43 protein-coding genes (2 of these 43 cut by a window edge) are annotated in these 57,671 nt (G+C 34.1%); 20 read left to right on the forward strand and 23 right to left on the reverse strand.

Annotation, left to right across the window (positions count from 1 at the left end):
- Positions 1 to 1,396, reverse strand: partial view of an NADPH-dependent glutamate synthase gene (gene gltA / locus KF896_02740; GenBank protein ID MBX3042609.1) — the 5' portion only. The gene continues 29 nt to the left of window position 1, outside the view; the window shows 1,396 of its 1,425 coding nt (coding positions 1-1,396); the start codon lies at positions 1,394 to 1,396; the stop codon falls past the left edge of the window.
- Positions 1,389 to 2,273: a sulfide/dihydroorotate dehydrogenase-like FAD/NAD-binding protein gene (locus tag KF896_02745; protein ID MBX3042610.1), complete on the reverse strand. Its 885-nt coding sequence runs from the start codon at positions 2,271 to 2,273 to the stop codon at positions 1,389 to 1,391. The genes gltA and KF896_02745 overlap by 8 nt, the downstream gene beginning before the upstream one ends.
- A gap of 293 nt (positions 2,274 to 2,566) precedes the next feature.
- On the opposite strand from KF896_02745, the gene KF896_02750 reads away from it, so the two are divergent.
- The gene (locus KF896_02750; GenBank protein ID MBX3042611.1) at positions 2,567 to 3,406 is read left to right on the forward strand and encodes a hypothetical protein; all 840 of its coding nucleotides are present in this window, start codon (positions 2,567 to 2,569) and stop codon (positions 3,404 to 3,406) included.
- Between the two features lie 106 nt (positions 3,407 to 3,512).
- Here KF896_02750 and KF896_02755 read toward each other — a convergent pair whose 3' ends face one another.
- From KF896_02755 to KF896_02800, 10 genes are all read right to left on the reverse strand, one after another.
- Complete coding sequence (locus KF896_02755) at positions 3,513 to 4,280, reverse strand: hypothetical protein (protein ID MBX3042612.1); 768 nt, start codon at positions 4,278 to 4,280, stop codon at positions 3,513 to 3,515.
- 207 nt (positions 4,281 to 4,487) lie between these two features.
- Complete coding sequence (locus KF896_02760; GenBank protein ID MBX3042613.1) at positions 4,488 to 7,724, reverse strand: T9SS type A sorting domain-containing protein; 3,237 nt, start codon at positions 7,722 to 7,724, stop codon at positions 4,488 to 4,490.
- Between the two features lie 124 nt (positions 7,725 to 7,848).
- A complete protein-coding gene (locus KF896_02765; GenBank protein ID MBX3042614.1) occupies positions 7,849 to 9,453 on the reverse strand; it encodes a T9SS type A sorting domain-containing protein in 1,605 nt (534 codons plus the stop codon).
- Positions 9,454 to 9,486: 33 nt separating this feature from the next.
- Positions 9,487 to 10,740 (reverse strand): hypothetical protein, encoded by a 1,254-nt coding sequence (locus KF896_02770; protein MBX3042615.1) that lies wholly within the window; start codon positions 10,738 to 10,740, stop codon positions 9,487 to 9,489.
- Positions 10,655 to 10,981 carry a hypothetical protein gene (locus tag KF896_02775; GenBank protein MBX3042616.1) on the reverse strand — a complete coding sequence of 109 codons (327 nt, stop codon included), beginning with the start codon at positions 10,979 to 10,981 and terminating at the stop codon, positions 10,655 to 10,657. The genes KF896_02770 and KF896_02775 overlap by 86 nt, the downstream gene beginning before the upstream one ends.
- Before the next feature lie 256 nt (positions 10,982 to 11,237).
- Entirely contained in the window at positions 11,238 to 12,266 is a 1,029-nt protein-coding gene (locus KF896_02780) for a zinc-binding dehydrogenase (protein ID MBX3042617.1), read from the reverse strand.
- 9 nt (positions 12,267 to 12,275) lie between these two features.
- Complete coding sequence (locus tag KF896_02785) at positions 12,276 to 13,571, reverse strand: adenylosuccinate lyase (protein ID MBX3042618.1); 1,296 nt, start codon at positions 13,569 to 13,571, stop codon at positions 12,276 to 12,278.
- Entirely contained in the window at positions 13,572 to 14,624 is a 1,053-nt protein-coding gene (gene lpxD / locus KF896_02790) for a UDP-3-O-(3-hydroxymyristoyl)glucosamine N-acyltransferase (GenBank protein ID MBX3042619.1), read from the reverse strand.
- 4 nt (positions 14,625 to 14,628) lie between these two features.
- A complete protein-coding gene (locus tag KF896_02795; protein ID MBX3042620.1) occupies positions 14,629 to 15,360 on the reverse strand; it encodes an OmpH family outer membrane protein in 732 nt (243 codons plus the stop codon).
- Between the two features lie 123 nt (positions 15,361 to 15,483).
- Positions 15,484 to 21,363, reverse strand: a complete 5,880-nt coding sequence (locus tag KF896_02800) for a T9SS type A sorting domain-containing protein (protein MBX3042621.1) — start codon at positions 21,361 to 21,363, stop codon at positions 15,484 to 15,486.
- A 279-nt stretch (positions 21,364 to 21,642) separates the two neighbouring features.
- On the opposite strand from KF896_02800, the gene KF896_02805 reads away from it, so the two are divergent.
- From KF896_02805 to mnmA, 11 genes are all read left to right on the forward strand, one after another.
- Complete coding sequence (locus KF896_02805) at positions 21,643 to 22,755, forward strand: hypothetical protein (protein ID MBX3042622.1); 1,113 nt, start codon at positions 21,643 to 21,645, stop codon at positions 22,753 to 22,755.
- Positions 22,756 to 22,757: 2 nt separating this feature from the next.
- Positions 22,758 to 23,570 carry a P-loop NTPase gene (locus tag KF896_02810; GenBank protein ID MBX3042623.1) on the forward strand — a complete coding sequence of 271 codons (813 nt, stop codon included), beginning with the start codon at positions 22,758 to 22,760 and terminating at the stop codon, positions 23,568 to 23,570.
- Positions 23,571 to 23,572: 2 nt separating this feature from the next.
- Entirely contained in the window at positions 23,573 to 24,112 is a 540-nt protein-coding gene (locus tag KF896_02815; GenBank protein MBX3042624.1) for a hypothetical protein, read from the forward strand.
- An 8-nt stretch (positions 24,113 to 24,120) separates the two neighbouring features.
- The gene (locus tag KF896_02820; protein MBX3042625.1) at positions 24,121 to 24,900 is read left to right on the forward strand and encodes a FliA/WhiG family RNA polymerase sigma factor; all 780 of its coding nucleotides are present in this window, start codon (positions 24,121 to 24,123) and stop codon (positions 24,898 to 24,900) included.
- Positions 24,893 to 25,816, forward strand: coding sequence for an HDOD domain-containing protein (locus tag KF896_02825; protein ID MBX3042626.1), 924 nt, complete (start codon positions 24,893 to 24,895; stop codon positions 25,814 to 25,816). The genes KF896_02820 and KF896_02825 overlap by 8 nt, the downstream gene beginning before the upstream one ends.
- A gap of 4 nt (positions 25,817 to 25,820) precedes the next feature.
- A complete protein-coding gene (locus KF896_02830) occupies positions 25,821 to 27,014 on the forward strand; it encodes a HAMP domain-containing histidine kinase (GenBank protein MBX3042627.1) in 1,194 nt (397 codons plus the stop codon).
- A 38-nt stretch (positions 27,015 to 27,052) separates the two neighbouring features.
- Positions 27,053 to 28,495, forward strand: coding sequence for a hypothetical protein (locus KF896_02835; protein MBX3042628.1), 1,443 nt, complete (start codon positions 27,053 to 27,055; stop codon positions 28,493 to 28,495).
- Positions 28,496 to 28,626: 131 nt separating this feature from the next.
- Positions 28,627 to 30,765, forward strand: coding sequence for a ribonuclease R (rnr, locus tag KF896_02840; protein ID MBX3042629.1), 2,139 nt, complete (start codon positions 28,627 to 28,629; stop codon positions 30,763 to 30,765).
- A 3-nt stretch (positions 30,766 to 30,768) separates the two neighbouring features.
- On the forward strand, positions 30,769 to 31,548 hold the full coding sequence (locus KF896_02845) for an ATP-binding cassette domain-containing protein (protein ID MBX3042630.1): 780 nt from the start codon (positions 30,769 to 30,771) through the stop codon (positions 31,546 to 31,548).
- Between the two features lie 2 nt (positions 31,549 to 31,550).
- The gene (locus tag KF896_02850) at positions 31,551 to 32,315 is read left to right on the forward strand and encodes a hypothetical protein (GenBank protein MBX3042631.1); all 765 of its coding nucleotides are present in this window, start codon (positions 31,551 to 31,553) and stop codon (positions 32,313 to 32,315) included.
- Positions 32,312 to 33,373 carry a tRNA 2-thiouridine(34) synthase MnmA gene (gene mnmA / locus KF896_02855; protein MBX3042632.1) on the forward strand — a complete coding sequence of 354 codons (1,062 nt, stop codon included), beginning with the start codon at positions 32,312 to 32,314 and terminating at the stop codon, positions 33,371 to 33,373. Before KF896_02850 ends, mnmA begins: the two co-directional genes overlap by 4 nt.
- Before the next feature lie 12 nt (positions 33,374 to 33,385).
- Here the strand turns inward: mnmA and KF896_02860 are convergent, their stop codons facing one another.
- Positions 33,386 to 34,192 (reverse strand): DUF1338 domain-containing protein, encoded by an 807-nt coding sequence (locus KF896_02860; protein MBX3042633.1) that lies wholly within the window; start codon positions 34,190 to 34,192, stop codon positions 33,386 to 33,388.
- A gap of 171 nt (positions 34,193 to 34,363) precedes the next feature.
- On the opposite strand from KF896_02860, the gene KF896_02865 reads away from it, so the two are divergent.
- The 5 genes from KF896_02865 (at position 34,364) to KF896_02885 (ending at position 37,070) form a co-directional block, all read left to right on the forward strand.
- Entirely contained in the window at positions 34,364 to 35,716 is a 1,353-nt protein-coding gene (locus tag KF896_02865) for a T9SS type A sorting domain-containing protein (GenBank protein MBX3042634.1), read from the forward strand.
- A 67-nt stretch (positions 35,717 to 35,783) separates the two neighbouring features.
- Positions 35,784 to 36,053, forward strand: a complete 270-nt coding sequence (locus tag KF896_02870; GenBank protein ID MBX3042635.1) for a hypothetical protein — start codon at positions 35,784 to 35,786, stop codon at positions 36,051 to 36,053.
- A 105-nt stretch (positions 36,054 to 36,158) separates the two neighbouring features.
- Entirely contained in the window at positions 36,159 to 36,428 is a 270-nt protein-coding gene (locus KF896_02875; GenBank protein MBX3042636.1) for a type II toxin-antitoxin system VapC family toxin, read from the forward strand.
- A gap of 119 nt (positions 36,429 to 36,547) precedes the next feature.
- Positions 36,548 to 36,715 carry a hypothetical protein gene (locus KF896_02880; GenBank protein MBX3042637.1) on the forward strand — a complete coding sequence of 56 codons (168 nt, stop codon included), beginning with the start codon at positions 36,548 to 36,550 and terminating at the stop codon, positions 36,713 to 36,715.
- Between the two features lie 82 nt (positions 36,716 to 36,797).
- Positions 36,798 to 37,070, forward strand: a complete 273-nt coding sequence (locus KF896_02885; protein ID MBX3042638.1) for a PIN domain-containing protein — start codon at positions 36,798 to 36,800, stop codon at positions 37,068 to 37,070.
- 297 nt (positions 37,071 to 37,367) lie between these two features.
- Here KF896_02885 and KF896_02890 read toward each other — a convergent pair whose 3' ends face one another.
- The 4 genes from KF896_02890 to KF896_02905 all read right to left on the reverse strand — a co-directional run bounded on the left by KF896_02890 (position 37,368) and on the right by KF896_02905 (position 43,194).
- Positions 37,368 to 38,936 carry a sodium-dependent transporter gene (locus KF896_02890; protein MBX3042639.1) on the reverse strand — a complete coding sequence of 523 codons (1,569 nt, stop codon included), beginning with the start codon at positions 38,934 to 38,936 and terminating at the stop codon, positions 37,368 to 37,370.
- Positions 38,937 to 39,056: 120 nt separating this feature from the next.
- Entirely contained in the window at positions 39,057 to 40,394 is a 1,338-nt protein-coding gene (locus tag KF896_02895; GenBank protein ID MBX3042640.1) for a saccharopine dehydrogenase NADP-binding domain-containing protein, read from the reverse strand.
- Between the two features lie 27 nt (positions 40,395 to 40,421).
- Complete coding sequence (locus tag KF896_02900) at positions 40,422 to 41,708, reverse strand: hypothetical protein (GenBank protein MBX3042641.1); 1,287 nt, start codon at positions 41,706 to 41,708, stop codon at positions 40,422 to 40,424.
- A 109-nt stretch (positions 41,709 to 41,817) separates the two neighbouring features.
- The gene (locus KF896_02905) at positions 41,818 to 43,194 is read right to left on the reverse strand and encodes an OmpA family protein (protein MBX3042642.1); all 1,377 of its coding nucleotides are present in this window, start codon (positions 43,192 to 43,194) and stop codon (positions 41,818 to 41,820) included.
- 214 nt (positions 43,195 to 43,408) lie between these two features.
- Between KF896_02905 and KF896_02910 the strand changes: the two genes are divergently transcribed.
- A complete protein-coding gene (locus KF896_02910; protein ID MBX3042643.1) occupies positions 43,409 to 47,059 on the forward strand; it encodes a hypothetical protein in 3,651 nt (1,216 codons plus the stop codon).
- 156 nt (positions 47,060 to 47,215) lie between these two features.
- Here the strand turns inward: KF896_02910 and KF896_02915 are convergent, their stop codons facing one another.
- Complete coding sequence (locus KF896_02915) at positions 47,216 to 49,255, reverse strand: T9SS type A sorting domain-containing protein (GenBank protein ID MBX3042644.1); 2,040 nt, start codon at positions 49,253 to 49,255, stop codon at positions 47,216 to 47,218.
- A 46-nt stretch (positions 49,256 to 49,301) separates the two neighbouring features.
- On the reverse strand, positions 49,302 to 52,169 hold the full coding sequence (locus KF896_02920) for a TonB-dependent receptor (protein ID MBX3042645.1): 2,868 nt from the start codon (positions 52,167 to 52,169) through the stop codon (positions 49,302 to 49,304).
- A gap of 223 nt (positions 52,170 to 52,392) precedes the next feature.
- Here KF896_02920 and KF896_02925 point away from each other — a divergent pair, with 223 nt between their 5' ends.
- Together KF896_02925 and KF896_02930 are read left to right on the forward strand one after the other, a co-directional pair.
- Positions 52,393 to 53,271, forward strand: a complete 879-nt coding sequence (locus KF896_02925; GenBank protein MBX3042646.1) for a T9SS type A sorting domain-containing protein — start codon at positions 52,393 to 52,395, stop codon at positions 53,269 to 53,271.
- A gap of 1 nt (position 53,272) precedes the next feature.
- Positions 53,273 to 54,436: a class I SAM-dependent RNA methyltransferase gene (locus KF896_02930; protein ID MBX3042647.1), complete on the forward strand. Its 1,164-nt coding sequence runs from the start codon at positions 53,273 to 53,275 to the stop codon at positions 54,434 to 54,436.
- Positions 54,437 to 54,525: 89 nt separating this feature from the next.
- On the opposite strand, the gene KF896_02935 is transcribed toward KF896_02930, so the two are convergent.
- The 4 genes in view from KF896_02935 to KF896_02950 are tightly spaced (at most 37 nt apart) and all read right to left on the reverse strand, a layout consistent with a single transcriptional unit that may run on beyond the window.
- Positions 54,526 to 55,164: a hypothetical protein gene (locus KF896_02935; GenBank protein MBX3042648.1), complete on the reverse strand. Its 639-nt coding sequence runs from the start codon at positions 55,162 to 55,164 to the stop codon at positions 54,526 to 54,528.
- Positions 55,165 to 55,201: 37 nt separating this feature from the next.
- Positions 55,202 to 56,086, reverse strand: coding sequence for a DUF2520 domain-containing protein (locus KF896_02940; protein ID MBX3042649.1), 885 nt, complete (start codon positions 56,084 to 56,086; stop codon positions 55,202 to 55,204).
- A gap of 6 nt (positions 56,087 to 56,092) precedes the next feature.
- Positions 56,093 to 57,553, reverse strand: coding sequence for a cysteine--tRNA ligase (gene cysS, locus KF896_02945; GenBank protein MBX3042650.1), 1,461 nt, complete (start codon positions 57,551 to 57,553; stop codon positions 56,093 to 56,095).
- Positions 57,554 to 57,568: 15 nt separating this feature from the next.
- Positions 57,569 to 57,671: the 3' portion of a heme exporter protein CcmB gene (locus KF896_02950; GenBank protein MBX3042651.1), read on the reverse strand. It continues 569 nt past the right edge of the window; 103 of the gene's 672 nt are visible here — the last part of the coding sequence; its start codon lies off the right edge, out of view — the gene reads right to left on this strand; its stop codon occupies positions 57,569 to 57,571.

Below are 57,671 nucleotides of genomic sequence, written 5' to 3' on the forward strand. Positions count from 1 at the left end.
CATCAATAGCTTTTGCGGCTGTGCGTCCTGCACCCATAGCAAGAATAACCGTAGCACCGCCGGTAACAATATCACCACCCGCGAAAATACCTCTCATATTGGTTTTCATATTCCCTTCGCTGACTGTGATATTTCCCCATTTATTTACAATGAGTTCAGGAGTAGTTGATGAGATAATTGGATTCGAGCCATTACCTATAGCGATAATTGAGGCGGTAATTTCTATGGTTTCAATTGCATCTTTAATAGGCACAGGTCTTCTTCTGCCGGAAGCATCAGGCTCACCCAACTCCATTTGCTGAAGTTTAACAGCACGAAGCCAGCCCTGCTCATCACCAATAAATTCAAGTGGAGCAACAAGCAATTTAAACTCGATGCCTTCTTCTTTTGCATGGTGAATTTCTTCTACTCTTGCAGGCATTTCCTGCTCAGAACGACGGTAACAGATAATTGCACGCTTAGCGCCAAGTCTTTTGGATGTTCGAACTGCATCCATTGCGGTATTGCCACCACCAAATACAGCAACAGTCTTATTATAAAGGTCAAGCATCGGAGTAGGATTATTCGGGAAGTCATAAGCCTTCATCAGGTTAACTCTTGTCAAAAATTCATTTGCTGAATAAACTCCGTTCAGGTGTTCGCCAGGAATATTGAGAAAGTAGGGAAGACCGGCTCCAACACCGATGAATATAGCATCGAATCTGGATTGTAGCTCTTCGATTGTTTCAGTCAATCCGATTACATAATTTGTTACAAACTCAACTCCGGATTTTTGAAGTGCTTCAACTTCAGCTTTAACAATATCTTTAGGCAGTCTGAATTCCGGAATTCCATAAATTAATACACCTCCGATTTCGTGCAGAGCTTCAAAAACAGTAACATCATGTCCCATTTGAATAAGGTCGCCTGCACAACTTAGACCTGCAGGACCACCTCCAACTACAGCTACTTTTTTCCCTGATTTCGGAACAATTTTAATTTCTTTTAATTTAGCATTATTTCTTTCCCAATCTGCTGCAAATCTTTCGAGATAACCAATTGCTACAGGTTTTCCTTTTTTGCCGACTACACAAACAGCTTCGCATTGCTCTTCCTGTGGACAAACTCTACCGCAAACTGCCGGAAGAGCATTATCTTCTTTAAGAATTGCAGCTGCTTCATCAATTTTTCCATCAGCAATCATTTTAATAAATTCCGGAATTTTGACAGCAACAGGGCATCCTGCAACACATACCGGATTTTTACAACGAATACATCTTTCTGCTTCTTCCATAGCAATTTCAATGGTATAACCGAGATTTACCTCTTCGAAATTGTGGCTTCGTTCGACGGGGTCTTGTTCCGGCATTAGATGTCTTGGAATTTTATAACGTTCTTTTATGCTCATTTCAGCCATTGACAATCTCCTCGTTAGCTTTTTTTGAAGATTCTATATCATACATTTTATCATAATTACAAACATGATGGTCTAAGGTCTCTTTTTCCTGTGGAAGGTACATTCTGTTTCTCTGCAACAAAATTTTGAAGTCAACTTTATGAGCGTCAAATTCGGGTCCATCAACACAAACAAATACAGGTTTGTTATCAACATAAGCTCTGCAGCCTCCGCACATTCCTGTACCATCAACCATAACAGGATTGAGCGAAACAACAGTTTGAATACCATAAGGCTCTGTAACTTTGGCTACAGCTGCCATCATAGGAATTGGACCGATTGCAAGGACAAAATCAATTTTCTTGCCTGACTCAATCAGTTGTTCCAGTTTTTGGGTTACAAATCCATGATATCCATAAGATCCGTCATCGGTTGTTGGGTAAACCTCATCGGAAACTTTTTTCATTTCTTCTTCAAGTATTATAAATTCTTTCGACCTGCCACCAATGATGCTGATTACATAATTTCCCGCTTCTTTGAGTGCTTTGGCAGTTGGATATGCTATTGCAGTCCCAACACCACCACCTATGCTCACAGCTGTACCAAAATTTTCTATATGAGAAGCTTTGCCAAGTGGACCAACCACATCATGAATGTAGTCACCGGCTTCAAGAGTATTCAATTTTTTGGTAGTTGCGCCAATTCCCTGAACTATAATCGTTATAGAACCTTCATTAATGTCAGAATCAGCTATTGTCAATGGAATTCTTTCTCCAAAATCATCAACACGAAGAATTATAAACTGCCCCGCTTTCTTTTTTTCGGCAATTTTCGGAGCAAGCACTTTAAATAGTTTTACCTCCGGACCTATAAACCTTGCTTCAAGAATCTTATTCATATCCTGTTAAACCACTATTAGTAATTAAATTATTTATCATACTTATATCAATCTATGCACATATTTAAATAGCTAATTTTATTTTTTTGCCATTTAATAATTTCAAATATAAAAAAAAAAGTTCAATTTATCACAATTTAATACAAATCTATTCACTAAAATACCTTTGAATTATAATATTTTATATATTTGCAGATATTATTTAATCATATTATGAATCAAAATTGAACAATAGAAACATATATCTTTTAATATATCTATTTTTAAATCCATCTGAGCAAATTGAAGTATCTTTGAACTTGTTCAAAAATTTTCACTTTCCTCAAAATGGCTTGATTTATATTGATTCATTTTTGAATAATATAAATATTAAAACTAAATATTATGTAATGATTTTGTCTGTTATTTTGGCTGTGTTCATGGTAAATAATTTTACTTCATTTTCAACAGAATTATTAAGTGGAAGTAAAATTGGTGCCGGATACTCTTATGGATTTGACAATCATTATGCTGACCTGAGTTCAATTTCCGTTCTTGAAACCTGCTGCCCAAAAGACCTTGTCGGTAGTGGTGGCAGTCATCAGATAGGATTGAATTTTGGGTTCAAGGTATCAGAATCCGGATTTGTAAATTTGGGTATATCATACATAAATAGAAATTCGGCACTTTCAGCAAATGAAAATATTTTGCTTAATTTTGACAGTGTGCCTTTAAATGGTATTTTCAGACACGACCTTTCTTTAGAATTTCAATCATATTTATTTTCAATAAGTTATAATCAGGATTTGATTGGAACATTTGGCATTGAATCTGGCATTGACTTCGAATTTCATTTTAAAAATACAATCCAATATTCAGAGAGTCTTACAAGTCCAGAAGACAGAGGATTTTTTCCTGATACTGGTACAAGAAAAAGAAATTTTGTACAAGGCAGCTATTCAGATTTAAAACCTATGAATATAAATTTTCATTTGAAATTTTCAAAAGAATACCCTCTCAATATTGATTATCTATGGACAGCAAATCCATTTATAGGTCTAAGATACACTTTATCAGGAATAAATTCCGTTCAAAATTGGAATCTTTGGTCAATTGAAATCGGTGTAAGAATCACCAGAAATAAAATCATTTAATAATTCCACTTACATTTTTTTACTTAGATATTAAAATTTTATAAATTATGGATAGGGCTTGAGAGCTAAGATGATTTTGGTGTTGAAAATGTAAAAAAATCATAAATTAGCTGGGAGTTAAAATATTATCAAAGTTAAAGTTAAGTGGTTTTTTGAAATGGTATTTGAAACTTAATCCAATACCATAAGACGTAGAAAACCAACCCGAAGATTTTGAAATCTCATTTATTTGAAACTCCAAAAATAGAGTTGGCGAAATATAATAATTCTTTTCTTCATTCAAAGGAATATCAAAATGAATTTTCGCATAACAAATATAAATAATGCTATTAATATCAGGAATTTTACCAGTTTGAATATTTCTACTTCTTGACTGATTATCCTGGAATGCCCCTTCATTTTTTGGGGAAGTTATTACTTCTTTCTGATAATACGAATTATTAGCAAAAAAATGACCTTCAATTCCAAAAGTCATAAATGTAATACTACTTTCAAATAAAGTCAAATAAGTGCCAATTACAAATGATGTATAATCTATTTTAATTGATTGTTTGATATCACCTGTAATTAATTCATTATTTAAGAGTATTTGATCTTTTGAATATCCAAAAACTTCGGCACTTGTTTGCTTGTATCCTATATTAAATCCCAAATTCAAAGGACTGGGTTGACATTCATTTCTAAAAATTGGAAATGAATAAAAGGCATTAAAATGATTGGAATTACCTTTACCAATCAAATTTTCTGAAGTTTCTAATATACTTGACCTGATTTTGGTTAATGATGTTCGATGATTTTGAAAACCATGATTATACTCAATTCCGTAAATACTTTGCTGGTAACAAATTGAAAGGTTCGGTATAAACCATATCAATATTGAAATTATTAATTAATTTCCAAGCAATTTAATGAAATTAATTACCATAAATAATATCAAAATATTTTTAGTTTTATTAATGTACAGAAGTATCATTTTTTTACTTAAAACAATCAATCTGACTTTAAATAAAAAACCTCCGCACTTTTTAGGGTGCAGAGGTATATGATTTATCGAGAGTTGATATGAGTTATAAAACGAATCTTAATTTTTCACTAATTTGATTGTCTTGATTTGATTATTTGCTTGTATTTTTGCTATATAAATACCGCTAGCTAAATGAGAAATATCAAGTAAATAGTTGTTTATTGATGCGTAATTATTATCAGTAGAATACAATCTTCTTCCGCTTAGGTCGCTAACCGAAATAGATATACTTCCAATAATAGGTTGAGTAAATTCAAACGAGAAGTTTCCTTCTCCGGGGTTGTTACTTACTATGAAATCAAAATCATGATATATGTTATTTTCGACGCTTGTTACAATAGAATATGGGTCTGAATCTGTAAAGCATCCATACTCGTTGAATACTCTTACAGAATATTCTCCTATTCTGCCATCCTGAATAGTGTGCTTTCTTTCAGTAGAATTAAATATCCTTCTTCCGTCGAGATACCATTGGTATGCAGAACCATAACTTGCTATGAGTGTCGGTCCGTCTTGTGATATAGTAGGCTTATCAGGTAAAGGTTTGACATCTACATAGATTTCTTCAGATGCCACTGTACAACCTTTCGGGTTTATTCCTACTACTGAATAAACACCGGGCTCGCTGACAATTGTGATTCTGTCTGTTCCTCCATTTGACCAAATATATGAATCAAATCCCGGAGAGGCATACAAATATAGCTCTCCACCAGGACATAAAAATTCATCTTCAATTTGATTAATTAACATTTCATCGAAAGGAGTTTTTTCTACAATATAAGCTTCAGACCTTCCGATACATCCGCTATTATCAATAACTGCAAGTGAATAAAAGCCGGGTTTGGTTACTTTGATTTCTCTGGTAGTAGCGCCATTTGACCATAAATAATTAGGATGGATATTTTTGGCTCTCATAGTGATAGTATCACCCGGGCAGAATTTGCTGTATTCATCTACAATGATTTCCGGTGTGACTGCATTACATTCAATTATGGGGGCTGACCATAAACCTCTACCGTATGTTCCGGCATAAATTCTTTTTTCACCTTTGTGAATTTCCAATTCCATAACAATAACATTAGGCATATCAGTGCCATATCTTTGCCAGTAATATGAATTGTAATCAGTATAAAAAATACCGATATCAGTTCCGATATAAAGTCTGTCAGGTGAATTTTCCTGCAATACAATAGTATTTACAGGTACGTTCGGTAAATTTCCTGTGAGGTTTCTAACAATTTCACCATTTACAAGCTCCAAAACTTTTTCATCAGCATTATAGCCTGATTTAGAAAGCCAAATTCTTCGTGGATTTTGAAAGTCCACTGCAATATAAGTAATATAAGTATTAGATGTATGAATCATTTCCCAGTCTTTGCCACCATTATATGTCGCAAATAACTGATTTAATGATGAAGCATAAATTACATTCGTATCACTTGGTGCAACAGCGATTGCCTCCAAAGTCGAAGATGGGGAAAAATCAGATATTTTTCTCCATGAACCCGAGCTACCTGAAGTATTTGATCTCCATACGCTTCTGTATCCGGCATATATTGTGTTTGGATTTTTTGGATTAAGGACATAAGGCGTTACCCAGGCTCCTGCTTCATCAGTAATATTGCTGTTTAGAATATTAAAAAAGTTTTGTCCGCCGTCAGTCGACCTGAAAATATTTCCGTTATACATAGATGCATACATTCTGTTTGCATTTGTATAGTCAATAATAGCTTCCATACCGTCAGAAGCTAAAACTTTGCTCCAGTTGTCATTTCCTTTGAAAAGTGATGTACCGTTATCCTGAGAGCCGGAAATAACAGTTGAACCGGTTGTCTGGGATACACCAATTCTATAGAACTGAGTGATATTCATTCCACTGGAAAATGACACCCAGCTGCTTCCGCGATTAGTAGTAGCATCAACACCACCATCATTACCAACAAAAAGAGTCATATTATCAGGGGCAAATGTAAAAGTATGCTGGTCAGCATGCACATAAGGATAATTATTTGATGGAGTCCAGTGAGTCACCTTCACATAAGAACTGCTTGTACTTGGGTCAGTCGTTCTCCATATATTAATCCCGCCAAAATAAAGCTCATCTTCTTTTACAGGTGATGCTATAATACATAAATCATAGAATCCCTGCCCTCTTGAATCATTATTTAAATTGCCGGTATGCCAGCCAAGAATATTCCTGCCTAAAGAAGATACAGTAGTTTTCTCTTCAAAAGTTTCACCTGAATTATCAGACTGATGAACTGAATGAAAACCGTTAGTGCCTGTCATTGCTGCTAAAGTATAGACTTTATCAGGATTTGCAGGTGTAACAGCTATGGCAATTCTTATTGCATTCGATAAATATAATTTTCTTTCCCAGGTTTCACCAGCATCATAACTAACATAAACACCTGTACCACCAGAATGTGAATATGTTGAGGCATAGATTGTGTTAGGGTCACCAGGTTTGAACTCCATACCCATTACATGAAGATTCCTCTCAAATGCCTTCCAGTTATTCCCGCCATCAGTTGATTTATGAATACCACGGCTGGTTGCAACATATAATAAATTCGGATTTTGTGGATGAACAAGAACTCTTCCTAATAAAACCCGGTCTTCAAGTTTATGGCTCAAATTTGTTACATTCCAGTTTGCACCACCATCAGTAGATTTTATTAAACCTATGGAATAAAAATTTCTATTACTTGTGGAGCCAAACATATCGCCGGTTGATACATATACAATATTTGTGTTAGTTGGAGCTATTGCTATATCTGATACACCAATAGACAAAAACTGAGTAAACGGAAAAGTAAACCAGTTTTTACCATAATCATTTGACTTCCATAGACCTCCTGATGCTGAACCAATCCATATTTCGTTTTGATTATTTGGATTAAATCTAATTGCGTTGACTCTACCAATTCCCTGCTGTCCGTTTGGTGCAGCAGGCTCTTTGTATGGACCGTCAGACCGCCATTTGACATTCAAAGTAAGTTCTGAATCTTTGACTTTGCTTTCATAGTTTTTATAACTGTCAAATATATCAATTCCTTCCGGAAAATTTCCATCAGGATAAGTTCTTTGTTGCCAGAAATATTCCCATCTTTTGAACTGCTTGAATCCTTTGATATTATCATCACCTACCTTTTTCCATTCATCATAAACCATATTTTGAATTTTATAAAAGTTTAGTGATTCTTTCTCGCTATAATCAAGATTAAGTCTTTGGCTTAGTGATGCCGTGATTGCCATAACAAAGGCAATCGTAATTAACAATATTTTTCTCATAAAATCTCAATAAATCAAATTAACAAAATACTATATCTAAAATCACCTTTAGATTTCATATATATAGACACATCAATTGATGTAAAAGTTACAAAAATAATTATAAAAAATAAATATATTTTAATTAATTGAAAATATATACTTGTGTTGCTGTATCATTTCCAATTGTAACTGTAATAAAATAAGTACCAGTATGCATTAATTCTTTATAAAATTTCTTAATCAGAAACCGACCTGAATTTTCGATTTGAATAATATCTTTTATCAATTGCTTTCCACTAAGGTCGCTAATTGAAATATTCAATAATCCTGGCTTCTCAATATTTAAAGAAAAGTTAACTTCTCCATTTCCGGGCATCGGGAAAAGCTGCATTCTGAGTTTACCGGAGCTTTGTTCAATATGCTGGCTTACAGAACTTGATTTTTTCTTAATCAAATATACCTCGAATAAGTTTGAAGTAGCCTCACTTTTAGTTCCATCATCAGTAAAAAATATGTTTGGTTCAGAGCTGTTAATTCCACCAAATATATATCCAATTAAAACAGAATCTCCAATATCATCATAATTAAGGACACCATTTCCATATTTCGGTAAATTATCAATTGATATGAATTCAGCACTTGCACCAAGTAAACCTGGCATTTCAGAATTCAATTTGAATTCTTTCATGCTGTTATCTGAAAATCTTGTTACACTTGCAATCGAATTTACAAACGGAACATTATCATCTTGAATCAAAACTCCATCTTCATAATGATATTGTGCTATGCCGCCAAAGAATACTGAGTGCATTTCATTGGCATTGCTACTGTAAAGAGGTATATGAGCACAATGATAATGGTTAAGATACTGTGCAAAATCATCACGAACAAGATGTTTGTCTGCTGTTATTTCCACTGCACTTAGATATGGTATATCAGCTTCGGGTCTGAAAACACCAGAAAATGCAGTTAACCCAAAACTTCCATCAGGAAAAATTTGTGGTAGAACATTATAATCTCTTCTATGAAATGCACTTTCGTCATTTACTTGCTCAATGTGATTTACAAATAGATTTATATCATCATTCTTTATTGTAAACTTTCTAATTTCATTTGTATATTGCTGGGTAAAAGATGGACCACCCATTGGATTATATCTACCAGTAAATTTGTGTCCTCCAATTAGATAAAACACATCAATTATTTTTTCAAGATAACCACCAGTAACTGCAAACAAATCATCTTCATAAATTCGGAAGTTGCTTGATATATCTTCATCTTTTTTAATTGAATTAATCAATCCTCTAAGGTTGACTGCAACTAGTGCGGGATATGTAACATGATTATTTAGAGTTGGGCTAAATCCATATCCGCCAATTAAATACAAATAATCATTTTCCTGATAAAATTGAATATTTGTAGAACTTATTTGTTCAGCAATTTTTGAATTGAGAGTAAGGACAGAATTAGAAAAATAAGTCTTGTTTTTAGTATCAATCACAATTATATTCTTATTTTTTCCATCATAATCAAATGAAAAAACGGGCTGTCTTCTGTGAAGTCCATCTGTCCTGCCACCAATTATTACAATGAATTCATCAATTTTGCCATAAGTATAAGATTGAACTCCCGGCAAATTATCTATATAAACAGGATTTAAATGTAAATCAAAATTCTGTGAAAAATTTATAATTGTTGATGAAATTGCTATTATAATTATAAAAAATATGTTAATAAAAAATTTCATTTAATAATACTCCTAACGACATATATGTCGAGTTTAAAATTCCAAAATTGTCGAAAAAATAATTCCGCTGGTTTCAAATGAATATTCATCTAAATTTGATTTATTTAAAAAATAGTCAAATTTCAAGTTGAAGTTAATTGATTTTATATAGTTTAAAACCATTTCCGGTTTGTATTTTATCTCAACATATAATAAATTGCCGTCATCTTTTCTATTGATATCTTTATTATATTTGTCATCAATAAGTGACAATGAGTACATAAAATCACGCTGAAAATAATTATAAGCAATTGATAAATCAATATATTTACTTAAATCAAATATAGTGCTAACTGATATTGACTTTTCTTCATAATTATAAATATCATTGAAAAATTCTCTTTCGTTGTATAAGTCAGTTGTACCTGAAGCAAAATAAAACCCGTTATCATTAAGATGAATATTAGTGTTCCCTGATATACTAAATATAATATTATCAGTAATGGGTTGATAAATATCAAGCCCAAAATCTATTGTACTTGTTACATTATCAGTATATACGAAGTTTGGGGATTGCCGGTTACCTTGCCTGTTTGAAAAACGTCTGTAATTCTTGCCTCTGCCGAGTGGATTTAGTGGAGAATGCAATTCCTGCCCAGCATTGTAGAAATTTTTATACCCTAATTTAGTTAAAAATAATACATTGGTTTCTGTGCTGAAAGTTTTGTCAATTGATAGTTCGAATTCATTCAGAGAATTATCTAAGTTTCTGAAATTTATAAACGATGTGTTCGAAGGCAGGTAAGACAACCCGACAACACCGATATCAGAATACAATACAAAAGAGATTTGAGGATTCACATCAATATAATCATACAATACAGCATCAACTGAATTAAGTCTCATTTTTGATATTAAACCGGTTTCAATTTCAAAATAAGGATATTTGAATGGCTGAAAAGTGTAATCACTTCTTAGTATATGTGCATTATAATTTCTTTCCGGAAAGGCAAAAAAACTTGTAATATTGCCTGAATAAGATGCTTTAAAACCACTTTTAGCAGGAAAATATCCTATACCAAATGAGTTCCTCATAATTGCTGATTCACTACTTTCATTCTCTATGAGTGGATTTGTATCATATCCGGCTGATAATGAATAGTAACTTCCGAAATCCTGGGCTTTAGCTGAAATTACAGCTAAAAGAATTAATAAAAAAAAATTACTTTTTACCACTTCTTTTACCTTTGCCTTTTCCCCGCTGCATTCCAAAACCGTTGCAACGATTATCATTAATACCGTCGCCATCTTTATCTATAAAATGTTCATTTCGTTTTTGGCGCCTTTGTTTGAGTTCATCTAATTTAGGGTTATTTTTATTCTGCTCAATATTCTCTTTGACATTTTTCTCAACAGAGTTTGGTTCAACAGGCTGTTCAATTTTTTCAATTTCCTTAGACTGTTCTTTGGATTCTAACGGAATTTCCTGAGAATTTAGTGCTGTTACTATAAAAAGTAAAATTGTAATATATATAAAGATTTTTTTCATATTAAACATAATACAATAAATATGCCAATATCTATAAATACTATTATTTGCAATGCCTTACGTGATATTAATCAAAAATTATTGATTTACAATTCGACGAAAATGACGAATTTAATATTATCTTTGAGTCATTTTGCTGCTTATTTATTTAAAAAAGAAATTGTCATCCAAAGTACATGATTCAAAATGAGCGATGTCGAAAATTTAATATCACACTTCAACATCGCTCAAAATTTATTTATAAGTCATTTTTTTCTTAAACTTTAAGAACAATTTTTCCTGTATAATTACCACTTTCAAGAAGATTATGAGCTTCGGCGGCATCTCTCAAATCAAATACCTTATGAATATTTGATTTTATCTGCCCTTCACCAATCAATTTTAGAAATGCGGCAAATTCAGGTTTTGAACCGAGATATATTCCTCTTAAATTTAGATGGCGAAAATATGTTTGATGTATACTTAATTTGGTTTCAAGTCCTGTAATTATTCCACAGAAAATAATAGTACCATTTTTTCTGAGCATTGAAAAACTTCTGTCAAATGTTGCCGGACCGACATAATCCACAACAACGTTCACACCGGAAGGAGTAATTTCCTTAACTAAGGCAGGGATATCCTGTGAGTGATGATTAAAAACATAATCAGCTCCAAATTCTTTTACTTTTTTGATTTTGTCATCATTTCCAACAGTGGCTATAACGGTCGCACCTTTCAGCTTTGCCAATTGTATTGCAAAACTTGCAAGTCCTCCACCACCGCCCCAGATGAAGAAATAATCATCCGGCTTTATTTCTGTCACTGAGTTTACAGCATGATAAGCAGTTAAGCCTGCTATAGGAAGTGATGCCGCAGTTTCAAATGAAATGCTGTCAGCAATTTTGAATAAATTTTCAGCCGGAACAGCTACGTATTCACAATAAGCACCCTGCCTCTGCATTCCAAAGAACTGCCAACCGTCATTAAGATGCTCCATTTCGCCATAACGGGGGTCGCGGTAATCAGGAAGAGCGACAGGATAGACTGCTACTCTGTCACCTTTCAAAAATCCCTCAACATTTTTACCGAGTTTTTCAACTGTACCTGCCATATCGCCGCCCAAAATGTGTGGCATTGGTATAGTAAGTCCCGGATAGCCGCGACGCACAACAGTATCAATTCTGTTTAAACTTGTTGCACCTACCTTAAGTAGTACTTCATTATTCTTTATCTCAGGAACAGGATAGTCTTTAACATATTGGAGTACATCACTACTGCCGTGCTGATTTAAAATTACTGCTTTCATGATTTTCCTCTAATTTAAACCACAATTTTTAAAAATATAATCTACACTTTCGAACACTTTATCATAACTGAATAGCTTTTCGAGCTCACTTTTAGAAATATAGCTGAGAAGTTCATCATCCTGACAAAGAGATTCAATAAATGGAATTTTCTCATCCCATGTGCGCATAGCGTTTCTCTGAACAATTACATAAGCCGTCTGCCTTTGGATTCCTCTTTTGGCAAGTTCAAGCAGTATTTTTTGAGAATGTATAAGCCCATAAGTGAGATTTAAGTTTTCTATCATTCGCTCAGGATATACAACGAGATTATCTATAAGTCTGATTGCACGGTTGAGTATATAATCAAGAGCAATAGTGCTGTCCGGAAAAATCACACGCTCAACACTGCTGTGCGAAATATCTCTTTCGTGCCATAGTGCATTATTTTCAATTGCTGCAATTGAATTGCTGCGAAGTAATCTTGCCTGACCACTTATATTTTCTGAAGCAATAGGATTTCGCTTATGAGGCATTGCTGAACTGCCTTTTTGACCCTTTGAGAAGAACTCTTCAGCTTCTCGAACTTCAGTTCTCTGCAGATGACGAATTTCAATTCCGATTTTTTCGAGCATAGAGCCAATGATACCAATGACTGTCATCAGATATGCGTGGCTGTCTCTTGAAATTACTTGAGTAGAAACGTTTGCAGGCTTAAGTCCTAATTTTTTGCAAACATATTCTTCCACAAAAGGGGATAAATGTTCGTATGTACCAACAGCTCCACTTATCATTCCCTGACGGCAATCTTCCAAAGCGGATTCAAGACGAGTGATATTACGATTGCATTCGTCATACCATAATGCGAATTTAGTTCCGAATGTCATTGCTTCGGCGTGAATACCGTGACTTCGACCTACACAAACAGTATATTTATGCTCAATAGCACGTTTTTCAAGCGCTGCTTTCAATTTATTCATATCATCAAGTAGTATCCTGCCGGCTTCATTGATTTGTACAGCAAGACATGTATCAAGTACATCGCTGGATGTCATTCCCAAATGTATAAATCTTGCCGGCTCACCTACATATTCTTCTACATTTGTTAGAAATGCGATAACATCGTGCTTTGTAGTCTCTTCAATTTCAAGTATTCTTTTAACATCAAAATTTGCTTTTTGTCTGATTTCCAACACAGCTTCTTTCGGAACGAGTCCAAGTGCAGATTGTGCCTCAACAGCTAAAATTTCAATTTCTAGCCAGATTCTGTATTTATTTTCTTCACTCCAGACAGCTCCCATTTCGGGGCGTGTGTATCTTTCAACCATTTAATCACCAAGTTTTTCTAAAATATTCTTTAATTCATTTTTTAATTGGTCAACATCGTGAGCCAATTCAGGTAATCTTCTGAGAACTGCTTCAATTTTGAACGCTTTTAGATGTTCTTTAACAGGTGAACCAAAATAAATACCACTTTTTGTTATAGATTTTGAAACACCGGACTGGGCAAGTATTGTAACATCATCTGCAATTTCAAGATGACCGGCGATGCCGACCTGACCTCCGAATCTGTTTCTCTTTCCTGAGAATACACTTCCGGATACTCCTGTTTGTGCGGCTATACCTGTATTTTCGCCAATGACACAATTGTGAGCAACATGTACTAAGTTGTCTAATTTTGAGCCTTTTCCAATTACGGTAGAGCCGACTAAAGCTCTGTCGATTGTAGAGTTTGCTCCAATTTCAACAAAATCTTCAAGTATTACATTTCCGAGCTGAGGTACTTTCTCGTAACTTCCGTCTGCTTTGTTTTCTATATAGCCAAAGCCGTCGGAGCCAATAACCGCACCTGCATATATGAAGCAGTTATTTCCAATTTTACAGTCTTGATAAACAGTTACATTTGAATTGATTATCGTATTGCTGCCAATTTTTACATTGTCATAAACTACAACTCCAGGTTTAAGATGAGAGGCATCGCCGATTGAAACATTATCGCCAATAATGCATCCTGCAGAAATTGCAGCTGATGAACTGATTTCGCAATTCTCTCCAATTACAGCACTTGCATGAATGCCTGCAGTTTTTCTATTAAGGGACTTTTCGATATGTTGTAAAAGTGTGACAAAGCTGTTGTAAGGTCTTTCAACTTTGATGTAAGCTTGTTTTTCTTTTGGAATCTTGGGGTTGTCATTAGATATTATCAGACACGACGCATTAGATTTTTGAAATTCATTTTTATATTTCTCATGGTAATAAAATGAAATATCACCCGGACCTGCATTTTCAATTGGTTTAATTGACTCTATTAATATAGAAGAATCCCCAATGACTTTGCCATTGAGGACCTCAGCAATTCTTTCTACAGTTAAATTAATCATAATTTTATCTGTTTATTCTCCTTTCTTTCATTTCAGGGCTTAACTCAGGGTTTGGGTTATTTCCATCAGGCAATTGTGGTTGTTCGAAAGTGCGCTCTTCTTGTGGTTTGGAAGCAGCTCCGCGACCTCGCCTTCGTGCAGGTGCTTTGGATTCTCTTTGCTGATTTCTTGGATCTTTATCAATTCTTTCCTGCAGGTCTTTCTCAAGGTCAGCAACATCAACTCCTAAATTCTTTAAGACTTTTACAGTCATATCGAATTTATAATTAACATAGGGGAGAGGCTGGATACTTTGGTCAACCAAAATATCAAATCCCTGCTCTGAAGCTACCTTCTGAACTGCGGCATAAATTTTTTCCTCCACAGGAGTAAATATAGTAGCAACAGCTTCATCATACTTGCCTTTTGGTTCGAAAACTGAGCGGGCATAATCTTCTCTGCTTTTTCTTAGCGTAGCCAATTCACTTTCTTTATTCTGGCGCTCTGTTTCAGTCCAAATTAATCTGTTCTTTTTAATCTCGAATTCCAGATTTTCTACTTTTTGTTGCATTGCATCGAGTTCTCTTTTCCATTCATCGGTCATACTCTGGACTCTCTGCTGAGCCTGCATTGCATCAGGAAATTTCTCTCTGATGGTATTAGAGTTCAAGAAACCGACTTTTTGAGAAAACGCATTGTTGCTTGTAAGAATAATTATTACGAATATGGCAACTTTTGCCAAAAATGTAATTTTCATGTGAAAAACCTATTTCTATTAATATATAAATTCAGTATCAAGAATTTATAGTTACCATTCAATTTATGAGCAATTCTCAATTAAATCGGATAACTTTATAAATTATTTTAGTAATAATGCAGATTATCTGATAATCATAAATTTGCCATATACAGGCTCTACGTAAAAATTGCCGTTATACTTGATTCTGTAAACATAAATACCTGATGATACAGAACTTGAGCCCAAATATCTTCCATTCCATTGGAAGATATTTGTACCAAGACTTAATTCTTTGGAAATTTCATCTATTTTATTACCTGATAAATCATAAATTTCAAGCGTAGAATTGAGCCCATGGTCAGGTGCTTTGTAAGTCAAACTGAAATTAACAATGTCTCTCGCCGGATTTGGATACGTAAACACATCTTCTACGAAGGCATTCAACAGAGAAAGTCTGGCTAAAGTTGTTAAAGTATCACGGTTACCTTCATTATCGCGGGCATAAACAATTATCGAAGCATCTTCGAATTGTAGTGTATCCGGTATGAATCTGAATATTGCTTTCAGACTTGTGCCATCATTAACAGGAATAAATTCACTGAATAATGTTCTCTGATAAGGATGTAAAAAACCGTTAATTCTGACAGTAAGTGAAGTTGAGTCAGTGATTGTCATTGGTGAGTTATCGTGCAACTCAACTTCAACAAGTGGCATTATACTGATATAATCACCATAGGTATGATATTTTCCGTCAATCTTAATTAAAATTCGGGGTTTGACTGTATCAGGTACTGTTCTTAAAGGAAGTGTAACTGAATTATTGAATGTAAAGAACTCAACTAATTTTTCATCATTGTCAATTTTTATGTCAATACTATTATTTCTATCAAGGAAATCAGTATTAATATCTTGTATAAATTCAAATTTAGAATTAGGTTCGAGATTGAAAATGCTGTAGTATGTGAAATTATTATCAGTACCACCTCTCGAGACATTAACTGATATATCTGCTGAATCCGTTTTTGTCCTTAGGGATATATTCTCAATTGCAAGATTTAACCCAACAGGTTCACCTTTTAGGATATCGTTTTTGTCAATATCAGTTTCCGATTGCAAAATAGCAAGTTCATCTGCAGGAACAAATTCCAAACGAATTGAACTGATGAAAGTTTCATCGGAATTTAATAAAGATTTGATATCAAACTTGGTCTGACTAAATTTCAGACTTGCAAATACTTCAGGATAAATTATTGCATTAATTTGACTCATATCAACATTACCGGGATTAACCTCATGAAGCAGTGTATCAATATTTCCTGTTTCAGAATTTCTTCCTGCTACGAAAAGTCCAATATTAGTACCATTGTCGGGATATTCAGATTCAATGGTGATTGAGTTCCATTTTTTTGACTTATTGATAAAATCGCTCTTGTAATTTCCTTCCGGTGAAAATAATATCAGATTACCGCTAACAAATGCCGTATCTCCATTGAAATTAATTGCTTCAGGAATAGAACCAACCTCAGCTCCACGCCATCCAACCATTGCAAATGAAACTTGCTCACCGTTGAAATCAGCATCAAAATTCAAGGTATCAGCTATCAAAGAGCCAAATGATTTGAAATAATAAAGCAGCGAATCAATTGAGCCGTGGTCTCCATCTTCGCCATACATTTTGTACAAATATGGAATCCTGAACGATGATTTATTGGTTGCAATAAGAACGTAATCGTCGTCTTCAACAGAATCTCTTAAAAATTCTACAAGTTCGCGAGATATATCGTTGAACATGAAATTCTTTTCAGCCGGATATGGAGTACCTTCACCCCATGTATCAAAGCGTTTGTAACGAGTGATTAATTCTCCGCTACGGCTTTTTACAGTAGCTACATTAATTCCAATATCATGCGGACCATCTACGAAAACTTCATCTCCTGCTTCGAGATTCACGTGTGCTTCTACCACAGGCTGTCCTTCCGGATTACCCGGTCTGTTGCCCTTTACACCCAAAGCTCTGAACGGTATTGTATCTCTTCGCATTGATAATTTTACTTGTCCGGCTGATTCGTCGAGCATCAGGTCATCAATTTTACCCGTGAGAAATTCCTCTTTGCTGCTTATGGATGCAGATACTTTGTTTTGTTCATAATGGATACTGGAATTGACAGGTATGCTTGTCCAGCCGCTCCATGTTGAATTTGTTTTGTTTATATATCTGACATGGAACCAATATGAATCTTCGCTTAAATTGAAGTCAGGCTTCCAGTCAATAAAATTCTCACTAATGATAACATCTGAATTGTCACGTGAATTAGAATGATGAATCACAGAATTTGTATCCGAATTACTTGTCAATAAGAAATAGTAATCAAATTCTGAGCCGTCTTTCAATGGATTGATTACCCTGAATTTTGGTTTGTTTGAACTTATATTCCAATATGGTTGAGGGTCTAAAGCAAGCAAACTTTCTTTGAAAACATCAATATTGATAACTAACTTATTGTTATCTTTAGTTAATTCAGAGATTTCATTGTCAGGGTCAATATCTATAGTTATTCGATGTCTTCCCGGCATATTTAAAATTTCAAAGCTGAAATTAAAATCATCAAAATAACATAAATCTTCATAATCAATCCATATAGTATCGCGGGCTGAATTATTTTCTCTTACAATTCTTATTTTAAAAGGAGCATCAATTTTATATCCATAGTTGTAAATTTTACCGGATATATTTACATAATTATCCTTATCAGTAAATCTTGAAGTACCATTTTCATTTTGAATCTGAATAGAATTATTAAACAAATAGGCGTCAGGTTCAGTTCCTATTCTTGCTCTTACCAGCGGGTCACCAAGCAAAGCGAATGTATGAAGTGTACTGAACTGGTCATTAGACACAGGAGCCAGAACAGCTTTTCCATAAACCATTAAATCGCCAACAAATCTCATTTGTCTTGCCGGGTCAGCAATTGCTGCCATCATTCTGGTTGCTATTATGTTGTGCGAACCCACAAATCCGGTAAAACTACCACCTGTAGCAGTAACAAAACCTTTGTCTTTTTCCAGAATATACATTTCGTTACGACTTGCAACAAGTTGTGGCTCAGCAAAAGCACCAGTATTGCAGGAAATTGTAGTTAAATTGCCGTAACGCCCTTTATTATTCAACGAGCTTACATTCCAACCGTCAAGGTCGAATATTTCCGCTGCTGCGTGACCTATGTAAATTGTCCACATAGCTCCTTTATTGATTTGCTCTCTTATCTCACCACCTTGTGATGAAGTGCTGGGTCCGTCAACATCCTTAATCACACTGCTGTAAGTAGCACAGAGCGGGGGATTGAGCAGTCTGTCATGATAATGAAGTCCTATCATGCCTCGAAATCTGTTTATCTCAGCGATATTATATCCACCGATTAAGAATAGAATATTCTTCATCCATGGAGATTCGGGAGTATTTTCATACTCTATGACTTTATCTATATAATTATTGGCTTGCTCTGAACTGTTTACTGGTAGTCTGCCGATGACAAATTCAGGTCTGACATCATCTTCACCATCAAGGCACGAATACCACCAGTCACTGACAGGGAATCCATAGGTAGGGATCCAGTTTGTACTATGCGAAATTTCGAGCAATTTTCTTGAATCCCAGCTTGCATCACCGATTAATAAGACATGAGTTATATCACGTTGCTCATAGGTATATTTCAAAAAGTCTTTTATACCGTGCGGTGATTTTCTGCCGTATGAAAATTCTTTGTAGATATCATCTGCATCAACAACTTCAATTGACATTCCTAAAGTTTTTCTACGGTAATCTGCCAATCTTTCTGCTTCTTTAATGAAATTTCCATGACTAATAAAAACTACGTCTAATTTCTCACTGTTTCTTAGATTAGATTTGTTTACTCTGCTAATATTGACAGCATTAGAAATATTGTCAAATCCGCATAAAATGAATTTGCTCTCGGAATTTGACTCTACAGCTATTGAGTGATTAAATCGCTTTCCGACGCTATGACTAATAAATTCAGTCATACCAACTTTTACATCAGAAATTCTTTCTATGAAGAAATCATTAGATTTTATGAAAGCCCCACAATAAACTTTGCCGCTGGAAATATCACTAAATCTCTGACTGCCAAGCCCTTGAAGAGAAGTGAAATTGCTGCTTATTGTGCCGTCATTAATGATTAATACTGCGATTGAGGAGCCGTTTGATATAGAATTAATGTATTGATTATGCTCAATGTCTGACCCGGTGAAGTGGCGGTAATCATAGTTCCCGTCTGTTCTTTCAGCTAAAATATGAATTCCGGCTTGGCTTAAGTAAATCAAGCTGTCATTTATTCCTATTGAACCACTGACTGTGCCTTCAAGTGAACCGGAGACTCTGAATAATGTTCCTTTATCAGTGCTGTTAAAAGTCGAAAATTTATTGTTTTCAATATCAAATCCGAGCAAGTTACTTGATCGAAATCCCGGGACGGTTAATTTCATATCAGTATGTTTGCCTGAAAAGTCAAATGCATCATTTATCGAAGCCGGCTTTATGTTCCCAACTACTTTTATAAAATCAACATTTGTCCTTTCATTTGTTTCTATGTATATTTGTCGGGATTCGATTTCAATATTATTTAAACCATTGATAAAATTATTGCCATTTGATATATAATCAAGAGAATTCCAGTGAAAACCCATCAGCGAGTCCCTGTCCCTTTGATTGCCATTTATGTATAACCTCAAGTCGTAATATGTTGGTACGATTGGACGGTTTTCTCTTCTGATTGAGTCCTGATTAGTTCGATACCATAGTGAAACAGTTATATTATCTTCAGGATTATCACTTGGGTCAATCATAATGTATTTTGAAAACTTGGGTTTAGTAATTGATGATTGAAAATTTTGAGGAGCAATAATACTCCAAAACCAACCTTCACCTCTTATTGTTCGTGTATCATAGAAAAAACTCTTTTCAATTGAACCATCAAAGTAATAGCTTTCAAATTCGGAGCCATGACTGTAAAATTTATCTTCTTCATAGTGACGGTCAATTTTTACAGAACTATATTCAATTACTTCATTACTGTTCGGATTCATTTCGGAGAATCTAAATCCAATATTTGCTTCATCAAAAAATAGAAAGAATACTTCGTTATTTGTATAAGTATCAAACCATGTTGTATCGCCTGCGGGGCGTCTGCCGTAAAAAATGATTTCGTCATTGCCGGATATGATTCCGTCGTCATTCAGTATGATGTAAGGATAAGGCACTCCGCGATACAGCAGATGAATAAATTGGCTGCTTTTTCCTGAGATTTGAGGTATTAAATCAATTATTTCCTGCATTTTGACTTTTACAATTTCATCGCTAGTTGTTTCTATTTTAATATAATCAATTTCCGGATTGTACCAGTCAGATTTTAGCAAATCGGGTGATACTATTTTATTCTTGTCAGAATTTCTGGAGTCAATAAGTGTCTGAAGTTGAAGAGGATTGATAATTTGCTCAAAAAATGGTGTTTCTCTTCCAAAATTTATCGTACTACTTTTTGGAATTTCATCTTTGTGTGTGATTGTAATTTCAAAAGTTTCTGCATAAAATATGCTGTTTGTAATGCGGTCATATCTAAAAGGTGCAAAAATCAATTCGTTAATTTTGATACCTCTTATTTTGGAAGCATTGGATATAGTTTTGTAGTAGTTGTCTATATTGCTTGAATTAAATTCAAATGGAATTACTTTTTCGGAATTAATTTTGATATCATACTCGAAAATTTCATTTGAAGATGCAAATTGAAATGAAAAAGCATCGTTGTCTTTACCAAATGAGGATAAATATTTTTCAGAATCAGCAATTGTCAATATGCTGACACTATCTAAATGTTTCAATTCGGGTGAGTTATTTACTACTTTAATGCTTATTTTGTTGTTACTTTCATATATGTGAACATTAGACTTGAGTTCATTCAATAAGCCCAAAAAAAGTACAAACAAGAATATTCTTTTCAAAAGCATAATAAAATCCAATTTATTAATGACATGAATAAATTAAGTATTAAAATTACATTTATCACCCTGAAAGCTGATTAATAATAAATATAGAAACGCAAAAAGAACCAATATAGTTTTTTTGTTATATAATAATAACACATAATTCCAAAAAAAGTAACAAAAATTTTAAAATAATAATTATACAGAGACTTTTGATTGCCAAAATTATAGTGAATTCATTTAATAATAAATTGGCATAATTTTTTCTATGATTAATTAGTTAAGACCATACAAAGCGTTGCTATGAAAATAAAAAAATTTATTGCTAAAGATATCAAGGAAGGTAAAAGGCTTGTCATCGAAGAACTCGGTGATGAGGCAGTTATTCTTTCGAATCGGGTCTTCAAAGACCCTGAAAATGGCGAGGAGCTTGTAGAAATCGTTGCTGCAATAGATGAGACTGTTGGGAAATCCAAGCCTTCAGAAAGTAAATCGGTCAAAGATACACAAATCAGTAATATCAGACAAATGAGTAAAGCCATTGGCTCTCACAGCAATGAATTAATCTTAAATGAAATTGATACTCTCAAGGATATGATAAATCAATTGGCTGATAGTATCAAATTCCGTAACATCGCATCACTGGGCAGCCATCTATCCAAACTTTACAAACGTCTCAGAAATCTTGAAATCAGTGATGACCAGTCCTTGAGAATAGTCAATCGAATATCGGAAAGCGGTGGCGTGAATGACTACAGAGAAGCATTGTATGAAGCCAGAAAAATTCTTGTTGAGGGAATAGATATTGGTAAATCACTGCAAAAAAGCGCGAAATCAAATATTGTCCTGTTCATAGGCACAACAGGAAGCGGTAAAACTGCTACACTTGTGAAACTTGCAATTCTCAGTAAAATTGTTCAAAATGCCAATAACCTGATTGTATCAGCTGATACTTACAAAGTCGGAGCATCTGAGCAATTGGAAACTTATGCATCAATAGCTTCTATTCCATTTAGAAGTGCATTTACAAATGATGAACTGAAAAAAATAATTGATGAGAATCAAAATAAAGATTTTATTTTTGTTGATACAACAGGGTTTTCTCAGAAAAACAATGAACAAATAGAGCAAATTCACGATTTAATCAATACAATTAATCCAAATGTAATTTATCTGACAATACCTGCAGTAGTTTCTGCAACTACAGCTGATTCAATATTTAATGGTTTAAAGGGTATAACTATAGATAGTGTGATTCTAACTAAAGCAGACGAGAGTGAGTCCATTGCAAATATGATACAAACAATTAAACCCAATAAAGTTCCAATTTCATACATCACAAATGGCATAAAAATACCTGAAGATATTCAACCTGCAGACAGAGTTTTGTTGGGCAAGTTGTCGCTTTTGGAATAAATATGAAAAATCCGAAAACAAATATAAAAAGTACGGGAGTTATTACATTTTGCAGCGGCAAAGGTGGTGTCGGTAAAAGTGTCATAACTGCAAATACTGCTTCAGCATTAGGAATGCATAGCAGTGTTTTGGTTCTTGATAGTGTTACAGATTTACCAAATCAGCATATTATTTTTGGTGTTGAACCTCCAATAAGACTGATGAGTGTATTGTCTGGTCATGTCATGGTTGAATCCGCAGCTTTTCAGATAAATAAAAATGTTAGTTTACTTGTTGATTCACCGCTTGAAGTGGGAGAAGAGAATAATTCAGTATTAGAATTGACTGATGTAGTCGCAGATTTGAAATTCAATTCAGAGTTTGATTACCTGATTATAGACACTCATTCAGGAATTTCCGATCAACTTGTTGAATTTTGTTATATGTCAGATTTAGTAGTTGTTTTAATCACAGATGAACCTACATCACTTTTAGATGCTTATGGATTGGTTAAAGTGTTGGTAAACTTCATTGACTCAAAAAAAATTGTTCTTCTTGTCAATAATGTTATTGACTCTGAAGATGCAGAAGAGATATCAGAAAAACTAAATCTCGCTACCACGAAATTTTTGAATATGAATCTTGAGGTACTCGGATTTGTACCCTACAGCAGAAATGTAAGAAAATCTATACAGAGGCAGGAACTTTTGACCTTATCCAACAAGGATGATGATGCTACAAAAGCAATTATGAGTATAGCAAATAAAATTCATACAAAATATTTTAAGGATATAAACATTAATACAGTTGATTTCGAACTTATGAAGGCATTGTAACTATGGCATCAAAAGTTAAAGACGGCGACAAGAAAAAACTAAGCGATAGAGAGAAGAAATATCAAAAGAAATTAGCTCAGGAAAGAAAGAAACTTGACAAAATCATCAGTTTTCCTGGTAGGGCACTTCTTTTAATCTCTATTATTGCCGGTTTATTAATATTTACATATACATACTTCGGAAGTAAAACTGAGGTATTATCAGCTTTGCTCACATCATTTTTTGGATTTTCTGTAGTATTTATCGGACTTGGTTTGGCAATGGTACTTTATTTTTTCTTCAAGTCAGAGCAAATCAAGAAAGAGTATGCTCGTCAACTTGAAATCGAACGTAAAGAACGCGAAATTGATGAGCAATCCAAATTCCGAAGGGAAATTGCAGAACTTGAATCAATCGAGAAAGAGCTTTTTGATAAAAAAAATAAACAATCAGGTACAAAATCGGAAACTGTCAAACAATCTAAATCTTCTTCAAAACCAACTATGACTGACGAAGAAGCTTATTTGGAAGAAGTATTAAACAGTAATATGAAAAATGTATAAGCTAATTAATGCAATATAACAAGTTAGATATTGATTCATTGTGGTATGAATATAAAAAGAATGGGAGTGATGAACTAAGGCAAACTCTCATTTTAAATTATGTATCTTTGATAAATTATACGATTAGCAAAATGGTTTTGCCCGTCAATACAATTTTGGAAGAAAGTGATTTTGTTAATATCGGTGTACTTGGATTATATGAAGCAATAGAAAGATTTGAGCCTGACAGACAAATTAAGTTTGAAACTTACGCAATTAAAAGGATTAAAGGAAAAATTCAAGATGAACTTCGTAAACTTGATTGGCTGTCACGAACTGCAAGAAAAAGAGCAACAGAATTCAAATCAATATCAGACACCATGCAGCAAAGACAGGAGAAAGGTGACACAGAACAGCAGGTATTGAATGAATTAAAAATCAGTCCTGAGCAATACAGAAGTTATTTAATTGCTGCATCTGATGCAAAATCTTCTATCCCTATTTCGGATAGTTCACTAAAAATCATAAACGATGATGATGAGGAAGTGAATTTTCTTGAAGAAATTGCCGATGAATCTCAAGATTTTCTTAGCGAAATTCTTGAAGAAGAAAAGCAAAAATATTTGGCATCATCAATATCTAAACTTAAAGAGAATAAAAGAAACGTACTGGTTTTATATTATTTCGAAAATCTTAATTTCAAAGAGATTGGTCAGGTTTTAGGAGTATCTGAGAGTCGTATATCGCAGATTCACACTGAAACAATCAAGGAGTTGAAGTTAAAAATGAACAGGTATGAAGATGCTTAATAAATCTGTTCTGCATAAACTCGAATCAATCAGAAATCTGCCTACAATGCCCATCATAGTGTCGGAAGTTCTTTCAGCTGTGGATAATCCAAAATCGAGTGCTGCAAGTCTTGCAAAAATTATTGAGAAAGACCAGGCACTTACTGCAAGAGTACTCAGAATCGCGAATTCGCCCTTTTACGGTTATACCCGTAAAATATCCACGATAGATTTAGCTATTGTAATTATGGGCTTTAATACATTGAAGGAAATAGTGCTTAGTATTGTCATACAAAGATTCTTTTCAAAAGTCAATACTAACGTATTCAATCTCAAAGATTTTTGGCAATATGGTTTGTTCTCTGGCTCAGCAGCGAGACTTTTATCTCGAAAATTAGGTTATAAATTAGCCGGAGAAGCATTTGTAGCCGGACTAATGCATGATATAGGAGTTTTAATCATAGCAGAATACTTTACAACCAAATTCAAAGAAATTAAACAATATATAGCTACACATAAAGTAAACTTACTTGATGCAGAGCAGGCGGTGCTTGGATGCACACATTCTGAAATCGGTGCTTGGATAGCTGATAAATGGAATCTTCCGGACAAAATGGTTAAAGCAATTCAAAATCATCATATTAATTTCTCTTATTTCAGTAAGAATGCAGGTGCCGGAATGGATGATGATATTCTCAGTGAAATAGACCAGCCTCTTACAGCAATGGTATCACTTGCGGAATGGTTTGCTCAGATTCTTGGTTTCAAAAACTGGATTGATGAACCGACAACTCCGGAATACTATTTATCATCTGAAGTATTCGGAGATTTTTCGATTAATGATATAATGGATTCGGAAAGTGCAATGTTTGCACTTAGAACTGAGTTATTGGATGAGTTTGCAAAAGCTAATATTTTCAATGAATTAAATCTTTAATCTTATGAATAATCAGACAGTAAATATTAAAAATTACATAGAAGAATTGAATAAATGCAGCAGCGTTAATTCGATTAATAATGTGATTTTTGAAGTTTTAAAAGATGAATTTGCGATAATCGAATCTGTAATCATTGAAGTTGATTCAAATTCCAACATCATTACCAGTAATTTGAATGAAGAGTCTGCTTTAAGTGAACGAATTAAATACCTGATAGAAGAAGGGATTATAGATTGGGCTCTGCAAACCGGTGAGGCGCAGATTATTATGGATTTGCAGTCTCAGCTGAAAGGCATTTCGAGAAATATTATTATGGCTCCATTTGTTTATATCAATGATGTTATAGCAATATTTATTGCTTTTACAGAGAAAAATAAAGATGATATTGATAATATATTAAACAAAATTGTTCATGAAGTAATAAGTATAACAGCTTTGAAAATAAAGTTGATACAACAGAGTTTCAAGGTTAAAAAAATTAACAGCCGATTGAATGAACTGAACGAAAGATTAATTAATTCTCTGCCAATGACTACATTTGGGGAAATATCTCTTACAGTTTTAAAAGAGGCAACTCTGCCGCTTCAGATAATCAATTCTAATGTGGAATTAATTGAAAGTGGTGTCGGTAATACAGCCCGTCGCTTAGAAATAATCAAACAACAAACAAAATCTATAAGTGAAATTATAAATCTTCTAACTGAAATTTCACTCGATTCCTCTAAATCTGAGCCCGAAATATTTAGTTTGAGCGAATTATTTGATGAAATCTCAAGCGTAACAGCCTCTCAAATTAAAACCGCGGGAATGAAACTCTACATTGAAGTAGAAAACGAAAAATTGAGCATTAAAGCCATTAAAACTCAACTCGAGTATTCACTTATTCATATTATTTTGTTTTTCTTAACAACTGAAATTGAATCAGATACAATTTATTTGACCGCTAATATTCATAACCCTAGAACTATCGTAATTTCGGTAAAAAGTGATGACAGTATTTTTGATGCTAATAATTTTGAGAAATTTGTTGAATCAATCAAGCAAATAAGTAAATTTGATAGAATGGTAAATGGGTTTTATTCTGCAAAAAATATTATAAAAAATAGTGGTGGCAAAATTGAATGTCTTTCAAAATCCGGCGAAGGAACGATTTTTAGAATTTATTTTCCATCAGTAAAAAATATTAAAGTGGATTGAATTTATTGTATAAATTATTTAATATATTAATAATTATAATGTTTATAACTTCTGCGAAAGTACTTTATAGCGCAGAAATTAAGTCCATTAGTATCAATCCGCTGAATCGTGCAATAATTCAATTTGATACATTACCTGATAATATAAATTCTCATTTATCTGATAATAAAACATTGATAAAAATTGAGTTAGACGCTGTTAGATACGATGAGAAGTTAAGTCAGATTAGCGGACTTGGTATAATTTCTGATGTGTATCTCAGAAATGAAAACGGGAAAACTATTGTTAATATTAAAACAAAAGATAAACGCGGTTATACTGTTTCCAAAAGAGCTTTTACCGACCGAATTTTTATTGATGTTTTTCAATGGGATATGCTAAGTATTGAAGAAGAAAATTTTAGAATGGGTTTACTGGCTTATGAGGATAAAATACTCAATGAGGCATTAAGAAATTTTTATCAGGCTGCAAAAAATGGAGTTTATGAATCAGTTTTCAATTTAGGAAATTGTTATTTTGAAACAGGTTACACATACGAAGCATACAAATCCTATGAATTCGCTTATAATTTTGACTCCACTAATATTGATGCACTCGCCGGTCTTGCTGTATCTCTATCGAAACTTGGAATGAACAATGAGTCAAAATATTTCTCTGAATTGTTCAAAATGCAGACAGGTAAAGATGTTTCTGCAGTATTTTCAGTGAGTGAAACATTATTGGATAGTAATCTATTGGATTTAAGTTTTTTAAATAAGATTAATTTTGACAGTTTAAATATAACTACAAAAGACTCAATTACTGTTTTGGACAGCACATTTTCAGATATTGAAATTTCACTTCAGGACAGTACAAGCCATAGTGAGCAAAGCAACAGTCTTTTTTCAGATATTAAAGAATATATTTATTATGCATTAGTGATTGTGGGCGGTACATTTATTGCATTAATATTTTATTATTTCAAATGGAGAAGGACTCAGATTGAAAGCAGAAGCTCCAAGCCTGTTGAAAAATTTGAAGATAAGCTAAAAGAAGCAACTGCTAAGGTGAACCCTAATATTCTGAATAATAAATATTCCTCTGTAAGTGTTAATACTAAATCTGATAACAAGGAAAATGAGAATTCAAATCCAGAAAATCAGTCTGGCGTCATAAATGATTACAAAATAAATAAATTAGGCGATGTCATTGAATCAATAACCGGCAAACCTGCAGAGAGCTATAAAAAGTCGGAAAGTCAGAGTAATGTCAACGCTAAACTGCAACTTGCAATGCACCTTGCAGAAGAACAAAGAAGAATTAAGACTCAAAATATTGAAAGTTTGAATAGCACTTCAATTCCCAATGATAAGAAAAAACTATCAGAGATTTCTAAAAAGCTTGGTATTGAAAAGGGTGGACTTGAAACAAAACTTGCTATGGAAAAATTAATGAAGGATAAAAATCTTTTGAAAAAGCTTAGTGAAAAATTCGGACTTTGAGTAAGAAATACTTCTTTTACAACAACATAAATACCATTTTCTTACAATTAAGTTATAGCTTTTTAGTCTATATTTAAATGTTTGTTAATTGCTATATGCATTAATCAATTATTTATTTATTAAAATAAGTTATGACAAGACAAGAACTAATCCAAGAAATCCTTGATTTGTTAAGGGAAGAGACCTATCCTGTACGAATCAGCGATATATCCAAAATATTGCGAATAAAATCAGATTCAAATGAGTATTTCATTCTTAAAGATACTATTGATGATTTAATTGAAAAGCAACTAATTGAGAAATTGCCAAGAAGGAGAATAGCTTTAAAGAAATTTCAAGATGAGTCAACAATAAAAGGCATTTTCAAGTTATACCATGGCAAGGCAATTGTTGAAACAGAAAACCCGAATTTTGCTAAGATTAATATCAAAGAAAGGTTTTATAATACAGCTCTCGATGGAGATACAGTCACAGTGCAACTTCATGCAGTTAAAAAGGGCAAGAAGCCAAAAGGCGAAGTGTTACAAGTGATTAATCGCAGCAAAACAGAGATTGTAGGTACTCTCGATAATAACGGCTATTTCTATTTTCTCGTACCTGATGACCCGAATTATTATGTAGATTTTTTAATACCGGACAAGAAACTCAATAAAGCAAAAGTCGGTGACAAAGTTAAAGCGAAATTCCTGAAATGGTCTGACCCTACAATAAGCCCTACTGCTGAAATTTCTGAAGTTATTGGTAAGGCTGGAATTCCGGTTGTTGAGTATGACTCAATTATTAAAGAGTTTGAGATAGTTGAAGAATTTCCTGATGATGTTATAAGAGAAGCGAAAAAATATAAAGCTCCCGGCAAGAGAAAACCAGCCGGAAGACTTGATCTGCGAGATGAACTAATCATAACAATTGACCCTGTTGATGCAAAAGATTTTGATGATGCTCTTTCGCTGAAGATGCTTGAAAACGGCAACTATTGGCTTGGTGTGCATATTGCCGATGTGAGCCACTATGTTGAAGAAAACTCAGGACTTGATATTGAAGCAAGATTCAGAGGTAATAGTATTTATTTGGTTGACCGTGTTGTTCCAATGCTACCTGAAGAACTTTCAAATGAAATATGTTCCCTGAAGCCGAATGAGCCGAGAATGGCTTTTTCTTGTTTTATGGAAATTACTCCAAAAGGTGCAGTTAAAAATTACGAAGTGCATGAATCCATAATCATCAGTAAACGCAGGTATAATTATGATGAAGTCCTTGAAATTATTGAAACTGGAATAGGCGATAATGCTGATTTTATACTCGAATTATATAAACTCAGTGATATTTTGAGAAAGAAACGCTATAGGGAAGGAAGTATTAATTTTGATACACGCGAGTACAAATTTGTACTTGATGAAAATAAATATCCTGTTGAAGTAAAAGTTCGGCAAACAACAAAATCTACTGCTCTTGTGGAAGAATGTATGCTGATTGCTAATAGAACTGTAGCGAATTATTTTACTAAATTAGCTTCAAAATATCTGAAAGCAGGCAATCTCCCGACTTTATACAGAGTGCACGAAGAACCCGACCCGAAAAAACTTACTGATGCTATTGAATTTTTTAGGACTATGACCGAATTTTCTCTTAAAAAACAACCAAGTTCAAAAGATATTAATAAATTGCTTCAGAGCTTTGAGAATTTACCTGAAAAACCAATTGTACATCAGGTTTTAATCAGGTCAATGGCAAAAGCAGCTTACTCACCAACCAATTTTGGGCATTACGGGCTTGGATTTAATGAGTATGTTCATTTTACATCTCCTATCAGACGTTATCCTGACTTAATAGTTCATAGATTGCTAAAAGAATACATGAAAGCACTGCCGGATACATCAAGACTGAATTATCTGAAAGTTTTCTGTCGCGATGCAGGAAAGCATTGTAGCGAAACTGAACGAACTGCTATGGATGCAGAGCGCGCATCGGTCAAACTTACTCATTCGGTAATGGCAAGTGGTCTGGTAGGCGAAATATTCGAAGGTACTATTTCTGGTGTAACCAGTTTTGGTCTATTTGTGCAGCTCGATGGCAATTATGCCGAAGGTCTTCTGCACATTAGAGATTTGAACGATGATTATTATGTCTTTGATGAGGCAAAATTCAGACTTGTAGGACGTAAGCATAAGAAAATTTTTGGATTTGGAACTCGTTTGAAAGTTAAAATTATTAAAGTTAATCTTGATAAACGCACTATAGATTTAGCATATATAGAACAAAATGAACATTAACAAATGATAGAAATTGATAATTTATACAAAAGTTTTGGACCGAAAGTCGTTTTAGATGGTGTATCGCTGAATATACCGGAAGGTGATTCCACTTGTATTATCGGAAAATCAGGCTCGGGAAAGAGTGTATTGCTAAAGCATATAGTCGGCTTGCTTGAACCTGATTCCGGCACTGTAAAAGTTGACACTAAACAAATTGACAAATTAGACAGAAAAGAACTATTTGCATTACGCCGGCAGATGGGTTTTGTATTTCAGGGTGCTGCACTTTTTGATTCTCTGAATGTATTCGAAAATACAGTACTTGGTATGTACGAGCATGGAAATCGCAATTTAGCTGAGCTTGAAAAAGAGGCTATCAGAGTTATTTCTGCTGTGCAATTATTGCCTGATATTGAAGAAGTAGGCGAAGTACAATTCATTAAAGAGTGGGAAATTCTCAAAAATAAAAAACCTTCGGATTTATCAGGTGGGATGAGAAAGAGAGTTGGTGTGGCGCGTGCCCTTGTGGGCAATCCCAAATATATTTTCTACGACGAACCAACTACAGGGCTTGACCCTGTGACATCAGAACAAATTGACGACTTAATAGCTGAATTATCCAATAAGCTAAATGTTACTTCAGTAATTATAACCCATGATATGTTTTCAGTATTCAGAATAGCTAAAACTGTCGCAATGATTCACGATGGTAAGCTTCGTTATAATGGTGATGTAGAAGGAATTAAAAACAGCAAGGATGAGGTTGTGGCAGAATTTATTGAACGATTTGTTCGGGGTTAGGTATGACCAAAGCCGGAGAAAAAGGATATGAAAGAGAATTCTATATAAGTGAGATTTTTTCTATCTCATGGGAAGTTTACAGGCAAAATTATCGCTCACTTTTTCCGCTTGCATTCATAGTTTATTTGCCTTTGAATATTTTTCTGGCTTTTTTTCCAATCACAAGTCTGTCCGAATTTGACCCTGCTGATTACCAAAGTTGGTTTAGAATTTTTGGTGCTATGAATATCGCTGTCTATTTGAGTTTTATCGGCAACATAGCAGTTGCTATTGCATTAAAGCGTAAGCTTTATACTAATAATTTTTCTTTAGGTGCTGTAATTGGAGAAATATTCAAGCGATATTTTAATTATTTCACAACTAATACTTTGATGCTTGTGCTTGTCTTTGTTTGCTTTAATATTTGGATGTATTTTTCAATTACATTCCCAACTATTTTTTTACTTTTGCTGATTCCGATTATCCTATATTTAGTTTATTGGTCATTTGCTATTTATATATTTTCGTTTAAAGATATAAATCTGTATCAATCTATGAGACAGAGCTATGCTATAGTCAATGGCAGATGGGCAAAAGTTTTTTACTATGTTGCATCATTCATTCTTTTTTCAGTAATAACGACACTCATACTTGGGTTCCCTTATTCATTTTTGCATGATTCAATATTTGTAAAAATATTATATACAAATCTGGTTAGTGTTATAACATCTTTTTTTGTTGTAGCATTTATAATTTTTTACGTTAATTTTGATGATACTAAAATATGAAAGTAGCTGTTTTATTGTCTGGCGGAGTTGACAGCTCTGTAGCACTTTGTTTGTTGAAAGAGCAGGGGTATGATGTTACTGCATTTTATCTGAAAATTTGGCTTGAAGATGAACTTGCATTTCTTGGAGAATGTCCATGGGAAGAAGATTTGAAGTATGCCCGAAGTGTGTGCGATAGTCTTGGAGTCAAGTTAGAGATTATTAATATGCAGGCGGAGTATCTAAATACAGTTGTAGAATATACAATCTCTGAGCTAAAAGCAGGCAGAACACCCAGCCCGGACATAATGTGCAACCGACATATTAAATTTGGACAGTTTTTCGGCAAAATTGATAGTTCTTATGAAAAAGTAGCATCCGGACACTATGCCCAAATCGAGGAAAACAACCGAAAATTCTATCTGAAAGAATCACCTGACGCTGTAAAGGACCAGACTTATTTTCTGACTTATCTGAATCAGGAGCAGCTATCTAAAATTATCTTCCCAATCGGAAAATTTACAAAACCTCAGGTCAGGGAATTAGCAAATAGATTTGCTCTGCCGACTTCAGGCAGAAAAGACAGTCAGGGAATATGTTTCTTGGGAAAAATCAAGTATAATGATTTTATTAAGTTTCATCTCGGTGAGTTGGAGGGTGAAATTCGGGAAATTGAGACAAACAAAATTTTGGGAAATCACAAAGGCTATTGGTTTCATACCATTGGGCAGCGAACAGGTTTAGGACTTAGCGGTGGTCCATGGTATGTTGTAAGGAAAAATATTGAAAACAATATAATTTATGTTTCTCGTGATAATCAAACTGAAAAAATTCCTCATAATATATTCAACAGCCGTGATGTAAACTGGATTCCTGAATCGCCTGAGGCAATTAATCTTAAAGTTAAGCTAAGACATGGTCCCGTAAAAAATGATTGCTCAATTGATTATATTAGTAATGGTAAGGTCAGAGTAAACCTTGCCACGCCTGACCAAGGTATCAGTGCGGGACAGTTCTCGATTTTTTATAAAGACGGCTACTGCCTTGGCGGAGGCGTTATTGAGCAAGTTGGTAATTGACATGTTCAAAAATTATTTTTTATACAAATCAGTACTTTCAAAGATTTTATCTGCTGATTTTGCTATAAATCCTGAATATAATTTACCGTTTGAATCAGTGTATCTTTTGGCAAATTCATAATAGCACCCTGTGATGTCAAATTCTCCTTCAAGAAAATGACCTTCGAATAATTCAGACTTGATGCTTGATTGCTCAAGCAATTCTTCAGGTGTTCCTTTTATTTCGCCACCAGAATCATTAATCAAAAATCCCTTTGATTTCAGTAATTCATTTACTTTTTGAATAGTATCATATTTCTTAAGATGATTTACACTAACTGTAAAATGATTTGCCGCAAATCCATTATAATAGACCCATGCGGCATATTCTGACTCGCTTCTTAATGCTTCATATACTTTGTAGGATGGCACTCCCCATACATTTCCCGAAAAAATTAGATTATTGGAATTGATAAGTTCATTCGGCATTGCTGATACCAAACCGTTAACAGTATTTTGGAGAAAATCACTGAATTCCTCTATCTTTAGTTCACTAATAAATACTCTTGGTGAATCGGCTATATCAGGATTTTCATAATGCTTGGCTAATAGCTTTTTTTCAGGAAATTCATATGACTGAATATATTTATAGCCGTTTTTTATAAATACTTCTCCAAGTTTGTCAATATTAATTTTGGGATGATTAAACGTCCTGAATGCAATGTGGTCATTGATGATTTCTTCACCTTCTGACTTGAATAAATCATATACATTTTGAACTGCAGGGTTTTGGGTTGTATAAATTTCCCAAAGTTTTTCAAATATCAAATTCAAATTCATATTATAATTATCATAAATTTTACAAAAAAACTAAGACGAAGCGATATAATTATTAATTTCAAAAATGTCTGATGTATTTATAATATTTTGAGATTTTTTTCATTTTTATGTGTTACTATGATTGAAAAGTTTGTTATTTTTGAAAAAGTATTTTGAAATAGGTAATAAATCATGAAACACAAAATGTTTTTATTCGTGGCGGCTTTGGTGCTGCTATTTTCTAACTCAAATCCGGTATGTGCCGTAGAGATTACGGTAAACTGGAGGACAATTATTGATTCTACACAAATAAACGACCTTAAGTTTATGCCGGGTGAAGAACAATTTATTGTAGGCACTGGTTTTGATGTTCAGGTTCGCTCTTGTGAAGATGGTGGTAAAGTTAACGTGTATCCTTTCGGAGCTTGGAGAATTGAGTTCACACCTGATAGTAACAGAATTGTTTCAATTTTACCTATATACGGCTATAAAACATTGCAATTACGCAATGTGAATGATATGAGTTTAATAAGCGAATATGTTATTCCTGAAGATGAAGAAGGTTACGGAGTTTCTTTTTCTGAAATGAAAGTTGACCCTGTCAGACCCTACATTTATACTATACTAAAAGGGGATAAGGATGTTATTGGAACTTGGGTTCGTTACAGAAAAATACTGATATTTGACAGGGAAACCTTGCAACCAGTTGGAGAACTGACAACAGCAGAGGACGAAAAACTGTTGCTTGTAAATCTTGCGGTTTCCAATGACGGCAAGTACTTGGCAGTAATGAATGAAGGAAGAGTATCTAAACTTATGGTTTGGTCGCTTGATTCTCGGCAGAAGATTGTTGACAAATATATTTCCGACCCATCAAGTAAAGAATGGAGTGATCCGGCAGATGTAAAATTCTCTGAACTGAATACTGACAAAATATACTTTACAGGACAGTTTTATCAGGAATTTGGTAAAGAAACTTTTAATGGGTTATGTATTTACAGTATAAACGAGAAAAGAATAATTGATTCAACTTTTGCTTTATCAAAAGAATTTTATGCAGGTCCTATTAATATAGTATTTTTTGACAATGAAGCCAAAGTGCTTGGTATGGCAAATGGCTTTTTAAGAATACTTGACTTTCAAAGCAAGTCAAAGATATTTGAAAAAAGTAATATTGAAATAGGGGTTCCATCAGCATATAATGCAATTTATAACCAGATCACTAATTACTTTATTGGAACTAGTTCTCGTTCGATTACAAAATTCCAATATCAGCCTGGTACCGATGTACTTGAAAATAAACCACAAGAAATAATATACCCAAATCCTACTTCTGGAATTGTTAATATTCCTTTAAATTGTATAAATTCAAGTAAATATGAAATATACAATACAAGCGGGCGATTGGTCAATTCAACAGAAATTACTGGAGCGACAAACAATCTGCTAACAATTGACTTTACGCAGTATCCTTCTGGCGTATATTCTGTAAAAGTTTATTGTGGGAAAAATGTTTTGAATTATCAGGTAGTGAGAGGGGAGTGATGAATCATAAATACGATAAAAAAGTAAATATGCCGTCAATATTTAATAAATTATTGGAGTTATTAAAATGCAAACAAGTGAAATGCAAATCAGGTTAATAGAAAAATTAATTTTTGCTACTGAAAAGCAAATATCGGATGTGTATGAGTACTTCTTTAAAATAAAAAGGAAAGACACACATACAAAAAATGTAGAAATTGACTCGCAAAATAAATTTTTTACAGGCAAAACACTTGCAGATTCAGAGTTTATTGGTATTTGGGAGAATAAAAATATTAAAGATTCTTTAGCTTTTGCTGATAATTTGAGAAATAAAGCCCAAAATAGAAATATATGATATTACTTGATACCGATATATTAATTGATATACTCATAAATTATAGCCATGCAATAGAGTGTCTCTCAATTAGATGACAAAATCGCCATAAGTGGGTTTACTGCCTTGGAACTTATTCAAGGTTGTGAGAGTAAACAAGAAGTCAGTAAAATTCAGAAATTTATTTCAAAATTTCATATTATTTGGCTTGATGCAGAATCTTCAAATCAAGCAGTTGAATTATTTGCTAAAAATAAATTAAAAAGTAATATCGGATTGATTGATATTTTAATAGCTCAGGTTTCAATTCAATCAGGTTTAGCTCTACACACATTTAATATCAAACACTATAAATCAATCCCAAATATTGAACTTATTCAGCCATATAAAAAATGATTATATTATACTTTTTATTCAATGATAATTCTGCAATATCAGGTGGTGAGAGGGGAGTGAAAATAATATTTTTGAATTAACGTTTTAGTTATTAAAATAAAACTATTATAGGTATAGATATGAATGTTGCTGTTGATAAAATAAATCTACGGAAATCTAATAAATCGTTATCTGATAAACCTGAGAAATCAGATAAAAGTGGAAATCTGTCGAAACATTTCGGTAAGTTGCGTAGAAATATTGATGGTTTGAAGTATCAACAAGAAGTCAGAGCAAATGAAAATTGATTTTCTTGCGGATACAAATTTCCTGATATATGTACATGAAGGAAATGATATTGTAAACTATTTGATTGATTACTAATTTGGAATATCTTTTATTAGCGAGGTAGAATTACTTGGTTACAAGGGTATTACCAAATCAATTGAAGCAAAACTTCGCTCATTGATAAATGACTGCTTTTATTTTGAATGGAACACACAAATCAAAGATACAACAATTAATTTAAGAAAAAAATATAACATAAAACTTCCTGATGCTATTATAGCCGCCACTTCTATTAATTACGAATTGCCTTTAGTAACAGCAGATAAAAGATTTACTATGATTAAGGAACTTGACTTATTAATCCTTGAAATATAGTAAAAATTGTTTTGCATTATCAGGTAGTGAGAGTGGAGTGAGATGTTGCATTTTTTCAACTCTTTGGAGTTGAAAACTCGACTCTCATCTCTTGAGAATTCCTGTACCCTGACTACTGCACCCTGTACTCAAAAACACATTTAAAATTAGATAATTTAAAAAACTATGATATTATTCATCACCAAATTTATTCTTATTGAGTACTTTCATCGTGCTGTATGACATTACCGAAATCACGATTGTCCAAGCTGCTACCATAAATATAATTCCCAAAGTTGTAAATTCGCCGCTCATTTTTTATCCTTGTGTATGATAAGTAAATTTGTGTTTATTTAGTTTCCAAGCTTTGTAAACAAGCCATGTAAAGCCTGCATAAAGGGCTATCATCATTAATCTTGCACCCCAAAGATAAGGAACATTCTCAACCGGAACTTTTTCCATCAGTAAAATTGGAATTGCATCTTCAATTGTCCAATATACAAGTATGAATCCGATATATAGAGGTGAAACATATTTAATTACATAATAGACAATTCGTGGAATTTTAATATCAGCCCCCTTGTTTATTTCTTCCCAACCTTTATCCATACCATAAATCCAAGCAAATACAATTACTTCAGATAATGCAACAATAACGAGTCCGAACGTACCAGCCCAATAATCAAGCTCATCAAGGAATCCGAATTTTAGGAAAAGTACTACAAATTGAACACATACAAAAATACAAATTCCAATCACAATTACTGCTTTTTTATGAGTGAATCCAAATTGCTCTTTCAAAAATGAAATTATCGGCTGAGCCATCGCAACAGATGATGTTATACCGGCGAAAAACAGGAGAAAGAACCATATAAAACCAAGAAAATTACCAAATGGTAAATTCTGAAAAACGACTGACATTGACACAAAACCTAAATTAAAGGCGCCGCTTTGAGCTATTGAAGTTGCAGCTGTAAGACCGAAGAATGCTACAGCTATCGGAATAGCAATAGATCCACCAAGAACAACCTCAACAAATTCGTTTATTGATGCAGTACTTAGTCCGCTAAGAGCTATATCATCATTTTCTCTGAGATAACTTGCGTACGCCTGAAGTGTACCCATACCTACGCTGAGAGTAAAAAATACCTGACCAGCGGCAGCGAGCCAGATTTTTGCATCTGATAATGCAGAAAAGTCAGGATTCCAGATAAATGCAAATCCTACCCAGACATTGTTTTCAGGTACTGACGGGTCGGGAGTTCCAATAGTAAATACATAAACTGCGAGAAATATACCAAATAAAAGTAGTAAGGGCATTGCAATTTTTGCAAATTTTTCGACACCTCCTTTTATTCCATGGTACAACACATAAAAATTAGCACATATTGTTATGATTAAAAATAAATAAGCAACACCAATCCCATCAAAGTGCCCGGTTTCAACTCCCTGATAGCTATTAAGAAATGATGCCATGGAAGAGAGAGAGTCATACTGAAAATACTCTTTAGTAAGTGAGAAATAAGCAAAACCCAAAGTCCAGGATTCGATATAGCAATAGTAAATCATCACTATAGTTGAAACAAAAAGTCCTGATACGCCTAAATACTTAGCAAATGGATGATTCCACATTACATCAAACATACCGGGCAATGAACCGTGATTATGTTTGCCGCCGAGCCTTCCTGTAGCCCATTCAATCCACATTAGTGGAATTGCTAAAAGTAAAAAAGCTACAAAATACGGAATCATAAAGGCTCCGCCGCCATTTTGAGCTGCCTGCACAGGAAATCTTAAAAAATTGCCAAGACCAACTGCATTACCTGCCATAGCAAGTACTAATCCAATTCGCGTACCCCAACGTTCTCTTTGCATAATCTGTGATATTATTTTGGAATAAAAAACACAATTTTGAAATAACTTATCAAAATTGTGTATCTTAAGAATTTTAAAGTATAAATATTTTTGAATTATACCAAATTTTTTGATTTTATTTTGTTAATACAGCTAAATAATTTCTTTTTCCTCATCAATAAATTTTACACCATATTGCTCTAATTCATCAAGTATTGGATTGTAAACTTCTGGTTTAACGGGAATTACTACACCTGAAGCTTTAATTTCTCCGGTTAAAAATAGTTTTATAGCAATAGCCAGCGGAGTTCCAACTGTAATAGCCATAGCAGTATGTGTTCTGTCTTTACCAATTACAACAAGTGAGGATTTCCGTTCAAATTTTTTTCCACCAAGTTCATAAATGAACTGATGCTGCATAACAACCATATCGAGCTCCTGCTCCGCAAGCTGCCATTTTTTTTCAATAACAGATTGCAGAATTTTTGCAGCGGATGCTCTTTTTAGTTTAATAGGTTCATCTTCAAATAAACCTAGCCATTGCATTTTTTGAAATTCATTACTTTCTTGCGTAATTCCAAGATATCTGCATAAATTTTCTTCAACAGATAATTCGGGATTCTCTGGAAGAAATGAGTCAACAAAACTCCTGTTTGTTAGTTCTTCAGAGTTTTCCAATATCAGGTTATCATCCGTAAGACCGATTTTAATAAAACAGTCGAATGCATCTGAATAACCCGGTCGCCTCATCGTACCACGAAATAATGTCTGTATTCCATCTAAACCGTAAATATCTTTATACAGAAATGAATCTCTGTTTGCATAAACTTCAAAATCACCATAATCAAGAACTTGCACAATCTCGGTTCGGCTGAAAAGCTGCTGATAGGGAATATACTTAACTTTACCATTATGTAAAAATCTTGCTCCTGCCTGCCCTGCAAGAATGACATTGCGGGCATTCCAAGTAAATTTATAGTGCCATGGATTGTTGTCAAATTCCGGGGCAACAAGCCCGCCTGTATTGGATTCAAAATTGATTAATTTACCACCTTTTGAGCGGATTTCATCAATTATTTTCATAGCAGACATATGGTCAATTCCCGGATCAACTCCACATTCATTCAAAAATAGCAGTCCTGCTTCCCTAACCTGCTTACTTAATTTCTGCATAGTTGGTGATACATAAGATGTTGTGAACATGTGTTTTTTCTGACGAAGACACTCACGGGCAACTATTGGATGATATTTTGCAGGAAGTAGCGAAACTGCAACATCACAATCAGCTATAAGCTCGGGCAGCTTTTTGATATGTGCTGTATCAAATTCTAAAGCAACGGCATTCGGATGTCCACCGATTTTTTTCTGGGCATCTTTAATGTCAAGAGCTGTAACAGTTATTTTTAAATTAAATTCATCGCTTGTATCAAGCAAATACTTAATCAGACTGGATGAAGACAGTCCTGCACCCAAAATTAAAATTTTTTTCATTGGTTTTTTCTCAATATAATTACTTATTTATAGAAACTCCGAAAGGTATTTATAGTCCGGAGTTAATTGTCCATTTAATAATATTAACGCTGATTTTATTGGTAGAGGTAATTTTATTGCATTAAAATTTGCATTGAAGTCTGCTTCAGCAATTTCAGGGATGAAATCACTTAAAGCGTTAGAGAAAGAAATTGAAGACTCTCTTGGAAGTTCACTTGGCAAAATATCTACTGCCATTACAAGCACACCGTCGCCATCAAATCCCATTACTGAAGTTTGAGTTGATGGATTATAAACAAACACAGGGTCTTCAATTTCTGTGCCTTTGTGTGTGCATTCGATTGAGCCCTCGGGGTCGCAAGTAATATCACCAATTACAGCAAGTTTCAGATGATTGCTTTCGAATAAATCTTTCAGAAGATCTTTTGTAATTATTCGAGGATATCGTTCATCCCAATACATCCCATTTACTACGCAAGACAATTTGTGTAAATAGCGATGAAATTTATCTCTGTAATCAGATGGATTGTCATAATAATCCTGAAGTTCAAATTCACCTGAAATCTTTTCAACTAAGTCTTTTTCCTTGAATACTACTTTGTATAAATTGTGTTTATCAACTTCTGCTGTAAGAATTTCTTCGGGAGATATTTCTTGGTAGGGAAGAAGGTCGAATATTTCCCATGCTCCTCGGCTCACGTTGCCATAACCTGTAAAAGCAGTTATAAAAGGCAGAACTTCATCAGGAAGACCATCTTTGCGTATCAGATCACCAACTCTTCTAACATCTGATATAGCATCATCAAGTGACTTGTAAGTATGAGCTTGTCTAATATTCAAAAAAGGGGTATTTATTCCAAGTCTTGAGTATCGTTGTCCCAATGACCAAAGAGTATTTATCATACCAGCAAGTCCGGCAAATCTTCCAAAAAATATCAGACGTCTTCCGGCTTCATCTACGATTTTTTCGTACTCAATCAAATTGCAGTTCAGCTCAATTAATCGCTTCAGCATCGGCATATTGTAGCCCTGACCTTTGATTACATGTGAGAAATAAATATAAGTCTTTGTAGGGAGAAGTTTTTCTACAGGTATTTCTTTGACCCCGAGAATTATATCGCAATCGTCAATGTTGTTTACAACTTTGGCGCCGACTATTTGATATTCTTCATCACAAAAAATTCTTTTTCCACTGCTTTCAATCTTAAATTCAATTTCATATTTTTCAGTAAGTGATTTAATATCATCAGGTATCAGTGGAACTCTTTTTTCCGATAAATACTTATCTTCGTGTCTTATGCCGATTTTTTTCATCATAATATTAATTTTTATTTATTTTGCTAAATCATACACTTCAAAAGTAATAATTTTAAACAAAATAATAAACTAATATCGCAATTATCTTACTTTAAGAGTATATTTATTATTTTCTTAGTATTACAAACTCTGTACGGCGATTTTTTGCTTTACCTTCATTCGTATCATTATCGGCAATCGGTTCTGTTTCACCAAATCCTTTAGATGTAACTCTGTTTTCTGAAATACCTTCTTTGATAAGAGCTTGTTTTACAGCATCAGCTCTTGATTGCGATAGCTTCATATTGTGATTAGGGTCACCGGTACGATTACTTGAATCAGTGTGTCCCCTCAGCTCAATCGCCATTCCGGGATAAAGTTTCATCATAGAAGCTACTTTTTTAATTGCCTTAGCTGACTCGCCCTTTATTGTGGATTTATCACTGTCGAAATATACAGCAAGAAGATTGATGAAACCAATATCAGGCAGGTTGTTGATAGATACAGTGTCAGAAATAACTTTATTCTCAAGACATAATGACAAAACAATCTTGTGGTCGCCAAAATCAGGTTGTTCAAATTCAACAACGTAGAAATATTCGAATCTTTTGTATAAATCATCAAAAGCAAGTTTGAACTCATCTTTTTGATATATGTGATGATAAATTCCTCCGGTTCCATTCGAAAATTGTTCCATAAAGCCTTTGTTTATTCCATACCCAAAATCCACAGCGCAAACAATAACATTATTTTCAATTGCTTTTTTAATTACATCATTCACAGGAAATTTTGACGAATTATCATGTCCATCAGTAAATACCATAACAACTCTTTGCATCGCATTATCAGCTTTTGCAACTTCTTCAATTGCCAGCATAGTAGCATCTGAAACCGCTGTCATGCCACCGAAACCTTCAAGACCATTTCGTTTCATACCGGCAAGAAGAATTGATTGGGATGTGGTCAGAGGAACCTCCAGAGAAACTTTGCCGTCATATTTGATAATTGACATAGCGTCTGTATTCTTCATAGATTTGATTAAATCTATCGTTGCATCCTGACAAGCAAAAGCTCTGTCGCTTCCCATCGAACCGCTAAGGTCCATAACTACAGACAGTGCCATTGGTTTGCGGTCTTTTATAGTGCTCTCGCGGACAGTCATTTTTTCAAGTGGAACTTCAACTCCGTTAGTAATAACTGTTCCTTTACACCATTTCTTTAACCAGTCGGCTGTTGCAGCTCCGGTCATATAAAAACTTGACTGGTCAATAAAATGTACATACATTTTCACTTTGTCGGAATTCTTAGCTTCAACACGTGATATGATTACTTGCGGTTCCTTTATTTCATGGTTCTTAACATCCCTGACATCTACAATAAATTGTGGATTGTAGCCGGGAGGCGGTGCCAAATCAGGCAAAACAGCTTCTTTTTCACCTTTATATACCTGGCAAGATGAAACTATTAATAATAAAACTGCGAAAAGAGAAAATGCTCTATTCATTACATTAACCTTCTTAATACTTTTGATTATTCTAAAAATGGAATTTGTTTATACTTAAAAATAATAATATTTTTTTAAACAACATAATTTTAAATTAATTATTTGAATAAATATTTTTTGATTTTTCTTTGCAACGAAATTTATATTAATGTGTAATTATTATTAAGTGAAAATATTATATTTTTGCTATTATTATTTATTTAATGGAGCTATAATGAATAGAATAATTTTGACTACTTTTATAATTTACTTAAATATTTTTTTTGTTGCCAATGCAGTAGAAAACAATACTTTTTATGGCATTGTTCATGATTCTGAATTATCAACAGATGATATAAATTCAATTTTGAGAAATCATGACTTCCGGGTAGCAGTAAAGATTGATAGTATTATAATACTCAAAAGTAAATATGAAAAACAAATAATAATAAATAAACTTGATAAGATTTCAATTTTTGACAAGAGCAGACTTGACCCGGAATTGCTTTCAAATAATGATTTGTTAAATCAAATTATTAATTACAAAGTTAATCCAGAGTATGAAACAGAATTTCTAAAGGAAATTGAAAGTCACAATTGTTCTTCAGGGTGCGGCTGTATTGATAATCATAATCAAAAAGAAATTTCTGAAAAACATTCTGAAATTCCGATATTTCAAAATTTATCAGGTAAAAGAATTCTTATGTGCTATAAAAATCCCTGGGAACTTTATGACACTGAGCAATGGAAAACAGTACTTGAAAATCTTGACATTCTAAAAATATATATTGGCGATATAAATGAGCGGGTTAATGAGGAGAAAGCCCGTGCTTTGATATCATCTTTGATTAATAACAATATAAAAATTGCAATAGAAGTAGGTGGCTTACTCGACTGGCACGCCGATAAAAGCGAACAATCTGCTGAAGCATCATTTGCTCAGGAATTTGCAGCGGTTGAGCCACTCATAAACTTAATTAAATCAATTTCACCAGATAAATCAATTGATATTCTTGATTTTGATGGACCAATTCGCAGAATGTTATTTCCTAATAACAAAATGCAGGATTATCATACATTAAAGAGTGCGATGGATGAACTTTTTGAAGTATTAACCCTTTGGAAAGATGCTATACCTGATATAGAGATTAATTTGCTTACAAATTTTCCTAATTGGGCATGGGGCAATACGCCTGCATATTTCAGCATAGACGGTAGTTCTAATGGTTATGGACAATATCAGAGTATTATGAATGAACTAAGGATGCGAAATCGCGATAACAAGTATAAATTTAACGGATTGACTATTGATAATCCTTTTGATTATGCTATTGGTATTGCTCAGACTAATCAACCCGAACTCATTGAGAGTGTTGATTGGTTGAAGCGAATTGGTGAACTTGAAAAGAATGCCCGGAATTTAGGGATGAAAGTAAACATGATATTCAATTCAAATGGTGCTCGTTCAGATTCTGCATATTATACACAGACACTTAAGTACATTGATTTATATCTCGATAGTGTTGGGAATCCTGATGGACTATGGATACAGTCATGGTATGACAAACCAAAATATTGGTTGCCTGAGGATGAGGATTACACTATGACAAATTTAGTCAAAAATGCTTTACCATATAAAGATATAATTATAATTGACTCAAACATGACAAGTGAGTATATGCGTGGAACTTCAACAGCTGCTATTTTTTTTGTAAATAATACAACAGCTAAGAATTCCGGAGCTCCTGCATGGGATTTGATTAAACAAAATTCTGCAATTGCAAATATTGCAGTTAATCTTGCCTGGTGGACTGATGTTGCAGAAGCTTTCGGGCATGATAAATCATTTGAAATTCAAATTTATGGCTATGATAACCCTGTCACTCAGGTTGATTTTGACCCAACCGAAGGTTATACAAGTTTATCAAGTAATGACAGCAAATTTCAAATTCCGATTATGGAAAAATTAGGATATATTAATGGAAATATTATTCAGAGAATGAGAAAGTTTTCACATGATTTACGAAATGAAAAAGAAACTGATTGGGCATTCTGTGCATTTATTTTGGAAGGATCATTTTCTGTACGGGCTCACGCTTCATTAAAAGGTCCATCAACTGTCCTGACGAGAGGAAGTACAACTAATGGCTTCACATTCACACATGAAGTCGGGCATATTTATGGCGGATTTGATGAATATTGGGAATTCGATTATGCTATGATAAGAAGTCAGCAATCACGAAACGGTGCTTCAAACGGCAATTTTCACTGGAGAAATTATCCGGTACAACCCTCTATGATGGCATCTAGTTTTTCAGGTGGAATTTCATATTATACTGCAGTTCATCTTGGACTTGCTGAGAAAGTGAAATTCACAAAAGTAAAGGTTAATCCACCCGAAGCTATTTTTGAAGTATCATATTCAAATTCGTCAAATAATTTTCTAACACCCACCCGCTACCAAGGCGATGTTGATTTTCATTGGGGTGAAGGTATGAGAATAAAATTAGAAGCCCTACCAAATGCCTTTGCTTCCAATTTAATTTGGGAATCACCAAAGTGGTCAGTAAGCAGCTCTTCAATCTATGAATTTACTAAGAATAGTACAACTCCTGAAACTATTAATCTTGACTTTCAGATAAGTGACAAACCATCTGAGGAGAATTACAAATATTACCATGTTGGTAATGCTCTTGCTTCACCGGATATTTATTCAATAACAAGTTTCGGCAATTTTTATGGTTTTGGAGGCTCACGTGGTATCTCCGTTTGGGATGGAAGTAATCGGGTAATTCTTGATTACGAGTCACCAGATGGTAGGACAGTTGCACCAAGAGAGTCAAGAGCCGGAGCCGTGGATGATAACGGAAATTTTTATTTTGCTACAACCGCAGGTGATGTTTTGGCTTATGAATATGGTCAAAAAACTCAGTTTTTATCTTCAGCTGGAACATCCTTCAGAATGGTTTCCAAATCAATGGATGAAACCCTTTGGGCTGGCGTTGGTGCAGACGGACGTGGCTCGAAAGATGAAGTATCACCGTCGGGATTGCACTATTACAGCGGGGACCGTTTTCAAGTTATGAGAACTGACAACTCAAACATTCCATCAAATCATGTTTCCGGCTTAGCCATTAATTCAAATGGCAATTTGCTTGTTTCATTCTTTGGTGCAACTGATGAATTGAGTGGACTTTATGAATATGACTTTCAGAATAAATGGCAAAATTTTTCAAGTGAGTTATCCGGAAAAAAAGTCAGCAAACTTAAACAAATTGAGAATGGCGCAATCGCTTATCATAATAGTGGAATTTCGATATTATCGTCAGCAGGAATAATAAATCTTCAGCCGAATTTGCCTGCGAATTCTAACATATTTGATTTTTCTGTTAATAAGGCAGGTGAGATATTTTATGCTACAAATTTAGGTGTATTTGTGTTTGATTCAGATAATGTACTCATAAGAAATTACAATTTAAATAATTCAAGTATTGTATCAAATATAAATCATTCTATAGATGTGAGCGATGACGGCAAAATTCTTATTGGTTCAAATAATGGAGTTACAGAAATAAGCCGAAGTTCGGCTGTAAGCGTTCGTAATAGTGATGCTATCTCAAAATTTAAATTATTAGGTGCTCATCCAAATCCTGTTCAAAATAATAGTGCAAATATTGTTTTAATATCAAACATTAACGGCGATGGTATTGTTAAAGTATTTGATTTAAGTGGGAAAGTATTACTTATTGGAACTCATGCTATTTACGAAGGATTTAATAAGCTTGTTTTAAACTTGAATTATGTTGATTCCAGATTATTATTTTATTCTGTATCAATAGAAAATGAAATTAAATTTGGGAAGATATTGATTGACTATGAAAAGTAAAAATTAAAGCATAAAGAGTGATATTGAAGCCAGACTTTTTAATTTAATAACCACTTAGGCACAAACTAACTCAATAAAAGTCAAAAAAAAAGCGTAGAGTTTTTGGCTCTACGCTATTTAAGTGATTAGTGAATATGTTGTTTGGGCAACAATTTCTTATCTGATAACATTAAGTTGTTTTGTTACAACACCATTCATTGTTTGAATCTGAACAAAATAAGTACCATTTGCAAGGTCACGAACATCAATTGAGAATTCATAGAATCCCTGATTTTGTGAAAGCCCCTGTGCAATTGTATTTACTAAAGTGCCAGTTGTGTTGAACATTTTAATAGTAACAACTTCATCTTGTGGTAACTGATAGATGATAGATGAAACATTGTTGGCAGGATTGGGATAGATATTTACATCAAGAATCCACTGATGTCCTGTTTCCACTGAAGCAGGTGATTTTCTTTCATATAGTTTGTTGATTGGGTCGTATTCAGCCCATGGTAAGTCCCAACGCTCAGCAATAACAGGACTGAAAGCACCACGGTAAGGAACTCTGTCGAAAAATGGGTCGTCAATTTTCACAACATCATTACCATTTGTGAATGATGCATTATTCAGGTAATTTGCATTTGATAGAGGTACTGCATTGAATGCATTGCCAACATAAAAAGGATTTGAAAGAGCTGCATTATTTGGTGTTGAAACATCAGCATAGTTGTTATAAGCAGCAGTTTCAAGCCAGTTTGCAGGAATACCCGGAGTTGTTCCGTCAAGTCTTAAAGTTTGTCCTTTTATACCGAACATACTGTTATTTCTGAACAATAATGAATCGCGTGAAGCAGCAAGCTGACCTTGTGCTGATAAAATTTCAATACCGCGGGGCCAACCGGCAATTACTGAATTAAATATAGAAGTACGCGCATTACGACGAATCTGAGCTGCAGCACCAAATCTTGTATGATAAGTATTTGGAGCGGCGCCTGTAGCAGAAGCAGTCCAGCTTGTATCTTGCAATGGACCAATTGCCGTTACATTCGAGAATACAGGAGATGTAAGAGGCAAATTATAATTTCCTGATGAGTTATTATCAGTTTCCCAAGTTTGTGATGTTGATACGTCTGCACGGTCTTTATGCCTTTGCGTCAATGCAAACTGAATTCTTCCACTGAAACCATTGTCGCAATCCAAGTCATCATCAAGAGTACCTGTTGCAATAAGGTATTTAGCATCAGCAGTACCACCGAACCATTCGTAAGCATCGTCATTTGCATAGCTTACGTGGATATGACTAAAGAAAGTACCACGTCCAACGCCGCCCATTGTCAAAGAGTTTAATTCCTGATTAGGAGCGGCGGCAATACCTGCAAATTCAATTCTTAAATATTCATAATGTCCACTATTATCGTTGTCATCAGGATTATCTTTTCCACCGAACCAGCCACGCACACCTGCTGCATCGGCAATACCACCTTCTAACTGAGCTTCACCGCCCGGATGATTTGTTGATGCTTTACCGCAAATAAGCAAGCCACCCCAGTCTCCACCACGTCTTTGTCCGGGAGCTGCAGAACTTGTCATAACGATTGGGTCTTCTTTTGTACCTCTTGCGAATAATTTACCACCACGATTAACACAGATTGCTGAGTTCTGTCCTACTGTATCACCAATTATTATTGTACCGCGTTGAATGTGTAATTCACCACCATCATCAACATATACATAACCGTCAAGACCATAAATTTTAGTTCTTGAAAGAAATACTTTACCCTGAATAGGGTCTTTCAAAACTGAGTCAGGAGCTGTTACCTGTGGCTGTTCGATTGTAAACGGATTGTCGTTTCTATCCTGAACTGCTTCATTGAGAGTGCCGTCAGGATTGACAAGTATCATTCTGACATAACCGGAAGTTGTAGCAACAGCCGGAGTACGGAAGCCACCTGCATATCGGCCACGACGAGCCGCTGAGTCAAGAATATTTGAAGCAGCCGGAAGATTAGTCCAAGGACCATCTGCAGATGTAGCAAACTGGAATGTCCAGCGGGCACCTAAAGTTCCGGTAGTATCCCATACCAAGTCAATAGAAACACCAGGGCGATATACTTCACCGCCGGCAGGGTTTATCAGTCTTACAGAAGTTGGCTGTGAATAAGCCACAAGCGTTACAGCAAAAAATGCTATTACAAAGAGAAAAATACGATTCATCGGAAAATAATCCTATAAAATTTAAACAAAAAAGAAAAATAATTTCTTAATTCAGGCGGTATCCAAGGCTCAAGCCTATAGTAGTACCGCGTAAGTTTGATGCAAATGTTCTACCACCCTGTTCCCAGATTAAATGCTGATTAAGAAGGTCGCGAACAATTAGTTTCAAATCCATTTTATTATTGAAAACCGGTTGGGATATTGATAAGTCAATAATATCTCTTGGCATTTCATAAATATGTGGGTCTTCAAAATCATACATTCCAACTAAAGCAACCTGCATAATTCTTCTGCCATAAGTATTGTATGCAAGGTTAATAGATGTTTGTGTTTCTGGGTTAAGATAGAATATTCCAAGATTTAAAGAATAAGGTGATTGTCCCCACATAGATCTTGTATCAACTGCGTTACCTTGCTTTACTGTAATTTCAGAATTAATCAAAGAAAGGTTTACGTTTAATGCAAAATGTCTTAAAGCATTACTTATAAAACTAAAACTTTTTCTTAACTCAAGTTCAACTCCATAATTTATCGCACTACCTTCAGCATTTGCAAAAGATTTACCTAATTCACTTTGAAGTGGTTGAATAGTTTCTTCGATAGCATTTTCAAAATTTTTGTAAAATGCACTTACAGAAATTACTTCACCAGGGTTAGGGAATATTTCATATCTTAAGTCGTAATTTTGAATTAATGTTCTTTGGAGATTTGGATTACCAAATACCAAAATTGTATTAACGAAATCATAGAATGCAAATGGTGCCAATTCTCTTAATGATGGTCTTGAAAGAGTTTGAGTAGCAGAAGCTCTGATATTGCTTTTATCATTTAATCTCCACATCAAGTTAAGTGAAGGCAAGAAATCCTGAAAATGATTAACTGTATTAACAAGTTCATCATTAACATCAAAAGTATTCATAATTTGGCGGCTGTCTTCATAGCGTACACCACCAATGAATCTTAAACTTTCGCTTCCTAATTCAAAGGGAACGTCAAGCATTAAATACCCGGCAACAAGCTCTTCATCTGCTTTGTATGAGTCGCTAAGTTTGGTTTCTTCACCAATTCTTAAACCGTCTTCCACTCTGAAATTTTCACTTGCAAATAGCAATTGTGGATTTTCATAATCATTCATCAATGCTTCAATATCTGGATTCAACCATTGACCCGTTGGTGGAGGAATTACAGTAAGTGAGCGTGCTCCGAAATCTCTGTCTTTAAATTCTGCCAAAGTTCCAAATTTTAATTTAATTGAACTCGTAAGTGGTAATGTGAAGTCAATTTTACCTGAAAATGTATTATCAATCATATCTGAGAAAAATCTTCCAACTCTTCCTCCATCACCTTGCTCAGTTTGAAGTAGCTGAATGAAGTATGGTGTATTGGGGTCAAATTCTAAATCATAAAGCTGTCTGTCATAACGTACTTTTCTGAAATCCGGTTCGTAGCGGTTTGCGTATGAATAGCCTGTATTCCATTCGATAAGCATATTTCCGAAACTTAGTGCGTGCTCTCCACCAAGCTGAGTAGAAAAGATCTCTTTCTCAACATACTGAGTTGAAAAGTTTCTGTAATCAATAAACTGATAAGCACTGTCCTGACCGTGAAGTGATACTGTCTCGTCATCAGCAGAGCGATTATAAACATTTCTGAAACTTATTGATGATGATGTACCAAATTTATAAGCCATATTAACCAATCCGCCCATACTTACCGAGCGTGTTGCCTGAGTTCCATTTGAGCGAAAGAATGTACTTCCGTCAGCCATTAAAGCGTTTCTTTGTATATCATTAATACCAAAGGTTTGTCCCCAGTTAACAGAACTTAAAATTCCAAATTCATTTCCAAATAATGTAAATAGATCAGAATAGTTTAATCCAATGCTTGAATTTGAAAGTGCTCCGACAGTTGAGGGATTTTGCTGCCAGATATTATTATTGAAAGATTGAAGCATACCTTCATATCTGTCTCTTGCACCTGTTTGGTCAGCAGGATTCAAAGCGGCAGTTCTGAGAGCATCCAGCTCACGGCGAGTAGATGGTACAGAAGATGGAAGTGCTCTTGTTCCGTCATCCCAACCGAGCCAGTCAGTTGCACCGCCTGCAGTTTGGAGAAACTTATTTCCTTTCAACGTTGTATTGGTGTTGTAAGAATTTGAATAAGAGACCTTAAAGGAATGACCATCAGGGAAATCCACAGTATTTAACTGAACCAATCCCCCTGCAAAGTTACCCGGAAGGTCTGGGGTGAATGATTTAGCAATATTCACATTCTGAAGGAATTCCGACGGAAACATATCGAAAGCAAAAGCTTTCTTATCCGGCTCTGTTGAGCTTAGTGAAGCACCGTTAAGCGTTGTATTGCTGTAACGTTCGCTCGAACCTCGCACAAACACAAACTTGTTATCTACAAGTGTTACACCGGATACTCTCTTTAGAGACTGTCCGGCATCTGAGTCGGGGAGACGTGACATTTCCTGTTGACTTATACCATCACTCACCTGAGCTGCATTTTTGCGTACAGCTAATATTGCAGATTCATTATCATTAATTCGTCTTGCTTCTACATAAACTTCTTCTGTTGTTTTCTTTTCAAGACCTAAAACTATTTTCCCAATTGAAGTCGCTTTGCCTTGTACTACAATAACATCTGCAAGTTCTCTGGGGAGATAACCAACAAAACTAATTTTTATATTGTATTTACCTTCCGGCAAATTTTTAATTTTAAAATCACCTTTAACATCTGAAAAACCGCCTAATTTAGTTCCAATAACAGTTACTGTAGCGCGACGTAAAGGTTCTCCGGTTTCTTCATCAATGATTTGACCGGTAATTTCACCATTTGATTGTGAAAAGGATGTACTAAATAGTACCAACATTAATAGTAAGCCTAAGGCATATACCTTACTTTTCAAAATAAATCCTCCGATAATTATATAATATTGCTAAAACCATTCAATACAAAAATGCAACTTTAGTATGAAGTATTAATAAATGATATGTTAAGAATGAGTTAAATTGAATTTTGTTGAAAACTGTAATTTAATTTTTACTGAGAATAATTTATTTCAAAACTAATCTGAATTATATTCGTATTATATTAAATATTATGTCAAACTAATTCAATCTTCAAAATTTATGAAAAAACTTATTATACTACTTACTGTTTTGCTGCTTTTAACAGCAGTTGATTCAAATGCTCAGCTTTTGACTAAATTCAAAGCAAAAGCCGGATACGCAAAAGCCATTGATTTTGGTAAGTCAACCTTGAATATGGCTAATCCTAAGATTCAATTCATGGGTACTTTTAATCAATCAATTGATTTTAATGGGTTCGACGTAACAATCGAAATTGATATGAATAACGGGAGTGCTACCGGTTGGGCTTATGTTTTAGTTGATGGTGATTCTGAATCTTCATCTGCAGTGTTTATCGTCAAGCCCATAATCGGTGATTTTCTTACATTTGAAATTCCAGGTTTGAGTTTAGATGATTTTGATATTGAGTTGGGTGATGGTGTTACAATTGATGATTACAACTGGATGGATAGCGATGCAATGATGACAAGACTAAATACAAACAGTGATTTCGCTGATTTTTATTCTCAATACCAACCTTTTGAGCAGATTTTTGTCGTTCTTTTTGTAGGACTAAATCCATTAAATATGGAAGTAGAGCCGCTTTGGGCTATCAGTATGACAAAAGGTGATATTTTTAGAAATTGTGCAGTTCAGGCAGTAACAGGCGATGTTTTTTGCTCAGAGATTCTTACCTCTGTAAAAGATTTAATTTCTAATAATATTGAAATTTATCCAAACCCGACAGATGACTTTTTGATTTTTAACAATACAGAATTTGGGGAAAATACGCTTATAACTGTTTTCGATTTATTTGGGCGGGAATTAATTCGTCATAATGCTATATCCGGTGCTAATTCAGTTGATGTTTCGAAACTCAATCCCGGAGTTTACACAATAAGAGTAAATAACTCATTTTCTAAATTTGTAAAGAGATAAATTGAAAGAATTTAATGACAGTTTTGGTATGATAGCCAAAACATTTCAAGGTTTTGAAACTATCCTTGCCGATGAGATTTCAGCTCTTGGAGGCAGGGATATATTAATTTTAAACCGAGCTGTTAAATTTAATGGTGACCTGAAACTGTTATATAAGGCAAATCATTTGCTAAGAACAGCTCTGAGAGTAATTATTCCAATTGATGATTTTGAAGTTCGTAACGAAGATGACTTGTATAAAAATGTCAAAAAAGTCAACTGGAATAATTATATAACGCCAAATAAAACTCTTGCTGTTGATAGTAGCATAAACTCCTCACCTTTTAATCATACAAATTTTGTTGCCCTTAAAGTAAAAGATGCTATCGTTGACAGGATAAGAGAGGAACATGGCTCAAGACCCAGTATAGACACGAAATCACCTGATTTGATGGTTAATGTTCATATTTTTAAAAATGAGTGTACAATTTCACTTGATTCTTCAGGAAGCAGTCTGCACAAGCGCGGATACAGACAGTCTCAAACTGATGCACCGCTTAATGAGGTCTTAGCAGCCGGTCTTATACTTTTAACAGACTGGAAGGCTGATGTTGATTTCTATGACCCAATGTGCGGCTCGGGAACTTTTACCACAGAAGCATTCAGTATTGCATCCGGCAAACCACCCAGAACAGAGTTCAAATATGGCTTCATGAGCTGGTCAAATTATGAACCGGAACTTTGGAAAAAAGTCCTAAGAGAGTCGAAAGAATTAATTAAGCCCGTAAAAATTAATTTTTATGCTTCAGATATTTCCGGAAAAGCAGTAGCAGTAAGCAAGCTGAATATGAGACATCCTGAAATGAGAAAAACAGTCGTGATTTCTCAGGAAGATTTTTTCAATTCCGAACCTAAGGGTGATTCCGGTATCATTATGCTTAACCCACCATATGGTGAAAGACTCAAAAATCAGGATATTGAAAAAGTTTACAGGGATATTGGGAACAAATTGAAATTTGATTATCATGGATTTAATGCATGGATTTTAATTTCATCAAAACAAGCAGAGAAATCAGTTGGGCTTAAATCAAACAAGAAATTTAGCGTTTTGAACGGAGCTATTGAATGTAAGTTTTGCAACTTTAAGTTATATTCAGGCTCGATAAAAGACAGATATGCTGAATAACCTTAATTATATTACAAAAGCTGTATCAACAAACTTTATTAAAAAAGTAAACTGATACAGCTTTATATATATTACAATAAATAGATATCTTACATGTTAGCTAATTTCTTGATGTCAATTTTATCGGCTATTTTCTTTATGTAATCAATATTATCTGCTTGATTATCTTCAATTGTAAGCATAAATCTGTAACCAATTGCATAGGAGAGTTTTGCATTTTTACGACTTTTTGAGAATTCTTCAAAACCTGAAACATGGTCAATATCGGTTTTAACAGTTTTTTGAAAGCCATCGCTTGTTTCAGTTGAAAGTCCCAATGAAGCCCAGTATGCAACACCGGCAAACATAGCATAAGATTCGTTGTAATCCATAAGATTGATTCTAATTGTTCTTCCTGTCTCATCATTCCTATATGTTCTCTCCACCGTTGACATCGAGAAGCCTGTGATATTAGTAGACTGACCATTAGGTTCATCTGATGTAAATCCATCCAATGACTCAGGCAGGTATTTTTGTAATTCTGAAAAGTGTAAAGCTAATGTGTCGCCTTTTCGGACTCTTTCTTCTCTTCTTTTCTCAGACATATCAATTGACTTGGACATTTCTTCGGCTGCCTCAGGTGCATTCTTAATGACTTCAGCAACATTCTTAAGTTCATCAAACTTTTCGCCGCATGACATCAAAATTATTATTGATGCAGTTAATAATAATACTAATAAACTCTTCATAATAAATACTCCCAATAAAATTTAAAAATTATAAAAACTAAAATAATTGATTTATTTCAGATAGAAAAATTCTTTTGAACAAATAGTAAATATCAATTGAAATTCTTTTTTCAGAATAGGCTAATTCCGCAGACGCAAGTCCGAAGAGTACATAACCTTTAAGTTCTAATTCATTGTCTTTAAGTGATTCAATATGTCTTAATACCGCTTGTGTATCACCTCTTGCGATAGGACCGGTAAGTGGAAGATTTTGAGAAGTGCTTTTTATCTCAGAAATTGAATTTTGTGTAGTAGTAATTGCAATTTTAGGGATAAATTCTGCAGGGTCGTTTCCACTTAGACGAGCAATATTTTCAGCATATTTTAAATTAACTGTCTGATAATTTGATGCAAAAACTGCTGATATATGGTATTTGTCGCTGTGAAAATTTTCAATTTCATCTATAAAAAATACTTTGCCATTTATAGTGGAAACAATCTCGATTATTTTTGATTTATCATTTTCAAAGCAGTCTGCAGTCCATGCTACGTTTTCAAAAATATTATTATTATAAATGAAAAATGTCTGATAGGGGTGAAGTCTGGCTATAGATTTAGCTTTATCATCTAATAAGGCTAATTCTTCTTTTGGAAGAAAGCCTGAGCAGTGAATGATAAATGTATTATTTAAATTACCGTTTTGATATTCTAACAGAGTATCAAGTACATCAGATAATTGATTATCTCGGACAGTTATAAATAATACATCGGGAAATTTGATAATATGGGCAATATTATTAAAAATTTTTACCTTTGAAGAAAGCTCAAAATCTAAATCAGTATTTTTTGAAACTATAAAATCAAGCATACCCACTTTGTCAAATTCTCTTGTCAAAGCGGATCCAAGCTTGCCAATCCCAATAATTCCGATTGAAAACGACATATCATTTCATTTCTTGATTATTTCATAGCTATCCTTGGCGTCTTTTATAATCCATCCAAGTTCATCAAGTGATTTACGTACAGTATCGGCAGTTACAAAATCACGGTTTTGTTTAGCATCCCATCGTTCCTGAGCCATTTTGATGATATTGTCAGGAATTGATGAATCTTCTTTTGGTTTAGGTTCAAAAGTGAATGCTTCAAAAATATGATTTAATTCATTGATGAATGCAACTAATTCGAGCTTGCTTTCTTCAGATAATTCAACTGTAACAGATGAGTTAATAAACGTAAAAATATGTGCTAGAGCTTTAGGAGTATGTAAGTCGTTGGCAAGCTCCGAAAAAACATCATTTCGGAGTTTATCAGTATCCGCATTTTTAGTACCTGAAATTTGACTGTCATCAATCAATTCCCATATAAATTCTTGAATACGTTTTCTTGCTTTTTTCGTAGATTCAACTCCGGAAAAGGTGAAATTATATTTTGTTCTATAATGTGCCGACATCATTGAAAAACGAATATCAATCGGGTCAAGACCTTTATTCAGCAAGTCTTTGACCGTAAAAAAATTGCAGGCTGATTTGGACATTTTCTCACCTTCGACTTCCAAAAATTCATTATGAAGCCAGAAATTAGTTGGCTCACATCCATAGCCAGCTTTAGACTGAGCAATTTCATCTTCATGATGGGGAAATTTTAAATCTACACCGCCTGTATGAATATCAAAAGGCAATTCTAAAAGTTCATACTCCATAGCTGAACATTCAATATGCCATCCCGGACGTCCTTGATAATTTTTACCATCAATAACAAAATCCCAAAATGGCTCGCCATCTTTTTTCTCTTTCCATAGAACAAAGTCACTTACACTTTCCCGCTCGTACTCATCTGCATCAATTCTAGCTCCGGCTCTGAAATTATCAAAGTCTATTTTAAATAATTTGCCATAATGGTCATCTTTTCGCCATTTATTAACATCAAAGTAAACCGAGCCACCCGAAAGGTAAGCATATCCATTGTTAATAATTCTCAGAATAAGTGTCTGCATTTCATCAATAAAATCTGTAGCTGCAGGGAGGGCATAGAAATGCTCAACATCAATTCCAAGTTTTGATATATCTTCCAAGAAAGCATCCTGATAAAATTCAGTAAGCATTCTCAGATTTTCTTTAGCGTCTTCAGTTTGCTCACCCATCGCAGGTAACCACGCTCCTGAACCCGGACGGCTATCTCTTATAGTTTTGTCATCAATATCTGTGATATTCATTACCCATTTGACATCATATTTTCCAACTACACGAAGCACTCTCTGAAGCAAATCAGCAAACAGAAATGCCCTCATATTGCCGATATGAGCATTGTTATATACAGTCGGACCGCAAGAATACATCCTTACATCATTTTCACGAATCGGCTTGAATATTTCAACATTTTTATTTAATGAATTATATAATTTAATTTCCATATCAATTAACCTTTATTATTCTTTCCAGACAAAATCAAATAGAAAATATGAAGCAAGTATCATCAGTCCTGAATAGGAGAACAGAAGCTGAAAATCCTTCCTTGCTTCGCTGAAATCT

This window comes from Ignavibacteriota bacterium, assembly GCA_019637995.1.
Taxonomy (GTDB): Bacteria; Bacteroidota; Ignavibacteria; order Kapaibacteriales; family UBA2268; genus JANJTB01.

What these genes read in the sequence shown, in the direction of transcription:
- KF896_02925 (MBX3042646.1), top strand. Translation starts at nt 52,393, where the DNA reads ATGAAAAAACTTATTATACTACTTACTGTTTTGCTGCTTTTAACAGCA.
- rnr (MBX3042629.1), top strand. Translation starts at nt 28,627, where the DNA reads ATGACAAGACAAGAACTAATCCAAGAAATCCTTGATTTGTTAAGGGAA.
- KF896_02870 (MBX3042635.1), top strand. Translation starts at nt 35,784, where the DNA reads ATGCAAACAAGTGAAATGCAAATCAGGTTAATAGAAAAATTAATTTTT.
- KF896_02810 (MBX3042623.1), top strand. Translation starts at nt 22,758, where the DNA reads ATGAAAAATCCGAAAACAAATATAAAAAGTACGGGAGTTATTACATTT.
- KF896_02860 (MBX3042633.1), bottom strand. Translation starts at nt 34,192, where the DNA reads ATGAATTTGAATTTGATATTTGAAAAACTTTGGGAAATTTATACAACC.
- KF896_02935 (MBX3042648.1), bottom strand. Translation starts at nt 55,164, where the DNA reads ATGAAGAGTTTATTAGTATTATTATTAACTGCATCAATAATAATTTTG.
- KF896_02845 (MBX3042630.1), top strand. Translation starts at nt 30,769, where the DNA reads ATGATAGAAATTGATAATTTATACAAAAGTTTTGGACCGAAAGTCGTT.
- KF896_02900 (MBX3042641.1), bottom strand. Translation starts at nt 41,708, where the DNA reads ATGAAAAAAATCGGCATAAGACACGAAGATAAGTATTTATCGGAAAAA.
- KF896_02905 (MBX3042642.1), bottom strand. Translation starts at nt 43,194, where the DNA reads ATGAATAGAGCATTTTCTCTTTTCGCAGTTTTATTATTAATAGTTTCA.
- KF896_02915 (MBX3042644.1), bottom strand. Translation starts at nt 49,255, where the DNA reads ATGAATCGTATTTTTCTCTTTGTAATAGCATTTTTTGCTGTAACGCTT.
- KF896_02815 (MBX3042624.1), top strand. Translation starts at nt 23,573, where the DNA reads ATGGCATCAAAAGTTAAAGACGGCGACAAGAAAAAACTAAGCGATAGA.
- KF896_02895 (MBX3042640.1), bottom strand. Translation starts at nt 40,394, where the DNA reads ATGAAAAAAATTTTAATTTTGGGTGCAGGACTGTCTTCATCCAGTCTG.
- mnmA (MBX3042632.1), top strand. Translation starts at nt 32,312, where the DNA reads ATGAAAGTAGCTGTTTTATTGTCTGGCGGAGTTGACAGCTCTGTAGCA.
- KF896_02880 (MBX3042637.1), top strand. Translation starts at nt 36,548, where the DNA reads ATGAATGTTGCTGTTGATAAAATAAATCTACGGAAATCTAATAAATCG.
- KF896_02760 (MBX3042613.1), bottom strand. Translation starts at nt 7,724, where the DNA reads ATGAGAAAAATATTGTTAATTACGATTGCCTTTGTTATGGCAATCACG.
- KF896_02820 (MBX3042625.1), top strand. Translation starts at nt 24,121, where the DNA reads ATGCAATATAACAAGTTAGATATTGATTCATTGTGGTATGAATATAAA.
- KF896_02805 (MBX3042622.1), top strand. Translation starts at nt 21,643, where the DNA reads ATGAAAATAAAAAAATTTATTGCTAAAGATATCAAGGAAGGTAAAAGG.
- KF896_02850 (MBX3042631.1), top strand. Translation starts at nt 31,551, where the DNA reads ATGACCAAAGCCGGAGAAAAAGGATATGAAAGAGAATTCTATATAAGT.
- KF896_02785 (MBX3042618.1), bottom strand. Translation starts at nt 13,571, where the DNA reads ATGGTTGAAAGATACACACGCCCCGAAATGGGAGCTGTCTGGAGTGAA.
- KF896_02775 (MBX3042616.1), bottom strand. Translation starts at nt 10,981, where the DNA reads ATGAAAAAAATCTTTATATATATTACAATTTTACTTTTTATAGTAACA.
- KF896_02745 (MBX3042610.1), bottom strand. Translation starts at nt 2,273, where the DNA reads ATGAATAAGATTCTTGAAGCAAGGTTTATAGGTCCGGAGGTAAAACTA.
- KF896_02825 (MBX3042626.1), top strand. Translation starts at nt 24,893, where the DNA reads ATGCTTAATAAATCTGTTCTGCATAAACTCGAATCAATCAGAAATCTG.
- KF896_02910 (MBX3042643.1), top strand. Translation starts at nt 43,409, where the DNA reads ATGAATAGAATAATTTTGACTACTTTTATAATTTACTTAAATATTTTT.
- cysS (MBX3042650.1), bottom strand. Translation starts at nt 57,553, where the DNA reads ATGGAAATTAAATTATATAATTCATTAAATAAAAATGTTGAAATATTC.
- KF896_02795 (MBX3042620.1), bottom strand. Translation starts at nt 15,360, where the DNA reads ATGAAAATTACATTTTTGGCAAAAGTTGCCATATTCGTAATAATTATT.
- KF896_02940 (MBX3042649.1), bottom strand. Translation starts at nt 56,086, where the DNA reads ATGTCGTTTTCAATCGGAATTATTGGGATTGGCAAGCTTGGATCCGCT.
- KF896_02800 (MBX3042621.1), bottom strand. Translation starts at nt 21,363, where the DNA reads ATGCTTTTGAAAAGAATATTCTTGTTTGTACTTTTTTTGGGCTTATTG.
- KF896_02765 (MBX3042614.1), bottom strand. Translation starts at nt 9,453, where the DNA reads ATGAAATTTTTTATTAACATATTTTTTATAATTATAATAGCAATTTCA.
- KF896_02770 (MBX3042615.1), bottom strand. Translation starts at nt 10,740, where the DNA reads ATGGCGACGGTATTAATGATAATCGTTGCAACGGTTTTGGAATGCAGC.
- KF896_02780 (MBX3042617.1), bottom strand. Translation starts at nt 12,266, where the DNA reads ATGAAAGCAGTAATTTTAAATCAGCACGGCAGTAGTGATGTACTCCAA.
- KF896_02865 (MBX3042634.1), top strand. Translation starts at nt 34,364, where the DNA reads ATGAAACACAAAATGTTTTTATTCGTGGCGGCTTTGGTGCTGCTATTT.
- KF896_02835 (MBX3042628.1), top strand. Translation starts at nt 27,053, where the DNA reads ATGTTTATAACTTCTGCGAAAGTACTTTATAGCGCAGAAATTAAGTCC.
- KF896_02830 (MBX3042627.1), top strand. Translation starts at nt 25,821, where the DNA reads ATGAATAATCAGACAGTAAATATTAAAAATTACATAGAAGAATTGAAT.
- lpxD (MBX3042619.1), bottom strand. Translation starts at nt 14,624, where the DNA reads ATGATTAATTTAACTGTAGAAAGAATTGCTGAGGTCCTCAATGGCAAA.